Source organism: Acinetobacter sp. MF4642, assembly GCF_002018925.1.
In the GTDB taxonomy this organism is placed as follows: Bacteria; Pseudomonadota; Gammaproteobacteria; order Pseudomonadales; family Moraxellaceae; genus Acinetobacter; species Acinetobacter johnsonii.
On sequence record NZ_MVON01000004.1, the window covers coordinates 1 to 57,671 of the forward strand.

Here is a 57,671-nt window from a genome sequence, read left to right on the forward strand (position 1 = left end):
CTGGGTATATTGGTTCAATAAAAAGCGTGTACACAGTGCACTGGGTTATGTATCGCCTTTTGAGTTTGAAGCAATGTACTATGATAAGATTAACCCGTTAGGTCAGGTGGCCTAACTTAAATAAAAAAGCCTCCGACAAACCCGGTACGGTTCAGACATTACCATAACCATTTTCAACCCAGTTTCCGCCATCATTCAATAGCTTGCTTTGAGTAAACTGTAAGCCTGCTTTTTGACTATAGTATTTAAACTCATCTTGCACTTCATCAGAAATGGTCTGACCTTTTTTAGCGCCACCTTGTCCTGCGGCAGTGTAGCGGAACATGACGGGTTGAGCTGGATTAGCGCTGCTGAAGTCGTGCATCCAAATGTCATGCATCGGTGCGATTGCCACATGCTTTTTGCCCAAGGCTTTGACATAGTCGGGGTAGAGGCCTTTGTCCGTCAGAACAACGACATTGTCTCCATTTTTAATAATTTTTTTTGCATAATCGACGTGAAAATCAAAAATACTATCAATCATTTTTGCATAGTAAGCATCATTACTTTGAGGCGATGCCAGTACAATTAATTCAGCTTTGGCTACAAGTGGAATCATGCTGAGTACAGCCATACTTATTTTCAGGGTTAAAGATTTCATTATCTGTGACCTATTTATAGTGTAGGTAATGTCCATTTTTATTGTGTTCAGTGGAGAGAATTATGCTCTAGTGAGCAATCTGCCATCCGAATGTACGATAGAAGGTGAGGGAGCATGAGCTATTTTGAATGTTCATGCTGTTTGAGTTTAGTGAATGGATGATTGGTCAATAGTCGCTGTTTAAGGACTTTGAATGGCGGTCCCATAAGCAAAGACTTCGACCATACCACCTTGCATGCCCATTTCGGTAGTCGCCAGTCTTATGCAAGCGATATGCGTTGCGCCGTGTTTTTCCGCTTCAAGTTTGAGTCGGACAATCGCTTCGCGACGGGCACGATCGACGACACTTTCATAGCTGGTGAGTCTACCCCCAAAAAAGTTTTGCACGGTCGCCAATACATATTTGAAATAGTCATGAGAAATCACAACATTGCTGCTGATCATGTGCCCAGACTGTTCGAAGCTTACTTTGCGTAAATTACCCACGGTAATGTAGGCAAGACGCTTCTCATTCTGTTCAAGCTCCGCCAAATGTTTACGTTCATTGTAGCGACCAAAGCCAAAACCGACGCTAAAGAGCACCGCAAAGATCAGCAGTTGGAAAACTAAACTTTCCATTGCTTAGGCCTGTGTTGGAAATGGATCGGGGAGATGGTTGTGTAACGGTGTGACACGGACTGCAGTGCCATAAACAAATAACTCAGAGGCACCTTGGGCAATATTTGAGGTTGAAAAACGAATACCTACAATGGCATTGGCCCCTAAGCCTTGTGCTTTTGCAATCATACGATTCATGGCTTCTTGGCGGGATTCTTCTAAAAGCTCGGTATAGGCAGTGAGCTCACCACCGACAATATTTTTTAAACCTGCCAAGAAGTCACGCCCGACATGTTTACTTCGAACCGTACTGCCATAGACCACATCCAGTTGTTGAGAAATGCGATGTCCAGGAACAGACTCAAGGTTACTTAAAAGCATAATGTTCAATATTCAAATGATTTGATTATCTTTGAAGATAGGAAAAAGCCCAGCAAAAAGCAATAAAAAAGCCCACCGAAGTGAGCTTTTGATGTTGCAAACCTTAGTTTGCTGTTTTGTTGTATTTCACATCTGAAGAAGAAGGCTGTTTCACCACTTGATCCGTCGTGTTGGCTTTAACGCCGCCACCGAGGGTTTTATACACTTCAACTTGGTTGTTCAAGTTTGCTTGTTCAAGCAATAACAAACCTTGTTCCGCTGAGTACGATGTACGCTGTGCATCAAGTACAGTCAGGTAGTTATCAATACCTGCACGGAAGCGAGCCGTTGAAAGTTTATAGGTGGTGTTGGTTGCGTCGACCAGACGACGTTGCGCTGCTAGACGGTCACCAATATTTTCACGTACTGCCAAGGCATCATTCACTTCACGGAAAGCGGTTTGAATGGTTTTTTCATAATCTGACAACGCAATTTTTTGGTCAGTTTCTGAAATCTTCACATTGGCACGACGTGTGCCCCAGTCAAAGATTGGAATATCTAAGCTTGGGCCAAGTGACCATACAAAGGCACCTGATTTAAACAAATCGCTTAAATCTGTCGATGCATAACCCGCTGTACCCGTTAAGCTGATGGTTGGGTATAACTGTGCTTTTGCTGCACCAATGTTGGCACCCGCAGCAGATAATTGATATTCCGCAGCACGGACATCAGGACGGTTATTTAACAAGTCGCTTGGCAAGCCCGCTGTCAACGCCGTACTTTGGGTAATGCGTTTCACAGGTTGAGGAGACAATAAGTTTGCAGGAACAGGCTGACCCACCAACAGGTTGAGTAAGTTCTGTGCTTGTGCAAGTTGAGTCTTGTAGTTCGCAACGTCATTACGTGCGGTTTCAACCGAAATTTGCGCTTGGCGTACAGGAACTTCGCTGTCGATGCCTACATCAAAACGTTTTTTGTTCAGATTGTATGATTCAAGCTGTGCTTTTAAGGTTTGGTCTGCCAGTTTTAAGTTAGCATTGGCAAACGAATAGCTCAGCCATGCTTGTGCAACCTGACCAATCAACGAAATTTGTGTTGCATCACGTGCACTTTGAGTTGCCAAATAGCTGTCTAAAGCATTGTCTTTTAAGCTACGAACACGACCCCAAAAGTCTAACTCATAAGCAGTTACGCCAAGGCCAACATTATAGGTTGTCATGGGTTTGTTGCTGCTGAGTGTATCTTGGCGAAGAACACTACCACTTGCACCAATGGTTGGTAGTTGGTTGTTTTCGCTAATTTGATACGCTTGCTGAGCACGTTGAATATTTAAAGTCGCCGTACGGAGATCACGGTTATTGGCTAGTGCTAACTCGATGACTTGGACTAAACGCTGATCAGCAAAAAAGTCTTTATAGCCTTGTTCTGCAACAGATGGACCTGTCGTTGAACCAATATATCCTGTTGGGATATCCGCTTGAGCGACGGGTTCTGGACCACGCATGCTTTGACATGCAGTCAAAGCAAGCGCAAGTGCAGATACCGCAATGCTACGACCTGAAATAGACCATACTTTTTGCATCACGATGTTTGCTCCTGATTATTTTGTTTCTTAGGTTTGTATTTGAAAATACTACGAATCCAAACAAAGAATACTGGAATGAAGAAAATACCCAACAGTGTAGAACTAATTACACCACCAAGGACACCAAAGCCTACCGAGTGTTGGCTACCTGCACCAGCACCTGTTGAAAGGGCAAGCGGAAGGACACCAAAACCGAATGCAAGGGTGGTCATGATAATTGGGCGTAAACGCATTTTTGCAGCATGAAGGGTTGCATCAAACAAGTCTTCACCTTGTTCTTGCAACTCTTTTGCAAACTCTACGATCAAGATCGCATTTTTCGCAGAAAGACCAATCACGGCAACAATCGCAACTTGGAAGTAGATGTTGAACGATAAGTTTGGATCGCCCTTAATGATCATACCTAACCATGTCAGTGCAAATGCACCAAGAATACCGAGTGGTACAACTAGCAATACTGAAACAGGGATAGACCAACTTTCATACAATGCGGCAAGACATAAGAAGACGATAAGCATTGAAAGAACAAGCAGCGGAGCTGTTTGATTGCCCGAATCACGTTCTTCTAAAGATAAGCCTGTCCATTCATAGTCGAAACCTTGTAAGCCCATAGATGGTAACTTACCAATAATTTCTTCCATCGCGAGCATTGCATCACCCGAACTTACGCCCGGTGCTGGAGTACCTTGAATGTTTACAGAAGATACACCGTTATAACGCTCTAGACGTGGTGAACCATAAGTCCATTCGCCTGTTGCAAATGCTGAGAAAGGAACCATTGTGCCGCTACTATTACGTACATACCACTTGTTCAAGTCTTCAGGCATCATACGTGCATTTGCTTCGCCTTGCACATAGACTTTTTTCACACGACCACGGTCTACGAAGTCATTAATATATGAACCACCCCAAGCCATGCTCATGGTTGTATTGATATCCGCAATACTGACACCCATTGCGCCTGCTTGTGCTTGGTCAATACTAATTTGATACTGAGGTGTATCTTCTTGACCATTTGGACGCACACCTGTAAGGCGTTTATCCTGTGCTGCCATACCTAAAATCGCATTACGTGCAGCAATCAGTTTTTCATGACCTTGACCACTCGCATCTTTTAATTGGATGTCAAAACCAGCAGATACACCTAATTCAGGCATTGCAGGTAACTGTAATGGCATGATGTAAGATGCGTCTTTCACAATCATATTCAATGCCATACCACGTTGGATGATGGCACCAATTTGCGACTCAGGTGTCGTACGCTCACTCCAGTCCTTCAGCTTGATAAAGGCAAGACCTGCGTTTTGACCAACACCTGTGAATGAGAAACCAGAAACAGTAAAGATAGACTCTACATGTTCTTTTTCTTTATTCATGAAATAGTCTGTCATTGTGGTGATGACTTTATCGGTACGTTCAAGGCTTGCACTTGGTGGAAGCTGAACTAAAGTCATGACGACGCCTTGGTCTTCGTCAGGCAAGAATGAGGATGGTAAAGCTTTATATAGGCCAACTAAGCCTGCAATCACCAGTAAATAAACCACACCAGAAAATACTTTATGATGGGTCATACGGTTGACACCACCTTGGTATTTTACGGATAGCTTTTCAAAGCTGCTGTTAAACCAACGGAAGAAACGCGCAAAAATATTATTACTTTCTGCTTTATTCGGATCGTGTTGTTTTAACAAGGTTGCACACAGGGCAGGAGTGAATGTTAATGCCACGATCAGTGACAAAATCATTGCGGTAACTAGCGTAATCGAGAACTGACGGTAAATAACACCGGTTGTACCTGCAAAGAATGCCATCGGTACGAATACCGCAGTTAATACACTGGTAATACCGACCAAGGCACCAGAAATCTGTTGCATTGATTTTTCGGTCGCAGCTACAGGGTCGAGGTGTTCTTCTTGCATTACCCGTTCGACGTTTTCCACCACAACAATCGCATCATCGACCAGAAGACCAATCCCTAAGACCATCGCAAACATGGTGAGCGTGTTGATTGAGAAACCGAAGATGTTAATGACAGCAAATGTGCCCAATACAACCACTGGAACAGCCAATGTTGGAATAATCGTGGCACGCCAGTTCTGTAAGAATAAGAACATGACAATGAATACCAACACGACAGCTTCAATCAACGTGTGTACAACACTTTCAATCGACAGCTTAATAAACGGTGTGGTGTCATAAGCCAGTTGATCTTTTAAACCATTTGGGTAGTTTTTACGAAGTTCACTCAGGCGCTTTTCTACAGCCGCTGCTGTATCTAGTGCATTTGCACCAGTTGCCAGTTTAATCGCAACACCGCCAGCAGCCTTACCATTAAATTTAGAGTCGAACTGATAGTTATCTGAACCGAGTTCAACACGAGCAACATCGCCTAAGCGAACTTGAGCACCTGAGGCTGTATTTTTCAAAAATATATTTCTAAACTGCTCAGGCGTCTGCAACATACTTTGCGCATTGACCGTAGCATTCAGAACTTGTCCCTGAATTGATGGAGCACCACCGAGTTGACCCACAGCAACTTGTGAGTTTTGCGCATTAATGGCAGTTGCAACATCACTTGGAGTAATTTGTAAGCTGGTCATTTTCGCTGGATCAAGCCAAATACGCATCGCGTATGAACCACCAAAAACTTGGACTTCACCCACACCTGCAACACGGCTCAGCGGTTCAGAAATGTTTGAGTTTACATAGTCTTTAATGTCGGCAGCAGATAAGCTTCCATCTGGAGAGTAAAATGCAAGAACTTGCATAAAGCTCGCACCAGACTTGGTGACTTTTAGACCTTGACGTTGTACATCTTCAGGTAAAAGCGCCGTTGCCGATTGTAGTTTATTCTGTACTTGAACTTGAGCAATATCAGGATCGATGCCTTGTTCAAAGTTTAAGTTAATAGACGCTTGACCGTTACCCGCACTGTTTGAAGAGATATAACGTAGACCATCCAGACCATTCATTTGTTGTTCAATGATCTGAGTGACTGTGTTTTCAACAGTCTGTGCAGAAGCACCCGGATAAGTTGCAGAGATTGTCACCGAGGGCGGTGAAATCGTCGGATATTGGGCAACCGGCATTTTTGTCAGCGTGATAATACCCGCCAACATAATCACCAGTGCAATCACCCACGCAAAAATGGGGCGATGAATAAAAAATTGAGCCATTCAGTCTACCCCTTATGCGTTTGAAGTAGCTTTTTGTTCAGTTTTCGCACCAGCTTCTGTCTTTTTAGCATCCGTTGTTGGAGCTTGAGGTGCTGCTGCTTTAGGTTGATACGGTTTCGCAACAACTTTCTGTTCAGCTTTAACTTTCGCTATTCCGTCAACAATAACTTTTTCACCTGTTTTAAGGCCTTCAGTTACAATCCAGTCTTGGCCTTGAATACCAACTGTAGTGATTTGACGAGGCTCTACTACGCCTTTGTCATTCACAATCATTGCCATCGCTTGACCTGTTGGTGTGCGAGTCACTGCAATTTGCGGCACTAACATCGCATTCGGGATTACGCCTTGAACGATTTGTGCATTGGCAAACATACCAGGAAGCAACAAGTGATTCGGGTTCGGGAACACCGCACGAATCGTCACTGTCCCTGTATCTGGGTTGACACTGGCATCAGAGAACGCTAAGCGGCCTTCGATTGGATAGTCACTGCCATCTTCAAGTTTCAGTTTCACACGGGTGTTGTTACTGCTGTCTAAGCTACCTTTACTCAATTGTTGACGTAAACGAAGAAGTTCAGAACTAGATTGGTTGATATCAACATAGATTGGGTCTAAACGTTGAATTGTCACCAATGGCTCTGTTTGGTTTGCAGTCACCAAAGCACCCGCAGTAACTGTAGAGCGGTTGGTTTGACCTGAAATTGGTGAGCGTATGGTTGAATAACCTAAGTCCACTTCAGCATTTTTAACTTGAGCACGTGCTGCGGCCACTTGTGCCTCAGCAACCTTTACTTGACCCACTAAGTCGTCATAGTCCTGTTTCGCAACAGCGTTGCTTGAAACCAGTTGCTGATAACGATTTAGTTTGGTTCTGAGTGTGCTTAAATTCGCTTCTTGTTGTAATAATGCTGCTTTGGCATTATCAAATGTTGCGCGGTTGGTACGAGCATCAAGTTCATAAAGTGCTTGACCTTCACGTACATAACTGCCTTCCGCAAACAAACGTTTTAGAATGATTCCACTCGTTTGTGGGCGAACTTCAGAGATTTCAAATGCCGTGGTTCTGCCAGATAACTCTACAGATTGTTCTACATTTTGTGGTTGTGCAACAATGACACCGACTTCAGTAGGTGGCGTTTGTTGAGAAGCGCCAGCTTGCTGCGCATCTTTTGGGTCTTTGCTACAACCAACAAGTGCAATACTCGTTGCTAATGCGCAAGCGGTAAGGGCTGGGGCCCAAAGCTTTGCCGACATCATTGTTCCACCTCGATTAGATTCTTATCTAAAAATAATGTGTATTTAATTGGGTATATCTGCCGCACAAGATGTAAAGCAGTGAAATCCAGATAATACTAATGCTCCAACCTGCGAGAACGTCGGACGGAAAATGTACTCCAAGATAGACCCTTGAAATTCCCATCATCAGCATCCATAAAAGAGCAATGCATACAACATAACGATGTGCAGGAAATGGTCGACTTAAGAAAATGGCAAGACACGCCAAAGTGGCAGCATACATACTGTGCGCACTCGGAAAGGAAGCACCATAGCTCGTTACTAGGTGAAACATTTCTGGTGGGCGTGGTCTTGAAATTAGAAATTTAAGTAGCCAAGCAGAAGCAATACTTCCAACAACGCCTAAACCAATAAAAACAACATCTCTATACTTTTTATACCATGCACGATGGAAACACCATAGAGTGGTTAGAAATAATACAAACGGCATGCCACCGAGTACTGATAAAAGTATTGCAAGTTTATCTATAGGCTCAGTTCTTAATGTGCTGAAATATTCGACCATCGCCAGATCTAAATCGGTGAGTGGTTGAGTGCTTAGAGCTAATACACTGATTATAAATAAAATAATACCGATAAAAAGCAACAAGTAAGGCATGCTGGAACTCGTGTCATTTCAACCGATTTAAGCGCGGTTATTTACTGGGTTAAAGTGTACTCATCAGTACACTTTAATTCAAGTGTTGATTAATCATGTATAAAATTTTGTTTACAGTGTAACAAGAGCTCAAAATCGGTACAAAATCATTTTGTATGGTGTTTTGTATTGTTCGAACTTTCCTCAACTTCAAGAGGTACTTTCGGTGGCCAAAAGAAGTCACTTGGTCGCGTTAGAAAATGGGTTAAAACCAATTTTGCTAACGGTTTCCACTGTTCAAAACGGACCCGACGTGCGCGTAAAGCCACAATAATCGTGAGGGTAAAACTAACAAATAAGTTCGTCAGACCAATAGCGAGTACCCCGAGGAAAGATACAATAATCAAGCCAATCTCAGGACTACCATTAATATTCATCAGGCCTTGAATGAAGTTTGCTGAAGCAAAGGCAATATGGCGAATATCTAGGGGTAAACCCAAAATATAACCAATGGTTCCCATACTTCCTAACATAATCCCGAACAGAAAATTACCCGCCAACGCACCTAAGTTACGCTCTATATAGCCTGCAAATTTGTCGAGTCGTTCTTGTCGCATGATGGTTTTGAGACGGGGGTGTGCTTTTAAGCGAGGACCAACTTTGCGGTAGACTGCCATATTGTCAAAATAACCCGCCAGCAGACCTGACAAAAATAAACACACGCCAGCAATAGCAGCATGGGGAATGGCTAAAGAGGTAAATGGATTCAGGTCGTGTAGTGTTTTGCTGGCTTTTGCATGGTTGAGTAGCGGTTCATGCATGCCCGTTGCCCATGCCCATGTAATAAAGGCGGCAACAGGGATGGCAATTGAGATATTGCCCAAAATAGCAATAAATTGGGTGCGAATAATATTAATAATCAGCGCTGCTAATTCAGCAATTTGCGCTGTTTTTGAACCTTTGCGCTGTTGTACCGTTGCCGCGAGTGCCGCTGCTGTCATCGCTGGTTGCTTTGTTGCTACGGTAAAGTGCAACACATGAATCAGCATAAACCCCAGTGAGTAATTCATACTGTAAACAAAGGCTTGCATGAGCGGCGCCATGATCATTCGTGCAGACAAGATTTTTAGAGTCGCCATGGTTGCAATGATGACACCCGCACCCGCTGCGGACTTATACATGGCTAAAAAGCCTTGTTTGTCTGTACTTACATAGTGTTCGCCCGTTTTACTGGCATTTTCAGTCACCTGTAAAGCAATCAATTCACTATTGGTCGTCAGTAAAGAGCGCACACTCCGTTCACTATAAATCGCAGCAGTAATGTCGACTAAGAGCAGACTCACCGCTTCATAGTGTGCTTCGCCTTCTTCTACAATTAAATTGAGCAACAGTTCGACACGGTCTAAGCATTGCTCAAGTAAGGAAATCAGATAGGTTAAACTGACACTGACCCCAATGCGTTTGGTCGCACGGCGAATTTTTAATACCACATCACGACACTGTTCAATCATGACCAGTGCTTGAGAGGCGTCGGGTGGGGCAACCACACTGGAGGTTTCTGCCTCTTGATGTGCCTTTTTATACTGTTGAATGAACTCGATAATTTCGCGGTTCTGCACTAAAAAAGGCGATTCATATTCGGTCAGTTCAGGATGCGCATTAATAAACTCTGGATATAAACCAATACCACTAATTCGATAAGAAAGCACAGTAATGGCTTTAATCACTTCACTGCGAATTTTGACTTTTTCTTTTTGATTGGCATGCCCGTGATTGAGCAGGTTCAACAGTTGTAGCCAGTCACTGTCTCGGATGTTATCGAGCCAATATTTATCACTTCGATTGGGGAAAACGCGACGGACTAAATCCTGTAGTTGAGTTTCGTCATTAATCAGCGGAAGAAAATGTGCCCCTAAACGCTGTGACAATTGATTCCAAAACCCATCTAAAGACAATATGCCTGTGTCGGCATAAAGACTGGTTTGTTTATATTGGGAAATAAGCCGCAGCACAAAGCTTTGTAAGGTCGATGCGGCATCGGGAGTGATGAGTAATGCTTGAATGAGCGCTTGAAATTTTTGATGGATTTCATCGATTTGATACGCATCCGTTGGACGAATACGCTCCACCAACTCAATTAAAAGTTGATCATTTAAAACAGCTTGAGGTTGCTCAAGCTGTTGCTGCATTTGAAAAAACAGATCATTAAATTTTATATGCATAGGCAAGTTAAAACATTTTAAAGCATCATTTGTTATTGAATTCGATGTAAAGCCAGTTGGGTTAAATTGACCAGTGCTTGACGATATTGGCTGTCAGGTAAAGCCTGTAAGGCTTGAAGTGCTGCTTCGGTTTCTTCATGCGCCCGTTGTCGACAGTAATCTAGCGCGCCAGAACTGTTTACGATCGCAATCACTTGATCAAGATCCGCTGTTCCGCCTGTTGCAATACTTCGACGAACAACGTCATGTTCTTCACCCGTTGTATTTTTCAATGCTGAGATTAACGGCAAAGTTGGTTTACCTTCCATTAAATCATCGCCAATATTTTTACCTAATGTTTCAGCATCTGAGGTGTAATCTAAAATATCATCAATGATTTGAAAGGCATTGCCAAAGTGGCCTGCAAATAAACGCAGCGGTTCACGGTACTGCGGTGTGCCTGAAAGAATGGCAGCCCCTTCAGTTGCCAGTTCAAATAAACGTGAGGTTTTACCGTGAATAATATCTAAATACGTTTGTTCTGTGGTTTCAGGTTGGTGCTGTGCTTGAAGTTGTAGCACTTCACCTTCAGCGATTTCACAAGTCCCTGTAGAAAAATCTTTGAGTAAGGTCATATCACCGAGATCGACCAACAAATCAAAGGCACGTGAAATTAGAAAGTCACCCACCAGTACAGCGGTCTGATTGTTCCAAGTCGCGTTGGCCGTTGGGCGACCACGACGTAAGCCAGATTCATCGACCACATCATCATGGACTAAGGTTGCGGTATGCAGCATTTCAATGATGGCAGCAAGTTTGCGCTGGCGTTCCAAGTCTTCTGCACCACAGGCTTTGGCAGCCAATAAACACATAATGGGACGCATGCGTTTACCACCTGCTTCAACCACATGTTTACTCACCGCCATGACTAATGCCACTTTAGAGGTAATGCCTTCATTAATAAATGTGTCCATCGTGGCAAAGTCTTGAGCTACAGGGGCGAGAATATCTTGCTTAAAGTCGATGGTCATTTGAAGAGCGGCCTCATCTATATAAAGTGATAAAAATCAGCATTACCAGTATTGTGTAAATAGGGATACCTGTCTAAATGATTCATTTCAATCATAAATAAGACTCGCTAGTGTGCGAGGCTTTATTTTACGAAAGACAGTTCCTTATTTCCCCAATGTATAAGCGTACTGCATTTGTAGGCTTATTTACATTTTTAAAATCAATTCATCCATACTATAGCGGATTGATTTTAAAAATCTATTTCATTGTAAGCAAAGTCAAGCCAGAGTTGAACTGTAATTTGTTGATTGAGTTTTTCTCGATTATTAAATAATCGTTAATTTAGTCTAATAAGTTCGGCAAATCTCTTGTTGTTTGAGTCAATATCACTTAAAATCCTTGCCCTTGATTAACCCCAGTGGCGTTCGTATTAAGATCGATATCTTCCTTTATCGGCACGACGACACGGGCATGTTTGGAGTACATTATGTACGCAGTAATCCAAAGCGGTGGTAAACAGCACCGTGTTGTAGAGGGTGAAACCCTTAAAGTTGAATTGTTGAAAGCTGAAACTGGCGCAACTATTACGTTTGATGACGTATTAATGCTAGTAAATGGTGACAGCATTCAAATCGGTGCTCCAGTTGTTGCTGGCGCTACTGTAACTGCTGAAGTAGTTAGCCATGGTCGTCACGACAAAATCCGTATTGTAAAAATGCGTCGTCGTAAACACTACCGTAAACAACAAGGTCACCGTCAATGGTTCACTGAGTTGAAAATTACAGCTATTTCAGGCTAATCACGAGGAGTAATGAGACATGGCAACTAAAAAAGCCGGTGGTTCGACTAAGAACGGTCGTGATTCGAACCCTAAAATGCTTGGTGTTAAAATTTACGGTGGTCAATCTGTGACTGCTGGTAACATCATCGTTCGTCAACGTGGTACAGAATTCCACGCAGGTCAAAACGTTGGTATGGGCCGTGACCATACTTTGTTTGCAACCGCTGACGGCGTAGTAAAATTCGAAGTGAAAGGTCAGTTTGGCCGTCGCTACGTAACTGTTGAAGCGTAAGTTTTAATAGTAAGAAAAACCCACATTTTGTGGGTTTTTTTTCGTCTATTCATATTGTTAGCTCATTTTCTTTGCATTTTTTAATTTGAATAAAAACACTAAATACCAGTAAGTGGTGATATACGTCACAAAAAATAGGAGCGTAATAATAATGTAAAAGTAAAAGAAAGGCAGACAGACATGAACAGAATATTCACAAAAGTCTTGGAAAAATCCTGCTGCCATATGGTTGTTGCAAAACAAAACAGTCAAATTGAAAAAAACCATATGATGAAAGAGACAGCGTTGCGTATTTCTCATGGGTCAAACACTGAGAATTGCGGCGTTGTTACGAATCTAAGACTTACTCCGAAATTATTGTTGTTGAGTATTGTATTGGCCATGGGGAATGCTGCATGGGCAACCCAAGGGGATAATCATCAAGAACAGGGACAAGGGCACGAGTCACATGGGAATGGAAATGGATATGGTCATGGTTCGCATGATAATGGTAACGGACATGGACACGGTTCTGGAACTCCAGGTCCTATGGGACCACAAGGACCAATAGGTCCAGAGGGGCCACAGGGCATCCCAGGAGAAAAAGGCGACACAGGAGCCAAGGGCGATAAGGGTGAGCAAGGTATCCAAGGTGTGAAAGGCGATACTGGAGCAACTGGCGCCAAAGGAGATAAGGGCGACAAAGGCGATACTGGTGCCAAGGGTGATAAGGGGGAACAAGGTATCCAAGGTGTGAAAGGCGATACTGGAGCAACTGGCGCCAAAGGAAATAAGGGCGACAAAGGCGATACTGGTGCCACAGGAGCTAAGGGTGATAAGGGTGAACAAGGTTTACAGGGTGTGAAAGGTGATACTGGAGCACAAGGTGAACAGGGCCTCCAAGGTTTACAAGGTGTGAAAGGTGACACTGGAGCAACAGGTGAGACAGGAGCCACTGGATATAATGCTTATCAAGTTGCGCAAGTTAACGGTTTTGACGGTAGCATCACCGAATGGCTCGCGAGCTTAAAAGGCGATATGGGTAATACAGGGATGACAGGTGCAACAGGTTTTAGTGCTTATGATGTTGCAGTTGGTAATGGCTTTGAGGGTAGCATTACTCAATGGTTGGCCAGCCTTAAAGGTACAAACGGTACCAATGGGATCTCTAAAGAAGTGATGGATGCTGCTGATACCTACATCCTGAATGAAGCAAAAACCTGTGTGAACCAAGTTGGGCAACAAACTCTCAACCAAGCAAATGCTTATACCGATAGTCGTGTAAATGCCTTGAACCGAGACATGCGAAAACTCGAAGATCGAACCTATGCAGCAGTTGCATCAAGTATTGCGATAGCATCTTTACCGCAACCGACAGATGCTGGCTACAACATGTTTAGTGCCGGTGTGGGTACATGGGAAGGTGAGCAAGGTTATGCTTTTGGTCTCAGTGGTGTGACTGATAGTAACAAATATGTGTATAAAATCGCAGTGACAACCAATAGTGAAGGCGACTTCGGTGCAGGTGCAGCAATTGGTTGGCAATGGAAATGACAGTGATAATTCTTAACCTCAGTTAGAAAAGCCTCTGCACATTCAGAGGCTTTTTTATATATAAAGGACACATCTTATCTTCATCATGATGGATATTTCACAACATTAAGCACCAATAAATATACAAATCTTCTTATATTCTCAATTATTAGCCATAAAATTTGATTTAAGATAGCTCATCTAACAAATTGCGACTGCGCAAATTATAAAAGGTGAGATTATGAAAATGCTTCGTAAGACTTTATATGCAATGACAGTGGGTGTAGTAACACTTGGCCCTGTTATGAGCAGTACAGTATTTGCAGCTCCGGTTGCAGCATCGGAGCAACAAGCCACGACGAGTTTAGTGAAACAGTTGAGTGGTATTCAAAGTATCAGTTCTAACTTTGAGCAAACCACCAAAGTCACAAATTCATCTAAAGCGCCGAAGAAACAAGGTTTATCTGCCCAGCACATGAATCAGACTTTTAAAGGAGTGATGAAAGTTGAGCGTCCAGGGAAATTCTATTGGGAAACCACAAGCCCTGCGAAACAAACCATTGTGACTTCGGGCAAAACGGTTTGGATTTATGATCCAGACTTACAGCAAGCAGTTCGTCAGACTTTAGATGAACAGGTGGCGAATACCCCTGCACTATTATTGTCAGGGAATACGGAACAGATTCGTAAGTCATACCGTATTACGCAACCAAATCAGAGCAAAACCTACTATACCTTGTACCCCAAAAGCGATGATGGTGCATTTCAAAGTTTAACGATCAGTTTTGGTGCGAAAAATGCACCGACGCTAATGATCTTAGAAGATTCTTTGGGACAAACAACCTATGTACGTTTTAATAACACAAAGGTAAATACCAATATTCCAGCTTCAACCTTTAATTTTACTCCGCCTAAAGGCACAGACATTATTGACCAATAATATGAGTCTGTTGTTCAAAACCACCTTCGGGTGGTTTTTTTATTGGATCAAGTTCAGTTACATAACGTGGTGGGAAGTTATGGCTGTGCTTTGTATAGTCTGTGCTATTGAATACTTAACTGCGGGTAAATCATGATATTACTTCATAACAATAAAATTGGATCTGTCTTCGCAATGATGTTGTGCGCGGGATTGCTCAGCGCATGCCAGCCACAAAATGACAGTAACGCTGCAAAAAATGAAGAGACAGCTAAACCAGCTCAAGTCGTAAAGACCTTGCCACTGATTGAGGCGAAAGTTCGACCATTACAATTGGCGCGTTCTATTGCTTGTGATGAAGAAGGGTGCACCAAATACCAGTTGTACAGCTTGGAAACCAATGTCCCATGGATCAGTCAATATTTTGATGAACGGATGAAAAAAGCCAATCCTGTGGCATTTGAAAGCTCGAAGCAAGCAAAGCCACAGATCGATGAAAACATGCTCAGTGAAACTTTGTCTGATGTCCGTTATGTGGCGCAGCGTGGAAAATATGCTGATTTTGTCTTGATGAATTATCACTACCCAGCGCGTGCCGCGCATGGCATGTATCACAATGAATACATCACCTTAGATTTGGCAACAAAAAAGCGGGTTGCGCTGAGTGATATTGTGGTGGATAAGACGGAGTCTCAATTATTAGATGCATTATATAGTGCCAATAGCATGTGGCTGTCCGATCATAATATTTCACGTGAGCAATTGAAGCTGACTGACAATTATTATATGAGTGCCAAAGGTGTGGTGTTCGTCTATCCCTTATATGAATTAGCCTCTTATGCAGAAGGGATGTCTGAATTGGTTTTACCGTATCAACAAGCCAGCGGCTTAATTAAGGCGGAATATTTGCCAAGTTTTGTCGATTATGCCGCTGAACGAGAAAAAGCGAGCAAAGAAAAGCCATGAAAATTGCTGTAATAAGCCACAGCTAGTGATCGCGTGACTGTATTTTTCGGCTTGAAGCGCTTACACTATAGCCAGTTTTTTTCTTTGCAAAAGATTGGCTATGATCGACCCGAAATTACTCAGAAATAATATTGAGGCTGTAAATTTAGCCTTAGCAAAACGTGGTGTACAACTGAATGTTGAAGAATGGGCATCACTAGAAGCTCGCCGTAAAGAGATTCAATCCAAAACTGAATCTCTTCAGGCTGAACGTAATTCGGGTGCAAAACAAGTTGGCCAAATTAAAAAAGCTGGTGGTGATGCATCTGAAATTATGACGCGTATGTCAGCGATTGGTGATGAAATCAAAGCTGCAGAAGTCGCTTTGTCTGAATTACAAGCTGAACTTGAAGCGAAATCACTCAGCATTCCAAACTTGCCAGATGAGTCTGTTCCTGAAGGAAAAGACGAAAGCGATAACGTGGAAATCCTCACATGGGGTACGCCGCGTACGTTTGACTTTGAAATTAAAGATCACACTGACTTAGGTGAGTGGATGGGCGGTCTTGAGTTTGAAACAGCGACCAAATTGACAGGTTCTCGTTTCAGCGTGCTCAAAGGACCACTTGCTCGTTTACAACGTGCGATTACCCAGTTCATGTTGAATACGCATACTTTGGAAAATGGTTATACCGAAGCTTATGTGCCGTATTTAGTCAATGCTGATTCACTCCGTGGTACAGGCCAATTGCCTAAATTTGAAGAAGATTTATTCAAATTACAAGGTGAAAAAGAGTATTACCTCATTCCAACTGCGGAAGTGCCTGTAACTAACTTCGTGCGTGATGAAATCATTGATGCAGACCGTTTACCACTGAAATATGCAGCGCATACGCCATGTTTCCGTAGTGAAGCAGGTTCATACGGTCGTGATACACGTGGTTTGATTCGTCAGCACCAATTCGACAAAGTTGAAATGGTGCAAGTTGTTAAGCCTGAAGACTCAATGCAAGCGCTTGAAGAGCTTACAGGACATGCTGAAGGGATCTTGAAAGCACTTGGTTTGCCGTACCGTAAGATCATCCTTTGTGGTGGTGATATGGGCTTCGGTGCGACTAAAACTTACGATCTTGAAGTTTGGGTACCAAGTCAGAATACGTATCGCGAAATTTCTTCATGTTCAAACATGGGCGACTTCCAAGCGCGTCGTATGAAAGCACGTTACCGTGCAGACCAAAAGAAAACTGAATTTGTGCATACGCTGAATGGTTCAGGTTTGGCTGTGGGTCGTACTTTACTTGCGGTCATGGAAAACTACCAACGTGCTGATGGTTCGATTGAAATCCCAACCGTGCTTCGTCCATATATGGGCGGTGCTGAGTACATTGACTAATAAAGTCGATGTACTGCACAGTTTTGTGCACAATAATTGCTTTAAGACTGTCAGATAAAACTCATTGAGGTCGTGTGTGGATATTTTTCCAATCTCTTTAAAGTTGCAGCAGCAACCTTGTCTGATTGTCGGTGGTGGGCATATTGCTTACCGTAAGGCAGTGTTGTTACATAAAGCAGGGGCAGTGATTCATATCATTGCTCCTGATATTGATGCAAATTTATTGCAACTGGTTGAAGAAAGCCAAGGGCAATATATCCAAGCGCTATATCCTGCGCAGATTCAACTCAATGACTATCGGTTAGTGATTGCTGCAACAGATGATTATGCGGTGAATACTCAAGTCTTTGAGGACTGTGAAGCGCTGAAAATACTGGTCAACAGTGTGGATGATCCACCGCATTGCCGCTTTATGGTTCCTGCCATTGTCGACCGTTCGCCTTTGGTGATTTCAGTTGCCAGCAATGGGACATCTCCCGTGTTATCTCGCCAAATTCGTACCCAGCTTGAAACCAGTATTCCACATGGCATGGGTAAGCTGGCTGAGTTTTCAGGAAAATGGCGTGCAGCGGTGAAAGCGAAGATTTCCAATCCTGACGAGCGCCGTGTTTTTTGGGAAGACTTATATGCAAGTCCCCTGAAAGAACAGGTTTTTCATGACAATCTTACAGAAGCAGATCGTTTAATCGAGCAAGCTCTGTTGGAGTGGAAAACGCCGAAAGGTGAGGTATATTTGGTTGGTGCAGGTCCAGGTGATCCTGAGTTGCTGACCCTCAAAGCATTGCGTTTGATGCAACAAGCCGATGTGGTGATTTATGATCGTTTGGTTTCTCCTGCGATTATGGAACTCTGCCGTCGCGATGCAACAAAAATTTATGTGGGTAAAGCCCGTTCTAACCATGCTGTACCGCAAGAAGGCATCAATGCCTTACTAGTGGAATATGCCTCAAAAGGTCAACGTGTTTGCCGTTTAAAAGGCGGCGATCCTTTCATCTTTGGTCGTGGTGGTGAAGAAATTCAAGAACTTTTTGCCGCGGGTGTACCATTTCAAGTGGTGCCAGGGATTACTGCCGCTTCAGGGTGTTCGGCTTATGCAGGCATTCCGTTGACACATCGCGATTATGCACAAAGCGTGCGTTTCCTTACGGGGCATTTAAAAGAAGGTTCGCCTGAGTTACCGTGGGATGAGTTGGTTTATCAAAATCAAACACTTGTGCTGTACATGGGCTTGGTTGGTTTAGAAAAAATTTGTGAAAAGTTAATTGAGCATGGGCAGCGCCCAGACATGCCCGTTGCTTTGATCTCGAAAGGTACCACGCCAGAACAAAAAGTGCTGGTCGGAACCTTAGCGGATATCGCATCAAAAGTTGAAGAAAATCATATTCAAGCGCCTACATTGACCATTATTGGTGATGTAGTAAGCTTGCGTGAACAATTACAGTGGCAAGATTAACTTTTGCCATATTGAAAGAGTAGAGAAAAGCTGTGATCCATGTTGTTTTATACGAGCCCGAAATTCCTGCAAACACAGGCAATATCATTCGTTTATGTGCCAATACTGGAGCGCAGCTGCATTTGGTTAAGCCTCTCGGCTTTGAACTGGATGATAAAAAACTTAAACGTGCAGGTTTGGACTACCACGAGTGGGCGCGCATGCAAATTTGGGAAACATTCGATGAGTGTTTAGCAAATTTAGCCCTAAAAGGTGTCGATATAAATGCGATTTATCCTTTAACCACCAAAGGAACGGAAACGCCGCATACTTCGGATTTGAATCGCCCCGTGGCTTTACTCATGGGACCTGAGACGCGTGGTCTGCCTGAACAGGTTCGTATGCTATTTCCAAAAGAGCATTGGATTCGTTTGCCAATGGCTGAAAACTCGCGCAGTTTGAACTTATCCAATGCGACAGCCGTGATTGTGTATGAAGCATGGCGTCAGCAGGGTTTTAAGCCTTTAGCCTAATCAAATTACTGTGACCGATCCCGCTTAAGCGGGCTCTGTTTTTTCTAGCTTTTGATCGAATCCCGCTCTGGATTTTAAAACTTTAAGCATATTGGCTTCGACCCAATCTTTCATTTGATAGGCATTTTGAGCAAAGTCTTTGCCAATCTCGGTTAACGCATATTCCACTCGAATCACGTTGTCTTCATGAATGGTTCGCGTCAAAAAACCATCGCGTTCTAAGATCTTTAATTTTTGTGACAGTACTTTAGGGGAAATACCTAAAACATTTTTCTTAAGCTCATTAAAGTGTTGTGACTCTTGATCCAGCGTATACACAATCAATAAAATCCACTTGTCTGCAAATTTTTCAAAAAAAAGACGAGCAGGGCAATCTGGATGAAAAATATTAAATTTCATGGGTTTATTCATTTTAAAAGATCCTCAAACTGCCTTTTTTTGCTTTTTACACCTTGTATTTGACCAGTTACCAAGTGGTAACTAATTGATACTAGGTTTCATAAGTGTATCATGAATACAGACTTAATGCAGCGCTGTCATCAGACTACGCTTTCACAAGATACTGGCAATTGGATGGATCACATGATGAAAGTTTCAGAGGCTGTTGTTTTTATTACGGGTGCGAATCGTGGCTTAGGACTAGCCATCGCTCGGGAGGCACATCGTCAGGGCGCTAAAAAGATCTATGTGGGTATGCGCCAGATCGGTAACTTTCAGGAAGAGGGGCTTATACCGATTCGACTCGATGTAAATGATGAAGCATCTATTCAGCAGGCCGCAGAACAATGCGCAGATACCACGATTCTTGTGAATAACGCGGGCATTGCGCTTTTGAATGAGCATCCTGTCGATGCCAATATCATTACGACTACGCAAAAGATTTTGGAAACCAATTTGTTGGGCTTGATGCGAGTGACGCAAATTTTTGCGCCAATCTTGCAAAAGAACCAACAGGCTTATGTGGTCAACATTCTCTCGGATGTATCCTGGGAGCCAAGCACTGTTTTGACCAGTTATGCCATTTCCAAGGCAGCAGCATGGTCCTATACCAACTCAAGTCGTCAGTGGTTGTCTCAATTTAATATTCAGGTCATGGGGGTGCATGTGGGTTTTATTGACACCGATCTGACTCGTTCATTACCCATTCCGAAGATTGCGCCAGAAACAGTAGCTCAAGAAATCTTTCAAGGCATCGAGCAAAATGCGTATGAAGTTTTGGTCGGTGAAAAGACCCAGCAGTTGAAGCAGGGCCTAAGCGATGAAGTTGCAAGTTATGTGAAACTTAAGCCCGATCAGGCAAGTGTTTAAGATATTTCATACTGTTTATTTTTAATGGTTTACGTGGCACAGCATCATGATTGACGCAGCGATGCCAATTAACTAATTCAAAAGAGGAAACTAAAATGTCGAATATTTCAGTGGTTTTTTATTCAGGCTATGGACATACCAAAGTGATTGCACAAACTTTTGTGCAAGAAATTGGTGCAAATTTGGTGGAGATTGACCCAAATGGCGACATTCCAGAGCAAGATTGGCTGACACTGGATCAATCTGATGCAATTGTATTTGGTGCACCAACTTATATGGGCACTGCGCCGTGGCAATTTAAAAAGTTTGCCGATGCATCTTCAAAAAAATGGTTTACTCGCGCATGGCAAGATAAAATTTTCGGTGGCTTTACCAATAGCGCAAGCTTAAATGGTGATAAGCAAGTGACCTTAATTCAACTACAAACACTTGCATCGCAGCATGGCGGTATTTGGGTAAGCTTGGGTTTATTGCCTGCCAATAGTAAAGCGGCAACCCGTCAAGATGTAAATAATTTGGGTGGTTCTGTAGGGTTGTTGGTGCAATCACCATCGGATGCAAGTACGGATGAAATCCCAGCAGGGGATCTCGAAACCACAAAAGCCTATGCACAACGTATTGCTAAAATGACTAAACAATTTAAGGGCTAGTTTTTTAGCTCTAGTTTAAAAAAGAAAAAGACGCACTTGGCGTCTTTTTCTTTTTGAATGAAAGATTAGAGCGGATCGTCAAATTCATTATGTTGTGGTGCAGGTTGCTTAAAGCCTTTGGTTTTATAACCTAAGTATAAAATACCAAACATTGCCCACCATAAACCGAATTTCAACGCGGTTTCTTCAATCTCTAGCCACATGGCAAAGATACTGAGGAATCCACACATTGGAATTATCACAAAGCTAAAGATATCTTTAATATTCTTTGTGCGGCCATCACGCAGTGCATATCTTGAAATCACCGATAAGTTTACAAAGGTAAATGCAGTTAATGCACCGAAGCTGATCATCGAAATAACGATGTCTAAGTCCATGAAGCCAGCGGTTAATGCTACAGCACCTACAATGAGAATGTTATAAGACGGTGTGAAGCTTTTCGGGCTAATATGACCAAAAATCTTCTTGTTAATCACGCCATCGCGGCCCATCACATACATTAAGCGTGAAACGCCTGCATGTGCCGAAATACCTGATGCCATAACAGTCACAATTGCGAAATACAACACCACCGTTTTAAACGCAACGCCACCGACGGCTTGTAAAATGTCAGGCTGTGTTGCAGCAACATCTTCAAAGTAAGTCTTTGGATCGTTCGGGAAGTAAATTTGCATGAAGTAGGTGCTGATAATAAAGATCACACCGGCCAAGAGTGCCGTTAAGAAAATCGCTTTAGGTAGTGTTTTCTCGGTATCTTTTGTTTCTTCTGCCAGCGAGCTGAGCGAGTCAAAACCTGTGAATGAGAAGCACAGCAAAGTCGCACCTGTAATCAGGGCACCCAGTGAAGTAAGCTCATTCCAGAATGGCTCTAAACTCCATAACTGATATTTAGCATTGACCAAAGTACCATCTGCGTTGACGCCACCAGCAAGTAAGCTGTAAACCATCCACGTGAAGTAAGCAATCACACCTAACTGGACAAAAACGATCAAACCATTAAAGTTTGCAACGAAGCGTGCACCACGTAAGTTGACCGCGGTCATAAATGCAGTTAAACCTACCACCCAGACCCAATGGTTTACATTAGGGAATAAGGCTTCAAGGTAAATCACGGCAAGAATGATGTTGACCATTGGAGACAATAAATAGTCTAACCATGATGACCAACCGACCATAAATCCGACATTCGGATGGATGGATTTTTGTGCATAGGTATAGGCGGAACCCGAGGAAGGGTAGCGACGAATCATGTGACCATAACTGATCGACGTGAATAAAATTGCAATTAAAGCAATGATATATGACGTTGGCACATGATAATGACTTTCTTCTGATACTAAACCGAAAGTATCAAATAATGTCATTGGTTGAATATAAGCTAAACCAATAATAATGATGTGCCAGAGACCTAGCGTTTTTTGCAGTTTAGCTGCCGATTGAGTCCCAGAAATATTAGTCAACGGCGTTATCCTCTTAATCGTTGATCAAGGATCAGTCATGTTTAATAAGGATCGTTTGAGACGAACGATCCCCCCTGTGTTTAATTTCAAAAGTGCGCCAATCTACATTAATTTGGCCGCTTTTGTCAGTAACTTTTTCAGATTTTTTAGCAGTTTTTATGCCAATAGGTATAAGGAAAGCATTATTCCTTATGGCAAATAAAAGCCCGATGTTTAAAAAAGCATCAGGCTAAGATTGTCGTTATATTGGCTGATTTTTTATGAATTACCAAGCTTTTTCTAAAATTGCTTTTAAATCTTTTAAGCTGGCTTCTTTCGGATTGTAAATGATTGAACCATCGTTGAGGGCCTTTTCTGCGACCTCATCGAGTTGTTCTAAGGTTACTTTTCCTGTTTCACTCAAGGTACGGGGTAACTTGGTTAGGGTAAATAAGCGATCACGCATGGTGAGTAATGTGCTGATGGCTTTGTCTACACGTAAGTGGGCAGGAGTCTGCGCATAAATGTCTGGCCCTGCAAGTGGTAACAGGAGCTCTGCAATCTTGTCACCATTCACTTCCTTGTTAAATTCAAGCACATAAGGGAGGAACAGGTTCATGCATAGTCCATGCGGCAAGTGTGCAACTGCACCTAAGGCATGTCCAAGTGAGTGTACAAGGCCCACCATCGAGTTTGAAAATGCAATGCCAGCCATGGTCGAAGCTTGAGCCAATTCTAAGCGGCCGTTGGCATCGCTTGGATTATCCAGCACATTAAACAAATGATTGCTGACTTTTTTAATTGCAGCCGTAGCATAGGCATCTGAAATCGGATTGTGTGCCATACATGTATAGGCCTCGACAGCATGGGTCATGGCATCCATTGCGGTCATCGCAGTTAAGTGCGGTGGCAGGGTTTGGGTCATACGTGGATCGAGAATCGCAGCATGCGGCATTAAATAGTACGATGCGAAAGGCAGTTTGACATTTTTCTCTGGATCAGACACCACCGCAACCATGGTGACTTCAGACCCTGTACCTGATGTGGTTGGGATCACAAAAAAGGGTTTGAGTGGTTTAGGTAGGTTGTGTGCCCCAGAGTATTTGAGTAAGTCATCACCACCTTCAGATACCAAAATATTAGTGGCTTTCGAGGTATCAATCACCGATCCGCCACCGACAGCAATAATCGCATCGCACTGATGTTCACGATATAAATTGGCCGCTTTACGTACTGTCTCTAAGCTTGAATCGGGTGGAACATCATCAAAAATTGCACCAATAACCGCATCGGTAGACTCAAAAGCCGCTTCAATGGAGGCTAGCAAGTTATTGGCACGTACACCTTTGTCGGTAATGATTAAAGGTCGGGTTGCCCCTAATGTTGCCAGTTCAAACGGAATGTGTTCTAAAGCAGCATGACCAGCGATCACTTTTACAGGACAGAAAAATTCGTAATAAGGCTTCGCCATGTTATGCACTCCGTTTTAAATATGATTGGGCTACTTTGAGATAAATATTTGCAGCGCCTGTGAGTTTTTCTTTTAAGCCCAATTCAGTTGGGTATTCTTTGACTGCAAGTTCAGCGACCATTTTTGGTAAAATCAATGATTCCATTTTATTTAGACAGCGGACGAGACGAATTGCATAGGAGATATCTCCATCTGCAATCATACGGTCGTGTGCAAAAGCTTGTGCTGTACTTTCTTGAAATGAAAATACTAAAAAGGCATGACTTAAATGTTTAAAGGTGATGGTTAAATCTGCCTTTAAACTTCCTGGAGTAAGTAGTTCGAGTTGATGGTTTTCGGTCACTTTGGCTAAAAAAGCCGGGCCGTTTGGAAAGACATTCATCGATAAGGTGAAATTGGCGGGAAATTTGGCAACTTCTTGCTGAATTTCACTATCGACTTGGCTGGCCATGACCAATCCTCGGCCAATCACATCCATCATAAGTTTGACATAGGTCAATTGCAGAGCGGGTTTCACTGAATTTACGTTAATCACTCGCTGTTGTCCTTTCTAAAAATAATTATTAGTTTAGAGTAAATACTCTAATTTATTTTTCCATGAAAAGCAAAGCCTTTATATATGCTGTACTTGAACTTCTTTAAAGTAACCGCTGTGCTGTAAAGTTTCAATAATGTCAGCACATAAGTTTTCAAAACGCGGGTAGTCTGATTTGAGGTCTGAGATACGCACCATTTCTAAGCCCGCATAGCCGCATGGATTAATGGTGTGAAACCCAAATAAGTCACAGTCAATATTTAAGGATAAACCATGATAACTGCGGCCTTTACGAATTTTAAAACCCAATGAGCCAATCTTGCGTCCATCGACATACACGCCGGGTGCATCAGGTTTGGCATAGGCTTCAATCTCATATTTTTTGAGTAACTCAATCATTAGGTTTTCAGCATAAGACACCAAGGTGCGGACGTTCCAACCAAGTCGGTTGAGGTCAAACATAAAATAGGCAACCAACTGACCAGGACCATGCCAAGTGACTTGCCCTCCGCGATCTGTTTGTACCACGGGAATGTTGCTTCTCATGAGGATGTGTTCAGGTTTTCCAGCTTGACCTTGGGTGAGCACGTCATGATGTTGCAAAATCCAAAGTTCATCTGGTGTGTCTGCATCTCGTTGTTCAGTCAGTGCTTTCATTTCTACAAAGCGGTCAGCATATGAAGTTAAATTATCAAACTGGCGAATAATCAGTTGTGGTTTGAGAACGGCATCTGACACTGCACTTGCGTCCTTATAAAACAAGAAGTATGTCTGAAATTATAAAGAAAAGATCTAGAGCGTAGGAGGATTTCTTCAGTGAATAAGCCGAATTCAATAGATCAAAAATTTAGGCACAAAAAAACACGCTCGTAAGCGTGTCTCATTGATACATCATTTGAATTACAGCGCCGTTTTAATTAACGGACAAGCCGCAAGGTCTGCATACAGTTGATGAACTTGTTCTAATTCTTCAAAACGCAATTGAGCAGTTAAAGAATGGTATTTACCTGTGCGTGATGGCTGGACTTGGATTGATTCACCATCAAACTCAGGGAAATGTTTGACTAAAATTTCAACCACTGCAACATGTAACTCAGTGCTGGCAAAGCCAATGAGTTTGATCGGGTAGTCCATAGGGAATACCCAAAGATGTTCTTGTAATTCACGTGATGGTGTACGGTCTAACATAGTCATGAGCGTCAGTCCCCCTTATTTCAAACGCCTGCGAAACTGCAGGCGTTAGGTGTTGCTCTTAAATACTTAATGGAGACTCGAGATTAAATTTCAAGTCTCCAATGTATCGGTATCAATTAGTCGTTTTCTAGGAATGAACGTAAGTGTTCAGAACGAGAAGGGTGACGTAATTTACGTAGTGCTTTCGCTTCAATCTGACGAATACGTTCGCGCGTCACGTCAAACTGTTTACCTACTTCTTCCAAAGTATGGTCCGTTGGCATGTCGATACCAAAACGCATTTTCAAGACTTTCGCTTCACGTTCAGTCAAGTTTTCAAGCACTTCACGAGTTGCTTCTTTTAAGCCTTCAGACGTTGCAGCATCGACAGGTGAAGTGATGTTGCTGTCTTCAATGAAGTCACCCAAATGCGAATCTTCATCATCGCCAATCGGTGTTTCCATCGAAATTGGTTCTTTGGCGATTTTCAGCACTTTACGCACTTTGACTTCGTCCATTTCCAAACGTTCACCGAGTTCTTCAGGTGTTGGTTCACGTCCCATTTCTTGCAGAAGTTGGCGTGATACACGGTTGATCTTGTTAATGGTTTCGATCATGTGTACTGGAATACGAATGGTACGTGCTTGGTCGGCAATCGAACGAGTAATGGCCTGACGAATCCACCACGTTGCATAAGTCGAGAACTTATAACCACGACGGTATTCAAACTTATCTACCGCTTTCATCAAACCAATGTTACCTTCTTGGATCAAGTCCAAGAATTGTAAGCCACGGTTGGTGTATTTTTTCGCAATCGAAATTACCAAACGTAAGTTTGCTTCAACCATTTCTTTTTTCGCGCGGCGTGCTTTCGCTTCGCCTACAGCCATACGTTTTGAGATCTCTTTGATGCCTTTAACATCAAGGCCCAAATCTTTTTCAATGTCTGCAATTTTTTGTTGGAACGCTAAAATGTCAGGGCGTACTTTTTCAAGATAGCCTTTTTGGTCTGGCGAAGCTTTCGCAATTTGTTCATCTAACCAAGCAAAGTTGGACTCTTGGCCTGGGAAAGAGGTACGGAATTGAGTACGATCCATACGACCACGACGTACTGCATAGCGCATTACTTCACGTTCAGAGGTACGGATTTGTTCATGTGTACCACGAATCATTTCTGAAATAATGTCAAATAAACGTGGTGTAAATTTGAACATCATAAATACAGTTGCAAGTGATTCTAAAGCGTCTTCTGCTTCTTTGCTTGACCGACCATGTTTCTCGATGATGGTTCGGGTGTTTTTCCAAGCCGCAGTCAGTTCGTCAAAGCGCGCTTTGGCAATTTCAGGATCTGGGCCAGATTCACCTTCAGAATCATCATCACTTTCAGACTCTTCTTCTTCCTCGTCATCATCCAATTTCACATCTTTGGTAGACTTGGTTGAAGAATCATCTTCTTCATCAATTTCAGCCTCTTCTTCAAGGACTTCTGGAATCGCTTCATCGGTTTCAGGGTCTAAATAACCTGAAAGGATATCCGCAAGGCGACGTTCGCCTGCTTCATAATCTTTGTATTCTTGTAATACCACTTCAACCGCATTTGGCCAGTAAGCAATCGAGTGAAGAACGTCACGAATCCCTTCTTCAATACGTTTTGCAATACTGATTTCGCCTTCGCGCGTCAACAGTTCAACAGTACCCATTTCACGCATATACATGCGGACAGGGTCAGTGGTACGACCAGGCTCATTTTCTACAGAGGCAAGAACAGCAGCGGCTTCTTCTTCAGCAACTTCATCGGCAGCTTCATTACCACCCTCAAACATTGCATCATCAGATTCAGGCGCACGTTCGTGCACAGGAATACCGACGTCTTGAAGCATTTGAATAATGTCTTCAATCTGTTCGCTTTCAGTGATCGAGTCTGGGAGATGATCGTTAACCTCAGCGTAAGTTAGGTAACCTTGCTCTTTGCCTCGGCTAATCAGAGCCGCTACTTGTGAAGTAGGGGAAGTCATATCGCTCATCTTTGCTTACTCTTCGTTGAATCTGTGGCAGTGGAAAATTGTGCATCTGGGCACAATTCGCTTCATAAACTTATTTGTAAATAACTGCGTATTCCATCAGGGATAGTCAGCCAAAAGCTGCCTGATAAAATATTAAAAATATAAATTCAGTGATTTAGATGGGGGTGAATTTGTTGTTTTCAAGTTCATCCCGAGCGTGCTCAAGTTCAAAACCCAAATTTGAAATCTGAACAATTTGGATTTTATGTGACCATTTTAAAGTCGTAAACTACAAAGACGCAGGGTGGATTATATCATGCCATAAAAATTGGTTAGAAATAAAGACTAAAAATCAAATTAATTGCTCTAAATTCAAATAAAACTTGACAAGGTTCTGGAACCCATATAAATAGCGGCTAAGACCCTTCACATTTTTTCACTATGAGGTAGTTTTAGTGTCTTCTACAGATTTTGAACTAGATGATAACTACGCTGATGATGATGTTAATTTTGATGAGTCATCAAGTAAAATTAGTGCGAAAGAATCATTAGAAAAACGTCGCCTGATTGATGACCTTCTTGCACAGCGCCGTTTGGAACGTGAGCTTAAAGATTTTGATTACGACATCGACGATGACGACGGTTTTGACGACGAAGAAGACTAAAATCAGATGTAGCATCGTGTCTGAAAATGCTATGCTAATGCCCTAATCAGTTTCTGAATTTGGATTTGAAATGAGTGCTTTAGATTTAGACTTATTGAGTGAATATCTAGATGGTGACCAAAATGAGTATGGTCTAGATTTTGCAGCGACTCATGGTTTCTTGTGTGCAATTGCAGTTGGTCCTACTTTTGCAAAATGGTTGGATGAACTTTTTGATAATAATCAAAAGAAAGTGCCTGCCGAGATCATCGCGCAAGTGAAAGCTTGGCTTGAGTCTATTCGTCAAAACCTTGCCAATGAAGAAGGGATTGAATTTCCTTTTGAAATTGAAGAGGCAGATGTTGAGTCAAGTCTAGGGGATTGGAGCGTTGGTTTTGTCGATGCAATGTTCCTCAATGAAGATGCATGGTTCACGCCTGAGTTTGAAGAGCAACTGGTCGATCTTACTTTACCAATTATGGTATTTAGTGGGATTGACGAAGAAGATCCGCAAATGGAAACTTTCCGCCGTAACGGTCAGTTAATGGATGAGCTTGCAGAAGAAATTCCAGAGAACTTAAACGAACTTTATCTCATGTATCATACGCCAGCATAATTGTTCTTGTGTCGTGACATCAGCGACGCAGGCATTAGTAAGCAAATAAAAAAACGTCCCTAGAGGACGTTTTTTTATGCCCAAATTTTAGTGTTTAAACGCAGGTACCACTCATGCTTAATTTGTGAGAAATAAGCAAAGTCCTAAAGTTGCGAGTACGGTACCGATGACACGGTTAATACTCACTTGTTTGCGTAAAATTTTATTTCGGATCACTGGGGTAGAGCAGAATAGTGAAATGAGCAAAAACCACAGCAGATGACTGACCGAGATAAACACGCCATAACCAATTAAATGCATTAGACCATGATTGCCTCGCAGTAACTGTGCAAAGATGCTCATCACAAATAGTGTAGTTTTGGGATTCAAACTGTTGCCAAGAAAACCTTGTATAAATGCTTGATGTGGATCCAGTAAAGTATGAGTGGCATGGTCACTAATTTGCTGATGGGTAAATGTTTTGTACCCGATATACATCAGATACAGTGCGCCAATATATTGAATGATATGCAATAGGTTTGGAATGTAGTGCTTTAAGAAGCTGAGCCCCAGTACGCTATAGCTAATGTGGATCCATACAGCACAAGCAATACCATATGCGGTATAGATCCCTTGTTTACGCCCATATAGATAACTATTTCGGCTGACCAAAGCGAAGTCAGCACCGGGACTGATGACTGCAAGTAGGGTGATGATGGCAATTGCTATAATTTCATTCACTCATTGATCCTTGTTCGGGTTGAATTAAAGGATTTATATATTTTTCATATATTTGCTATAGTGAAAATCGATTTTAATTCTTTCCTTTTGATGAGTTTTTGGAATGATTGAGCGCTTATCACTGAATTCTCTTAAGTTTTTTTATTATGTCGCTCGCTATGACAGTGTAACCGTCGCTGCTGAAAAACTCTTTGTCACTCAAGGGGCGGTCAGTAAGCAGTTAAAAAATTTGGAAGAGGCACTGGGACGTCGTTTATTTATTCGCGACGGCAAAAAGTTACAGCTGACGGGGGATGGTCTAACACTGTTTGATTGTTGTGAGCAGGTCTTTCCTCAGATTGACCAATGTCTCGTACAGATGGCAAAAGAAAAGAAGAATGAGAAGAAGACCTTAATCTTATCCTGTGAGCCGACCATCGCCATGAAATGGCTGATTCCGCGCTTGGTTCAATTTAAGCTGCGTTACCCTGAGATTGATATCAGTTTGTTAACAGGTGGTGGAGAAGCGGATTTTAAAGCGCAAAACATCGACTTAGCCTTAAGGCGTAATGATTTTGACTGGGGCAAGGCCATTTATAGTGAAAAAATGGCGGATGAGCATATGGTTTGTGTATCGCGTCATAAGCATTTAGCCCCGATGTCTCAACTGTTTATTTCCAGTTCGCGACCTAAAATTTGGACACAATTTAAGGATGCATATAAAGCGCAGTTTAAGCACTTTCAAAAAGTAGCGTTGGAACATTTCTATTTGTGCATAGAGGCCTCTTTAGCAGGGTTGGGTGCAACAGTAGTTTCAGCTTATATGGTTGAAAAAGAGCTCGATTTTCAAATGTTAGATATGCTTAGCCCTATTGTGCAAGACGGCTCTGCTTATTATTTACTTTCCGCATCTCCTTTTGAGGATGATCCGCATAAGGTCATTTTTAAAGATTGGTTGATTGAAGAAATGAGGGCTAGCCAAACAAAGTTAATGGCACTTCCCGATCAAAAGCACTAATGACGTGCGGTATTTGATCGCTATCTATCGAGCATAAAAAAACACCTCAAACGAGGTGCTTTTTTATGGCAACTTTTTAAAACAATAGTCTGCGTACCAACCATAGGCAATATGAAAAATAGCGCCATGAATCGCGACCATACATAGCATAACGACAGCGGTGAGTCCAATACCAGCATTATCGACTGATTTCATAATGGCTTCAGCATTAGGATTCATTAGTACTAAAAACAGCACAAAGAAACTACCGATGATAATTGCGACAGCACTTGAACCCCAAACCAGTTGAATTTTTTCATGATTGTTTGGAACTCGGTGTTCTTTTTTCACAAAGTGTCCGACACTAATCAGTGCACAAGCTACTAAGGTCGGAATTAAGGTTAAACCGCCAAGGTTTAGACCAAAGACCAGTACGGTGATTAACAGCACCAAAGCAATGCTATATACCGCCGCAAAATGCAGTAAATAGTGTTTCATGTATTTCCCCAAAATAAATAAATTAGCTGCGTGTTTTACGCAAATGCCTGCGGTATAAAAACCAAAGGATAATCACAGCGACAATGGCAATAATGACATAACCGACTTTGCTAAAAATTTGATGCATCAGTGCTTGGTTTTCACCAAAGTAATAACCGACTGTTGCTAAAAATGTTGTCCAAATAATTGTACCGAGTCCACTATAAAACATGAACTTCCAAAAGGGCATACGGCTCATCCCCGCAGGGATACTAATCAGTGAACGCACTGCAGGAATCATGCGACCAAAAAATACAATACGGTGACCATACTGCTCAAACCAATCTAAGGATTTTTTCACATCAGCGGATTTGATAAATAGATATTTACCATAGCGGTCGACCCATCTGAAAATGTACTCTTGTTTAAATTGATAGCCGATCCAATACAGCACTGCTGCGGCAAAGAGTGAACCAATACATCCTGCAATAATGACCCCAATTAAAACCAACTCACCTTGTGATGCGGCATAACCTGCAGAAGGCATGATAATTTCAGAAGGAATGGGCGGAAAAACATTATCAAGAAACATGAGTAAGGCTATTCCCCAATAACCCAATTGTTCCATGACGGAGATGATCCATGCAGTGAGGTTCATATAGACCATAAAAATAAATGCGATAAGTTATCTTAAGGACTTATCGCATGTGGGTAAAGAATTGAAATGTATTGTTTTCTATTCATCGAAACGGGTATGGGTCAGGGTGTGAATATAGACTTTACGTAAGCTATAGGCCAACGCAATCGGGATTAAACTAAGCAGCGTATAATTTAAGAGATTTGAACTTAAATGGTAACCAATGCCGAGGGCAATACTTGAACCAATCAACATGCCCAAAACCACGATAAACAAATGCGTGCGTTGTTCAAGCTTGCTTTTGATTTGGTTGAAGCTGGTATTGTGATATTGCTCGATACGGTTTGCTGCGGCATTGCGAATCAATGTGCGATGGCGTGGCATGATTATTTTATGCATGGTAATCATCCTATTTTCGTCGTTTAGGCATGTCATTTTTATTGTTATGTGGAGACCTACAGGGCACCACTTTAGCTTATTATTTATACAGTATGACTCAGATTGAGTTAAATATTGTGACAAAATTGTTAAATATTTTTAAAAAACGCGAACTGGATAAAAAAATAAGCCCTCAAATGAGGGCTTATTCTTGACTTAAATCATCTGAATGATTTTAAAGGCGTTTACGTTTAGCCGCAGCAATCTGCGACTGGCGCATACGGAAGCCTTCTTTTTGTTTTTCTGTGGTTTTGTCGATACAGTATTTGCATGACACACCATGTTCATAGCTAGGTTCTTCTGCTTCAGCAGGAAGAAGTGGCCAACCACAAGCATGACATTTAATGTTAAGGCCTTCTTCAACACCATGAGTGACTGCAGTACGGCCATCAAAAACGAAACATTCACCTTCCCACATACTTTGTTCAGCAGGGGTTTCTTCCAAGTACTTTAAGATGCCGCCTTTTAAGTGATAAACCTCATTGAAACCTTCTTGAAGAAGAAGGGAGGTCGATTTTTCACAGCGGATACCACCTGTACAGAACATCGCAATTTTTTTATCTTTGTGCTGTTCAAGGTTTTGTTTAACGTATTCTGGAAATTCGCGGAAGCTTTCTGTTTTCGGATCAATAGCACCCTTAAATGTTCCAGCTTTGTATTCATAGTCATTACGAGTATCGATCAAAATGACGTCATCACGAGCAATCAGGTCATTCCATTCTTTCGGGTCAAGGTAGTGACCGACTAAATCACGTGGCTTTACTTCAACGCCTAAAGTCACGATCTCTTTTTTAAGTTTAATCTTCATTTTACGAAATGGTTTGTCTGCACTGTCAGACTCTTTGTATTCCATTTCGTTAAAACCTTCATTCAGAAGGAATTGATGAATCATATCGATCGCGGCACGGTCGCCTGCAACCGTACCATTAATGCCTTCGCCCGCTACAATCAGAGTACCACATAGGTTGATGGTTTTTACCAAGTCTAAAAGACGTTGTTGAAGATCAGCAGGATCTTGAACTTCTTTGAATTGATAAAGTGCGGCAACAACCCAACCAGTCGTCGCTTGCTGTTCTACAGGTGCAAGCTGTTCTACAGTAGCGTTCATGGAGTACTCCAATGTATTTTGATAGATAATTTTAAGGCGCACATTTTACATGGAATTGAATCAAGATGCGAGATAAGTAAACATTTTAAATGGCTTCTCAAGTGGTAGGTGAGCGTGTATATTCAGTTGCCCAAGACAAAATCCGTTTTGTTTTGGTGCGTTTATTAACAGGAGTATGTTTTGAGTACAGATCGTCGAATTGCCTCTTTGACCCCATGTGCAGGGCGTTGTTCAACGGTATTTGGTGATTCTGTGTGTCGTGGTTGTCGTCGTTTTAATCATGAAGTGATTCAGTGGAACACCTATACTTCGGAGCAGCATCGTTCAGTTTGGCAACGCTTAGATGCACAACTAGATCAAATTTTAGTGCCAATGTTACCTTTTGCTGATGTGCAGCAGGTAGAAGCTTTTGTTTTATCTAAACGCGTTCGTTTACGTCCCGATGCATCAAAAGGGCGGAAGCTTTATCATGCGTTAAAAGTATGTGAAAAAAATAAGAACTTTACCGAAGAAAGTGGTTTAGGCATTCAAGCGCAGCAAGTGAAACCGATTTGGCAAGAGTTTGAACGCCGTGTTCTTGCACTTGCTACAGCCAGTTATGATTTGGCATTTTTGCGTGCTGACGCAATTCGACAACATCTCATCCATATGGAAGAGGACGAATAAGTCCTCTTGGTTTGATATAGAAAAAGAATACTCCGCATACCTAAGCTATTTGCGAGAGTGACTGGGGGAAAGGGTTTTTTCGATGGTGAATGTATTTGAGCTGGTGTTGTACTGTACGGCTGTGGTGGTCATGATTGCAACACCTGGCCCAGTGATGTTGTTGGTTGCCAGTGCAGGTCTAAAAGGTGGGTATAAACAAGCCTTAAAAACCATTTTTGGGACGAATTTAGCCTCTTTGGTTCTTATTATATTGTCTGTACTCATCTTAAAAGGCTTTTTAAACATTGCAGAGCATTGGTTAAATGCGATTAAGATTTTAGGCTGCGTATATATTGCCTATCTCGGTTTTCAAATTTTAAAAGAAGCCATTGCACAAGAAACAGAAACATCACCTGTGCAACTAAAGGCGGTGCAGGGGGGCTTTAAGCAAGGTTTCTTGGTGGGGATTTCAAATCCGAAGGATATTATTTTCTTTGCCTCATTTTTCCCACAGTTCATTGGGGTCACCAGTGATGTCGATATCAGCCTTGTACTGTTGACCATTCTCTGGATTATTCTAGACTTCAGCACATTGTCTTTGGTTTATTTGGGTTTTAATAAATTATCGCAGTCCGCTTTGTACAATAAGTTGTTAGGCGTTTGTGGTGCGATATTGGTCAGTATTGCGCTCTATGGTATTTATACTGTCTTTGTTTGATGCTGATGGTATTGCATCAAAAAGCCTCCAACATGGAGGCTTTTTGATTAGGAGCCTAAAAATTAAACTCCGTGTTTAATGCGATATTGCACCAATTCTTCAATGGTGATCACAGTCAATTGATGTGTTTGCGCATATGCCAACACTTGAATGCCAGAGGCCATAGTTCCATCGGCATTGGTCAGTTCACACAAGACACCTGCTGGTTTTAAGCCTGCTAAACGTGCTAAATCAATCGTCCCTTCGGTATGACCGCGACGGGTGAGCACACCGCCTTGGCGTGCACGAAGCGGGAATACATGACCAGGGCGGTTTAAGTCGCTGGCAACAGCCCCATCTTTAATTGCTGCTTTGACTGTGGTGGTACGATCTTGTGCAGACACACCAGTAGTCACGCCAGTTGCGGCTTCAATGGTCACAGTGAATGCTGTTTTAAACTGACTTGAGTTATCTGACACCATAGGCACAAGGTCTAAGTGATCGGCCAGTTCATCGGTCAGACATAAACAGACAATGCCAGAACCATCACGAATCATGCGTGCCATCGTTTCGACGGTGAGAGTTTCAGCAGCCACAATGAGGTCGGCTTCGTTTTCACGGTCAAAGTCATCCATCACCAAAACCGGTTTGCCTTGGCGGATATCTTCTAAAGCTTGCTGGATACGTTGCTCAGCTGGAGAAAGGGCTGAAAAGAAAATTTCGGGTTGAATCAAACTAGACATTGAAACGCTCGCGTAAAATTGAAGTACGGTTGAACATTTCAGGACTTTGAAAAATTGGCGTAGCAATAAATCCTCACAGGTTTGCACCTGAGATTCTATTGGTCACGTCGTCTTCTTTCATCCGGACTATACCGTCGGCTTTGGAATTGAACCAAATCTGCGAGCTAAATAGATGATTTCTACTTGGCTGGCTCGTGGGCTGATTCAGTTTTAATAATTCAACTGAACTTACCACCGGTGGGGAATTACACCCCGCCCTGAAGCGATGTAACTCCATTATAGTGCTAAATATTTAGAAAAACAGGGGGAGTTTTAGAATGATCAGTTTTATACATAGAACAAATTTTGCTATAGCTTTGCTAAAGATCAACAATCTCTTTGCATGATTTAACTTAGTATGGGTATAAAGTTTCAAAATGAATACCTAAGAAAAAGTGCATAATTTGAATTAGCAGTGCTTTTATAGGCTGAATATCTTTAAATAATGTAGATAAAAATAAGAGTGAGGAATTAGGATTGATCAAAATTCAACAATATGATTATCCTTGGAATGCTGAATCCTTCATAAAGCATCTTCAAGTTTTTGGTTTTACACTCATCGCGGTCAGTATGTTGTATTTGGTTGCTGCCAATTGGTTTATGTTGCCACAGAATATTCAGCTGGCTATTCCTCAGTTGTTATTATTACTCAGCGCAGTTTTTAGCCTGTGGCTGACAAAACATGATTTTCTCGTGCAATGTTTACAAAGTATCTGTGGTTTGATGATTGGTTTAAGTCTGGCTGTGATTGGTCAAATTTATCAAACGGGTGCTGACAGCTATTTATTATTTCTACTTTGGTCTGTGCTGCTTTTACCGTGGTTATATCGTCCGAATATCGGTGTATTTTTCCTTTTATGTATTATCAGCCAATTGGCACTGTTTCTGTTTTTTATCCAAACCTTTTGGGGGAATCAATATCCAGATCTCTTTTTAATCAGTATTCATGTATTTGCACTGATTCAATTCTATCTCTGCAATAAATATTATTCGAAACTCCGTTATTTATTCTTACTGTGGTTTGCCATTCTCTCGGTTTGGCATATGGCGATGTATCTCTATGCGGATAAAAGCATTCTTTATTTCACAGTGTCTTTTCTCTTGTTGGGCATTTCACTGGCTTACTATTATCAAAATAAAGATCAGCTATGTAGCGCACTTTCAGCAGTTGGCTTAGGCATTAGCTTTACCTTGATCATTGTGAAGACGGTGACGGAATGGTTTGGTCATAATGAAATTTTTGAATTATTTTTTATCGCACTGATTATTTTTGCGTGGTTTGCTTTCATCACTTACATGTTGATTAAATTTATTCCACATAGTCGGTTCAATGCTATTCCCCTTGCTGTGGGGGCTTGGATTGCGGGTATCGTCTTTGCAACGTTGATGTTGACCTTTTGGGGAAATTTCTCTTTGCTTATGGGTATTGTCTTTGTAGCTTTGGCAGCTTACTTGTTGAAAGCTAAACAAAGTTTATTTTTAAGACAATTTGCTTATTGTCTCTGGGTTGCAGGACAAATTGCGGTCATCTTTCACACCGTTGATTTAATCAATCAAATTCTTCCTATTCTATTTTTACAATTGGCGATGCTAGTACTCGCTTATTTCATGCGAACACATTGGTTCTTTGTCTTTGTTCAAATTTTGGGTTTATATGCAGCAGGTGTGGCGTGTATTTGGGATATTAATGCACATCTCAGTTGGCGCAATATTGTTGAAAATTTTGTTTATTTAGCACTTTGGAATTATGTTTTTTATCTGGGAATTCTGGGCATAAAATTCATACAGCCAATCGAATATCAACGCAGTGTATTGCTTTCTGCACTTGGGATTATTCTATTTTCCATGGGTTTTTATACTTTATTTGGGAAATACGAATTAGCGAAAATTGAGCACATTCCGATATTGGCTTTTGGCTTACCGATTTTATGGTTTGTGCTTTTTGTCTTTTTGCATATTCAAAAGCAGTTTCATTTATTTGCGCATTTTATTTTGACTGCTTTTGCGGTAGGACTGATTTTTTATGGTTATTTCGATATTTTTATTTGTTTGGCCATCATTTCATGGGCATTAAAAACACAAGATAAAGTAATCTATGGATTTGCGCTGGCAACTTTCGCTGTAATTTTAGGGTTTTTATATTATTCCCTTGACGTGACCTTTCTAATTAAAAGTTTAAGCATGTTCCTGTCTGGCCTGATGTTGCTCTTGCTGACATTGAGCTTGATGCTATTTAAGCAAAAAGAGGAGTTCGGCATATGAAGAAAATGATTCCTCTTGCTTTGGCATTACTCAGCATCGCGGTATTTTTAGGCTTAATTTTTAAAAATGAATGGCACTTAAACAATAGTCAAACCATGTATGTGCGTTTGCAACCTGTAGACCCGCGTTCGATTATTCAGGGGGATTATATGGCGCTGAATTATCAACTTTATTTTGCTCCTCAGCATTTGAGTCCAGAAAGTACTAGCCAAGCCAACAGCAATCAAGAAGATCAGATTTTTTCAGGTCATTATTTTGATGAAGTGATTAAGAACAAGTCTTCGGTGCTCACTCATGTTGAACTCGATTCACAGAGGCGCGTGATCCATAGCTACTTTGAGTTCCCGAAAAATGTTCGTACAGCTCGACTGATTTTACAAAACCCGAATAATCTCTATAACGGACTTTATCCTGCGTCGAGAAGTTTTTTATTTGCAGAAGGTTTAGCGGATTGTTATCAGCAGGCAGAATATGCTGAGTTTAAAGTCGATGAGCAGGGCAATGCGATACTCACGGCATTGAAAGGTGATCAGCTACAAGATTTAGGCTGTGAGAGCAAACGAGATTGGTTGAGCGGGTTTCGCGCTGCTCAGAATTGATACAATTGCATTATTCTGCTCATAAAAAAATCCGCACGCAGCGGATTTTTTTAATCTATTGGGCTTAAGCCACTTGTACTGGAATGCAGTTTGCCATGTGACTTACAGTGTTATCTGGATTTGCATAAACTAAACGTGGTTTATGTGCATTTGCTTCAGCTTCTGTGAAATCACCGAATGTCGCAATAATCATTAAATCGCCTACATCGGCTTGATGTGCTGCACCACCATTGACTGAAATGATGCCAGAACCTTCTTCACCACGAATTGCATAGGTACTGAAACGCTTACCATTAGTCACGTTCCACATGTGAATTTCTTCATATTCGCGGATACCGGCTAAATCCAATAAAAGACCATCGATTGCACATGAACCTTCATAATGGAGTTCAGCTTGAGTAACAACACAACGGTGGATTTTTGCTTTTAATAAACGAGATAGCATGGCTAGCGTCTCCTGAGTGGACCTAAGATCGTTATCTTATGGTTGAATCAATCTGAACTTGCTGGATAAGCAATCAGGCAAGCGCATTTTGCCTTTAAAATGACAGTATGGCAAGCAGCATGGTTCAACATTTTTTTGACTTATCAGTTTGGTTTGTAAGCATTGATTTGATTCATGGCAGGCTGAATCTCACCATTTACCAGCATTTTAGTGCGAGCTAATGCGTGATGGATTGCGTCATCCATTAAATTTTGTTCATTGCTTGGTGCTTTGCTTAAGACATGTCCTGAAACACGTTCTTTTGAACCGGGGTGACCAATACCAATGCGTAAGCGATGGAAATTTGGACCGATATGAGGAACTATGTCGCGTAAACCATTATGACCACCATGACCACCACCTGTTTTTAGGCGAATGACACCAGGGTTCATATCTAGTTCATCGTGAGCAATCAGTATTGCTTCTGGAGCAATATTGTAGAATTTTGCGAAGGGAACAACACTTTTACCAACAAGGTTCATAAAGGTTGTGGGTAATAGCAGACGGACGTCTTGACCTTCGATATTACCACGCCCACTCATTCCATTGAATTTTGGGTCTTTTTTAAGCGTAATGCCATATTGTTCTGCAAGGCGTTCAACAAACCAAAAGCCTGCATTATGGCGGGTTTGGGCATACTCAGAACCTGGGTTGCCCAAACCAACAATCAGTGAAATATTTGACACTAATTACACCAATAACACTTATGCGCGAACGAAGTCAGCGTGCATAGGCGTGTTTTTAGCTGGGTGACGTTGTAACGCTTTGATTTTAACGCTTTCAACTTTGTCGCCAACTTTGATTTCAACAACTTCTTCGAAGAAAGCGTTGTTTTCTAAAGCTTTAACAAGCTCACGAAGTTCTAAAGTAACAGCTACAGGTTCAGCAGCACCACCGTAGATGATAGCTGGAACTTGAGCAGCGTGACGAAGGCGGCGGCTCGCACCTTTCCCTTGGTTAGCTGCTTCACGCGCTTGAGCGTTTAATACGAAGTTTGCCATGATAGACATCCTTAATTTAAGTTTTAAATAAACTAGATCTGCGACCGACCTAGTGAGACAAAGCCCTGCACTGGGCAGGGCTTTTAAAATTCAGCGCTATATTATAGATAAGAATCAAACATTGCGCTAATAGATTCTTCGTTGTTAATACGACGAATTGTTTCAGCAACCATACTCGCAACTGAAACTTGGCGAATCTTACCAAGAGTTTGAGCTTCTTCAGAAAGAGGAATGGTGTCTGTAACAACCAATTCATCAATCACAGAGTTTTTCAAGTTTTCGATAGCTTTACCTGATAAAACAGGGTGAGTTGCATAAGCAACCACTTTGCGCGCACCAAATGTTTTCAATGCATCAGCAGCTTTACATAACGTACCTGCAGTATCCACCATGTCATCTACGATGACGCAGTCACGGCCTTTAACATCACCAATCAAGTGCATGACTTGTGATTCGTTTGCCTTTTGACGACGTTTGTCGATGATAGCAAGGTCAATATCGCCCATTTGTTTAGCAACAGCACGTGCACGAACGACACCGCCAACGTCAGGAGAAACCACCATGAGGTTATCATGTGATTGTTGACGAAGGTCAGCTAAAAGCGCTGGTGTACCGTAGATGTTGTCTACAGGGATATCGAAGAAACCTTGGATTTGGTCAGCATGAAGGTCGATCATTACCACACGGTCAATTCCTACAGTTGTCAGCATATCTGCGACAACTTTTGCAGTAATTGGAACACGTGATGAACGAGGACGACGGTCTTGACGCGCATAACCGAAATAAGGAATCACTGCGGTAATACGACCAGCACTTGCACGACGCAAAGCATCAGCCATAACGAGGATTTCCATCAGGTTATCATTCGTTGGGGCACAAGTAGGTTGTACGATAAATACGTCTTTACCACGAACATTTTCAGTAATTTCGACAGCAATTTCACCGTCAGAAAATTGACCAATAGATGCAGCACCTAAAGGGATGTGCAAGTGGCTTACGACTTTTTGGGCGAATTGTGGATGTGCAGATCCACTAAAAACGACAAGATTGGGCATGAAGCACCCTTGGCGGTTGGCAATTTAGGAATTAGATGGCAGGGGTAGCTGGATTCGAACCAACGGATGCCGATATCAAAAACCGGTGCCTTACCACTTGGCGATACCCCTAATGCGGCAGAACTTTAATATTTTTGCGTCATTCTGTCAAGGTAAATTAACAGTAGAACAGCAAAGTGTTGTTCTGTCTTTTTGGAAAATGGCAGGGGTAGCTGGATTCGAACCAACGGATGCCGATATCAAAAACCGGTGCCTTACCACTTGGCGATACCCCTAAATTTGATTACTGTAAAATGGCAGGGGTAGCTGGATTCGAACCAACGGATGCCGATATCAAAAACCGGTGCCTTACCACTTGGCGATACCCCTAGTACAGTCATCTACAGGTGAAATAAAATGGCAGGGGTAGCTGGATTCGAACCAACGGATGCCGATATCAAAAACCGGTGCCTTACCACTTGGCGATACCCCTATCAGGTAACGTAGAAATGTCTTATTGGTGATTCATTCAAGCTGTTGACCAAGTAAGCTTTACATGGTGCATTTGCAAGAACATCATCAATGTTCATATCACTCGTTACTTCAGTAAAAACACAAGCACCTGTACCTGTAAGTTTTGCAATACCGAACTGGTCGAGATATTGCATTGCTTCATCTACTTCTGGATATAAACTTCTCGCCAAAGGCTCAAAATTATTTCCAAAATCAGATGGCTTTAACTGATAGGCGCAAAATTTAGAGCTCTTCGTGTTTCTTGTCAATGTTTTTTGTGAAAAAAGCAATTGAGTGCTGATAAAACAATCAGGTTTTAACACGATGTATTGTTTTTGATCTAAGTCTATGAATGTTAAGTGCTCACCTATGCCTTCAGCCCATGCATTGCGACCATGGACAAAGATGGGAACGTCTGCGCCTAACTGAACACCCAAGTCGGCTAATTGCTCAGTATTTAGCCCGCACTGCCACAGTTGATTGACTACGATTAATGTCGTTGCAGCATCCGATGAACCGCCACCTAAGCCTGCACCCATCGGAATAATTTTTTCAAGACGAATGGATAAACCGGTAGCTGTTTGTGCATACGGCTTAAGTATCTGCGTTGCTCTATAAATCAAATTTTGACTCAAATCGACACTATTTAAGCCTTCAATATGAATCTCTTGATCCGTACGAGGCTCAAATTCCAACCAATCACATAGATCGATCAACTGGAAAATACTTTGCAGTTCATGGTAGCCGTTTTCACGACGACCCGTAATGTGTAAAAACAAATTCAGTTTTGAAGGGGCAGGGACACGGATCATAACGAGACAAACTAGCGGTTTTGAATGACCATTGTAATACGGTTTTCGGCACCATTTTCAAGTGCTTGTTTTAAAATCAGCCGATTTGGCATATGGGCTTGCTCGTTATAGCTCAGCTCAACGCTCCAACCATCTTCAATGATCTGTACTGCGCGTTTGGCACTGTCACGTTGGATTTGTGCTTGAACTGTTGCGGGTTTGGCTTGAACCCAATTGACTAAATGGGTGATGGGCGCCTGCCAACCAGTTGCTGTTTTTAAAAGTTCTTCAGGAGTTTCAGCTTGGATGAGGCCAGTTTTAGCACTATTCAGGCTAACTTCACCTGGACGACCAGTAATTTGCGTCTTACCAACGCCTAAAATTCCACTGAGCTCAATATCAAACTCTTGTTGCTGTTGTACCCATGTGAAAAAAGCACTGCCTGTCTGTTCAGGCGTACGCACCCCAATTTTACCTTGTAAGCTAAAGTGTTGATCAGATTCGGTTTGTATGGTGTTTGGGTCAAGCTGTGGTTTGGTAAATTGTTGACAGCCTGTTAGTGCCAAGCTACTTGCAGCAAGTAAGCTTAAGCTCAGATTTGAGAAAATACGCATAAAAACTATGAGCTCTTTTTCAGTTGTTGGGGTAACAATAAAGTATTTAGTTGATCCAATTGAGGATCATTTGGGTGTTTTTGTTTGAGTTGTTGTAACACAGTGGAGAATTTTTGCAGATCACCGAGCATATAGACTGATCGTGCATAACGTACCCCAATATTGACACTACCACTGATGAGATAGGCTTTTTCTAAAACTTCGGCTGACGTGCTAAAGTCATTTTGTAAGTAACAAATAAAGCCTAAGGTATCTAAGATGGAGGCTTGTTCAGGGGCATATTCTAAAGCATGTTCAACAAATCTACGTGCATCATCTAAGCGTCTGTTTTGCAAGGCTAAAGTGTATGCATAAGCATTGAGGTAGGTTGGGCTATTGGGCTCAATACTTAACAGTTGGTTTAGCAACTTTTCAAGTTTGTCTTTATCCGTATGTGGATCCAACATTAGCACTTCAGAATAGATCAGTTCAGGATCATCCGGTAAGTTTTTAATCGCCTCATCTAACAGTCGCATGGCTGCGGCTTTGTTATTCATGCGCTTTAAAATATCGGCTTGTGCCTGATACAAGAAGCTTGCATGTTGTGGGTAGTTCACCCGTTCTTGGGTTAAGAAGCGTAAAGCATCATTGGGTTTGTTTTGCTGAGTATAGATACTGATGAGGCTACGACGCGATACGGTATACAGACTACCATCGACTAGACGGTAGTAGGCCTTGGCTGTTTCAAAATGCTGTTTTCGTTCAGCATTCACTGCTAGATAGTAATAGGCTTCATTTTGATATTCAGCCGAATTACGTAGTTCAACCAGATATTTTTCAGCTTTTTCGTACTTCTTTAAATCAATACTGGTTAACCCCGCAATAAACAAGGCTTCTTCTTGGTTAGGCCATTTTTTAATCAGGCTCTCAAGCTTGGTTAAGGCCTCATTCGACGCATTAATTTTAATCAGATATTTGGCTTCTGCTAAACGGATATCGACATTGTCGCGGTGTTTACGACTCGATTTCGCATACCAATTACGGGTTTCTTCCTCTTGACCGAGTGCGCTGAGTAAGTTGGCTTTCATCAGGATGTAGCCTGTGACTTTTCCGCGCTTTTTTAGGGCTTTATTAATGGTGGTCAGGGCTTGTTCAAGCTGGCCATTTTGAGCCTCTAAACCTGCAATCAATGCCAAAATAGAGGGATTGTTCCGCTCCTTACTCGAACGTAACGCTTGAATGAGAATTTCTTGATCTTCAGGTTCTTCAGGGGCAATTCCCGCAAGGATCTGCTCTAAATCAGCATTGGCATCAATATTGAGAATCTTATCGAGCGTTTCAGCCGCAAGCTCATATTCATGTGCTTTGAGTGCAATATGCGACAAATAAAATAATGCTGGAACATCGGTGGGCTCTTGTACCACCCAATGCGTTGCAATGTCGAGTGCGGCATGCAAATCATTTTGTTCAAGGGCAATATTTAAAGCGCGCTGTTTAATGGTGGTGGAATTACTTTTAATCGCCAGCACAGTATAGTTGTGCAAGGCAGTCGCGCTGTCTTGGTAAGCCAGTGCAAATTCGGCAATCATACTTTGTTGAATTGCATCATAATTAGATAGCGAAAAATCTCCAGCTGCTCTAAGATGAGCACTAGATGCCATGCTACCGACGAGTAAGAATGTGGTAGAATATTGCTTAATTCTCGCGCCGCTCAGTCGGCAATGTGTTTGACGCAATTTTTCTTGATCCAAGTAATGCTTTTTATGACACCGTTATTGCACAATAGCATAAATTTAGCGAAATGATGATCTGATATGTCTTTCTTTGCATTGGGTGTCAACCATCAAACCGCCTCCGTAGAATTGCGTGAGCAAATTGCATTTAACCCTGAAAAGTTAACGCAACTGCTTGAGCAACAAGGCCAAAACCAAGACTTAAATGAAATGGTGGTGGTGTCTACGTGTAACAGAACAGAAGTGTATGCCATGTCTGAAAACTCAGATATGGTATTGAACTGGCTCGCCCAAGCAAATGGCATAGATGTTAAACAATTGTTGAATCATGTATACCGTTATGAAAATGCGCAGGCTGTGACTCACTTAATGCGTGTTGCAAGCGGTTTAGATTCACTCATGCTTGGTGAACCGCAAATTTTGGGGCAGGTTAAATCTGCACTATCTCTAGCGAAGACGGCTCATACTGTTTCTCCTCATTTAAACCGAATTTTTGAATATGCTTTCTATGCGGCGAAACGCGTCCGCTCTGAAACGGCTGTAGGTACTCACGCCGTATCGATGGGCTACGCGGTGGCTCAGTTGGCATTACAAGTGTTTAGTAAGCCTGAAAAGTTGACAGTCATGGTGGTCGCTGCGGGCGAAATGAATAGCTTGGTGGCGAAGCATTTGGCTGAAATGGGAGTCGCAAAAATCCTCATTTGTAACCGTACTCGTGAACGGGCTGAAACTTTGGCTCAAGAAATAGCCCATCGTGTAGATGTTGAAATCATTGAATTTGATCAGTTGGCCAGTAACTTAGCACGTGCAGATGTCATTTCCAGTTGTACGGGAAGTTTACATCAAGTGATTCATTATCCAGATGTCAAAGCTGCTTTAAAAAAGCGTCGTTATCAACAAATGTTGATGGTGGATTTGGCTGTTCCGCGTGATATCGACCCGAAAGTGGAAAGTTTGGATGGCGTCTATTTATATGGCGTAGATGATTTGCAGTCGGTGATTGATGAAAACCTTGCTCAGCGTCGTCAGGCAGCGGTTGAAGCAGAGGTGATGGTCAACCAATTAGCAACGGAGTTGGTGACCCAGCAGAAGGTTAATCTGGCAGGTGAAACCATCCATGCTTACCGTCAGCAAGGTGAACAGTTAAGACAAGAAGAATTAGATCTAGCGCTGGCACGAATTGCGAAAGGGGAAAAACCGGAGCGGGTGATGCAAGAGTTTGCACATCGTTTGACGCAGAAGTTGCTACATCCGACCTCGATTATGCTGCGTGAAGCAGCCAAATCAGAAGACCCAAGTCATTTTGAGCAAATGCAAACGTGTTTAAATGAGACTTTTGCTAAACGTCGTAAAACTAAAAAGTAAATCTAAATACGAAAATGTAATAGGTTTAAGTAATCAGTCTTAAGCCTATTTTTTTGGTCAGTTCAAAGAGTTTATGTTTTAAATTTCGTGTCTCAATTAATGAATTTGGGGCTTTAAGTTTAAGTTTTAAATATTTTTCTTCAAGCGAAAGGGCATATTCACTGGCCAGTTTATCCGCCAGTTCTGGTGTTTTAGTTAGTTCTTCAATATTGGTGCGCTGCATAATATCGGCAATCGCGTTGGCATAACGGCTACACGCACCCAGTACATAATAGGTCGCCAGTTCTTGGTCATCAGGTAAATCATCAAAGATGCCATCTAAGACTTGTAGCACATGCGCTAAAAGTTCATCTTCAGGTAAATAGGCGCGTAGAGTTTCAAAGTGAATATACAAAAACGGATGATGGATCAGAACGGCGAGGGCGAAGTCTTCGTCTTTGGTGCGAATATTAAAAGACAACGAGGCATCGTTGCTGACTTGAGGTGTCCAGCGACGACCAAAACCGAGTTTTTCTTTGAAGGATTGATTTAGCAAATAACGGAAAGAGCCTGTTTTTGGCAATAAGTCCGTCAGTTGGCGTAACTCACTCATGACCTGACTTTTACCTTCAGGACTACTGATGTCATGGTTCTGCGTTAGATGTGCAAAAACAAAGTCTGATAGAAGAGGAGCCTGTTGGAGCAGTTTATTAAAGTTTTCAATACCTTCGCGACGAATCAGTGAGTCAGGGTCATGATCATTTGGTAAAACAAAAAACTTCAGCTCGCGACCATCATTGAGCAACGGTAATGCAATTTCTAAAGTACGGCGAGCCGCTTTTTGTCCAGCTACGTCACCATCGAAGGCAATGGTAATACGGTTGTTTTGTTTAAACAGAATATTTAAGTGTTCGGTGTTACTGGCAGTTCCTAAGGTCGCTACGGCACCTGCAATCCCATACTGCTGTAGTGCAATCACATCCATATAGCCTTCGACCATCAGCCAGTCTTGGGCTTTTTGTTTACGGCCTTCATATAAACCATAAAGTAATTGGTTTTTATGAAATACCTCAGAGTCTGGCGAGTTGATGTATTTGGGCTTAATTTCGTCATTTAGAGCACGACCACCGAAGCCTACCACACGACCTTTGGCATCACGAATCGGAAATATGACGCGATCCCGCAACAAGTCAAAGTCACGACCGTTATCGCTGGTACGAATTAGTCCAAGTAGCTTTAAGCCTTCGATATCTTGCGGGAAGGCTTTTTCTAAGTGTTGCCAGTCCTCAGGTGCATAACCTAAACGCCAATATGCAATGGTATCTCGGCTGAGTCCACGCTGTTTAAAGTACTGCTGAGCAGCACGACTATGCGGTAGTTGTTGCTCATAATATTGCGCAATATTTTCTAACAGGTCGTATAAGTTACCTTCCTGAACGGGGGTAGTGTTGAAGCCCTCGAAGGTATCAAAATCAGCGTAACCTTCTTGGTAGTCCATGGACTGAAATTCAGCAAAAGGATCATGCTCAATCTGAAACTCAGGTTGTGCTGGAGCTGGCTCGGTTTTCTTGGCTTCAGTGGCATCGACCTGTGGTTTTTGGAGAGGTTTAGCTTCGCGCTTATACACCAGTTTTTTCGAGTCACGGTTGTCTTTTGGAAGTTCGATGCCTGTTTGACTCGACAAATCCTTCATCACATCAATAAAGCTACGACTGTCGATGTCCATTAAAAAACGAATGGCATTACCATTGGCCTGACAACCAAAACAGTGAAAATACTGTTTGTCACGATACACGTGAAAAGATGGTGATTTTTCTTGATGGAACGGACAACAGCCTGAATAGGTGCGACCTGACTTTTTAAGTTTCACACGTTGACCAATCAGGTCGACAATGTCGGTCCGATCTAAAATTTGGTCAATGGTGTGTTGAGGAATAGCCATGTCGAATCGTCAGTCGCTGATATTTTGGAAACCGTGAAAAGAAGCAGAGATGGAGGTTTTAAAATGCAAACAACCATCGAATCTAGATTGTTTTGTATACCTTTTAGGCGTTTTGATCAAGCGGAAATCGCACAAAACAAAAGGGCAAGTATGATAACTTGCCCTTTCTAAAATAGCGAATATTTCAGAGGAATTATTCGGTTTCAGTATTGATGTTTTGCTGTGTTTCAGGGCGATCCAGTAAACCGAAGCTGACACGATTGGTAAAGCTGCGTTCTGCTGTTTGTTTGGGTTGTTCGATTTTTTCTTCAGAACTGTTTTGTTCTTCACGACCAAACACACCTAAAGTTGCACGGTTAACCCAACTTGCGTCTTTACGTGCAGCGCGTAAGTTCACTTCACCATTCGATTTCACTAAATTTGGATAATTCAGTTTCAAGACATCGGTATATTGTTGCGCAGTTTGCTTGTCGCCCAATTGGTCATAGGAATAAGCAACAGTTGCTAAAGCTTCAGGCACTTGAGGGCTTTGTGGATAATGTTCAATCACCCATTGCGCACGCTCTAGTGCTGCGACCCATGCTTTACGTTTGATATTAAAACGTGCGGCATTCATTTCGCTTTCAGCCAACTCATTGCTGATAAACTTCATGCGTTGTGCGGCATCTACAGCATAAGTGCTTGAAGGGTAACGACGAATAAAGTCTACGAAGTTTTGATACGCCACTTTAAGATAGCTCACATCGCGATGTGCTTGCTTTAAAGAAGTATAACGAATCAAACCATCATAGTTTTGTTCCATGTTGGCTACGCCACGGACATAGTAGGCATAGTCCACGTTTGGATGCTGAGGGTTCAAACGAATGAAACGATCAGCCAGTGCAATCGCACCTTCATAATCTTTTTGCTGAAACTTCACATAGAGCAGCTCTAGTTGAGCTTGTTGTGCATATTCACCTGTAGGGTAATAGGTATCTAATGCTTCTAAGTGTTTTGCAGCGTCGGTATATTGACCACTTTGCAGTGCTTTTTCTGCTTTTTGAATATAAACCTGTTCACTCGATTGTGGACCGGTATCTACCACTTCTTTCTTGGGATTGCTGCTACAGCCTACCATTGCAGATGCAATGCCAATCGTTAGAGCAAGCATTGTCATTTTATAATGTGGTAGCGACATAAAAATTCCTCTGTTAATACGGGCAATGAGCTACAATTGCGCTATTAAATCACTTTTATTTGAATGATCAAATGGCTCAAGCACAATCTTCCGATCCAAATTTCCCTGAAACTGATTTCAATTTACTTGAAGATTCTGAGGATGCAGATAACCATACTTCAAGCTCTACTGCAACACGTTTATCGTTGCAATTTCAATTGGATGAAACTTATCTCGGACAGCGTATAGACCAAGTTGCAGCAACGATTTGGAGCGACTTTTCGCGTGAAAAACTCAAACAGTGGCTAAAAGAAGGCCATTTGTTGGTAAATGGTAACAGTGTCAAACCGAAATATAAATGTGAAGGATTTGAACTGTTAACCCTTGAAGTTGAGTTAGAAGCCCAAACTCGTAGTCTGCCTGAAGATATTCCGCTGGATATCGTCTATGAAGATGACGACATTATTGTTGTTAATAAACCTGTTGGGATGGTGGTTCACCCAGGTGCGGGCAACTCATCGGGTACGTTGGTAAATGCATTATTGCATCACTATCCAAAATCGGCAGAACTGACTCGTGCGGGATTGGTGCATCGTATTGATAAAGATACGTCAGGTTTATTGGTCGTTGCGAAAAACTTAGAAGCACAATTTTCACTCAGCAAGCAATTGGCGAAAAAAACGGTTTACCGTGTTTATGATCTGATTGTGTATGGCAATGTGATTGCTGGAGGCACGGTGGATGAACCGATTAAACGTCATCCTGTAGATCGTGTCAAAATGGCGGTATTACCAGGTGGTAAAGACGCTGTAACACACTACAACGTGAAAGAACGCTTCCAACATTTCACCCGCATCCAAGCTCGTCTTGAAACTGGACGTACGCATCAGATTCGTGTGCATTTTAGTTATATTGGTTTTGGTTTAGTTGGCGATCCTGTGTATATGCCACGTGTACGCGTGCCCGCAGGTGCAACAGAACTTTTAGATGAGACTTTACGTGGTTTCAGACGCCAAGCCTTGCATGCAGCAGAGCTAGGTTTGAAACACCCTCGTACAGGTGAAGAAATGTTGTTTAAAGCGCCGTGGCCAGCAGACTTGGCGACCTTGGTCGATGTACTACGCACGGAAAACAAAGCCTACTAAGTTATAGTTGAATCATCATAAGGACAGTATATGCAATTTGTTCAAGGACTTCCGGCAGGTGTTTTTGTAGGGCAAACCCGTGTACATCATGATCGTGCTTTAGAAACTACTCAATCTGAACTACAAGGCTTTAATTTGGCTTTGCATGTACAGGATGATGCTGCACGTGTGCAACAGCATCGCATGATCTTGCTCGAAGAGTTTGCAGGCTATGGGGTCGATAAAATTACGTGGATGACGCAAACCCATAGCACCATTTGCTGTGCAGTGAATGAGCAAATTGACTTTGATGCTCAAGAAGGGGATGGTTTAGTGACACAGCGCCCGAAGCATGCCCTGATGATGATGACAGCCGATTGTTTGCCAGTGGTTTTAGGCAATGCAGATGGAACTGAAGTGGCCAATTTGCATGCAGGTTGGCGTGGGTTGGCGCATGGCATTATTGAAAGTACCATTTCCAGCATGAATACTCAGCCGACATGGGCTTGGTTGGGCGCAGCTATTAGCCAACCTTGTTTTGAAATTGGGGCGGAAGTAAAAGAAGCCTTTTGTTCAAAGTATGCTGAGCTGGAGTCTGCATTTCAAACAGCTGAGCAAGCTGGAAAGTATTATGCTGACTTATATGCGATCGCAAAATTTATTCTAAAACAGCATGGTGTTGAAGTGGTTTCTGGCGGTGATCAGTGTTCATTTAGCCAGTCTGATGAATATTTTTCGTATCGCCGTCATGCCAAAACTGGGCGTATGGCGACCTTTGTGTTTATGCAATAGTTTTGGCTTTTGATGAAGTGCTTGGCTGTTTTAATCCTTGCACTTACTCCCCACTCTGCGAGTGAAAGTGTTAAACTTAACTCAATTCTTTGGTCTTAAAAGTTTCCATGTCTGTACCTGATCTTGTTTCTGCTGCACCTGTTCATGTGTGTGTGGTTTATCATAGCGCCTATGGTCATACGGCGAAAGTCGCTCAGTATATTGCACAAGGTGCAGAGCAGGCAGGTGCTGATGTGCATTTAATTTCTGTTGCTGCTGTGCAGTGGGACTTGTTAGATCAGGCCGATATTATTGTGATGGGTTGTCCAACGTATATGGGCAGTCTTACCGCAGCGCTTAAGCAGTTTATGGAAGATTCCTCTAAGCGTTGGTTAGCTCGGGCTTGGCAAGGAAAACTGGCTGCAGGCTTTACCAATGGTGGGGGCTTAAGTGGCGATAAACTGGCGGTATTACAACAGATTAATTTATTTGCTATGCAGCATGGTATGTTGTGGGCTGGTTTACCGTTTATGCCGACGGGACGTAGCCAACACGATATTAATCGGATGTCGAGCTTTTTAGGTTTGATGACTCAGTCAGACAACGCCAGTATTGAAATAACCCCACCCGAAGGTGACTTGGAAACTGCTCGAAAGTTCGGAAAATATTTGGTTGAGCTAAAAGCTGACTATTAACAGTTCTAATAATAAAAAAACCTCCACATAGGAGGTTTTTTTATTATTTATGCATAATACGGGCTTTATCACGTTGCCAGTCACGGTCTTTTTCCGTGGCACGTTTGTCATGCAGCTGTTTGCCTTTCACTAAAGCGATTTCTAATTTCGCACGTGGTCCTTTCCAATAAGCAACAAGCGGAACACACGAATAACCTTTTTGATTCACTGCGCCGAGTAGCTTATCCAGTTCACGACGGTTCAACAGTAACTTACGGGTACGGGTCGCTTCAGGAACAATGTGCGTTGATGCACTGAGTAAAGGCTGAATCTGAGCACCAAACAGGAAAGCTTCACCATTTTTAAAGGTGATATAACTCTCAGACAGCGTCATACGACCTGCACGTAATGATTTCACTTCCCAGCCTTGCAGTGACAGGCCGGCTTCAAATTTTTCTTCAATAAAATAGTCGTGACGTGCACGTTTATTCTGTGCAATCGTCCCGCTGGTATTTTTTTTAACTACAGTTGCTTTCGCCATAATCAATTACTTCCAACAATGTACCTATTGTGCCTTAAAGCATGGTTAAGGTGAAGTTTTTTCAAATTTATAGAGTTTCTTCACCTATAAAACAAGTTTTTGCTAAAATATGGCTCTACAAAATCAACAGAGTAAAAATGGATGTCTAAAACTCGCGTCATTTACCCGGGGACTTTTGATCCAATTACCAATGGTCATATTGATTTGGTTACACGTGCATCACGTATGTTTGATGAAGTGGTGGTAGCCATTGCCATTGGTCATCATAAAAACCCTCTCTTTAGTTTAGAAGAGCGTGTGAGCTTGGCCAAAGCATCATTAAGCCATCTTGATAATGTTGAGTTTGTAGGTTTTGATGGTTTGTTGGTGAACTTCTTCCGTGAACAAAAAGCAACGGCTGTACTGCGAGGATTGCGTGCAGTGTCTGACTTTGAATACGAGTTCCAGTTAGCCAATATGAACCGTCAACTTGATTCACACTTTGAGGCGGTATTTTTAACGCCGTCAGAACAGTATTCATTTATTTCATCGACATTGATTCGTGAAATAGCACGTTTAAAAGGTGATGTGACGAAGTTTGTACCACAAGCGGTGGTTGCTGCTTTTGAACGTAAACATCAACAAGGTTGGTAATGTGTCTTTATATATAACCGATGAATGCATCAATTGTGATGTTTGTGAACCTGTGTGCCCCAATGAAGCCATTTTCATGGGGGAATTGATTTATGAAATCAATCCAGACTTATGCACAGAGTGTATCGGACATTATGATAAACCCCAGTGCCAATTGTTCTGTCCAGTGGATTGTATTCCGCTAGATCCTAATCATGCGGAAACTGAGGATGAGCTCATGGATAAATATAAAAAACTAATTGCTCAAAAAAGCGCAAGCAATTAAGTCTAAGATTTGATACTATGCGCCTCGAAGTGAGCCAGACGATCGCTGCTGTGGAGATCTCCGTGATTGAAGCAGGGGAGGAAAGTCCGGGCTTCATAGGGCAAGGTGCCAGGTAACGCCTGGGCGGCGTGAGCCGACGGAAAGTGCAGCAGAGAGTAGACCGCCTTCATTATGGTTTCGAGCAATCGAAATCGGAGGTAAGGGTGAAAGGGTGCGGTAAGAGCGCACCGCATGGCTGGTAACAGTTCATGGCATGGTAAACCCCACCGGAAGCAAGACCAAATAGGGATCCTTTAGGCATGGCCCATGCTGGATCCGGGTAGGTCGCTTGAGCGTATGAGTGATTGTACGCCTAGAGGAATGATCGTTCTCGACAGAACCCGGCTTATCGGCTCACTTCAACAAATTTTGATCAATTAAGCGCGCAAGGTACTTGACGTACTGGTGAGAAAACCACATAATGCGCGCACAGTTTACGGCTATGTAGCTCAGTTGGTTAGAGCACCGCACTCATAATGCGGGGGTCACAAGTTCAAGTCTCGTCATAGCCACCATTTTTATAGACCACGTTCCAAAACGTGGTCTTTTTTTGTCCTTATTTTGGGCTTAATACCCACCTCCAATTTGCGTTTGTTGTTGTGAAGAAACTTCCTGAGCAGTAATTTTCTGCTGATCATCTGTTTCAATTAAATAGGTGGAAGAACGTTTTTTTGAAATTAACCCAAATTGATAGCGAGCGGTGAGTTGAACATAATTTTCTAGATATTTTGCACGATGACGTGGTTCTAATTTGAAAATATATTGTGCAAATTCTTCAGCATAACTTGGATTATTGAGTAAATTAGGATCGGTAATCGTGGCTAAATAATAATGTTGAGTTGGATTTATACCTTCCTCATTTTTAGGAAGGATGAGATAACCATAATCAAATTGGCTTAATTCCTTAAATTTTAGATTTTGTAAAGAAATAGGAATATAGTCTTGGTCACTTGTAATACTGTTCCAAACTTGTAACCCTGAAAAAATGAAAACTAAAATAGTTACGATGTAAAAATGTACATTCCATGTTGTAGAAATAGTCTTAGGTTCAACCCCATTTTTTATGACAATTGTGTGTGCTAGATAGTCGTGAATAGAGCGGCGATTTTTCCGATTAAAAATATATAAATAAATTATAGAAATCAGTAAGCTACCTAAAAGTATCGTAAAGATGCTATTCAATACTGGGTGAAAAAGTAGCGTAAAAGACATTAAGCAGAAAGGGGCATATAAAATTGCCGAGCGTAGAAATGAGGCGGATAGGCTGAGATACTGCTGATCTAGTTTGACGACTTTAATGGATTGAAGAATTTTGCCGATTGTTTGTCCATTATTGTTAACGCTGTTGCAATAAGTAAAGTATAGAATAACGAAAAGATAACCAATTAATGTTATGAGTATAGGGTATTCATAAGGAAATTTACCTAATAGGCTAGAGATAATGTTACAGAAAGCACCGATGAGCAAAGCATCAATGATAAATGCGAAGCTCCTACGCCAAAAGCCTGCAATATAAGGTTGTGTATCAGGTGATACACCATTTTCAATTGTATTATCCAAAATAATGACTCATGCTGTTATAAAATTATTGGTTTTGATGTTAAAAGTAATCAGTAATTAACAAGTTTTAATCACTTTATTAAATAGTGAGCTGTTTTACAGAATTGTAGAGATGAAATCAATAATTCGAAGAGATTCTTTTTATTTACATTGAGTTGATACTTCTGCAATTTTAATCCTTGGAAGCTATTTTGGATCTGCATATAGGCAGTACATTATTCTGCAAAAATTTATTTTTTAGCCTGTAATTTTATTCTTTGTTCAGTTTAGTTGCGCATAGCATTTAGCATTGCAATTTCAAGTTGCTTATATGGTGATCTTTTTGAACATGATATAAGCGTTGTTGGGCCTTGCTGAGCTATGCCATGCATCGTTTTTTGTTGCATGTTCTATAAGTGTTGATTGGTGATTCATTTGGCAACATCCATGTGAGCGTGATTATAATTGACCAAGGCTGGACTCACGAGCTGGCATGCATTTAGTGCTGTTATGAGTGTAGCAATAAGCAAGGATTTGATCTGAGTAAGGATAATTTTCTTTATATATTTAGCTATTGTGCCCTATGTTTTTTTACTAAATATGTATTAATTTTAAACATTTAATTATCAATTGTTTAAATGCTGATCATTGGGGTGAGGTGGGGCTTGACGGGTGTTTAATATGTATAGATAATGCCCCCACAGTTTACGGCTATGTAGCTCAGTTGGTTAGAGCACCGCACTCATAATGCGGGGGTCACAAGTTCAAGTCTCGTCATAGCCACCATTTTAAAAGACCAAGCTCTCAGCTTGGTCTCTTTTTTTGTGCGTAAAACATAGATTTGAATATGTCGAGATAAAAAAGCCCAAACAGATGTTTGGGCTTTTTTATTGGAACTGCTGCTTATATGCCTGCTTTCCAGCCATTCATGATCGGGTAGCGACGTTCACGGCTAAATGCACGTGAGCTGATACGCGGACCAATTGCGCCTTGGCGACGTTTGTATTCATTGAAATCGACCAAACGAATCACTTTTGCAACCACTTCAGCATCAAAGCCTTTGGCAATGATGTCATCTTGGCTCATATCTTCTTCGATATAGGCATACAAAATGGCATCCAGTACATCATATGGCGGTAAAGAGTCTTGGTCCTTTTGATCTGGACGTAGCTCTGCTGAAGGTGGACGAGTAATTACACGCTCAGGAATCACGGGCTTATCTGAAATGCTGTTACGGTATTTCGCAAGTTCAAACACAATGGTTTTATACACATCTTTCAGTACCGCAAAACCACCCACCATGTCACCATAGAGCGTGCAATAGCCCACAGCCAATTCTGATTTATTGCCTGTAGACAGGACTAAATTACCAAATTTGTTGGATAAACCCATTAGCAGTGTACCGCGGGCACGCGCTTGTAAGTTTTCTTCAGTTGCATCCGCAGGGCTGTTGCCAAAAAAGGGATAAAGCGTTTGCATAAAGCTGTTTACAATCGGGTTGATTTCAGCAATCCCAAAAGTCACCCCCATACTCTTCGCTTGTTCAGCAGCATCTTCTACACTGATTTGAGCGGTATAGGTATATGGCATCATTACGGCTTGGACTTTGTCGGCGCCAATCGCATCAGCTGCAATGGCAAGAGTTAGAGCTGAGTCGATCCCGCCTGATAAACCCAAAATCACCCCAGGGAAACCTGAGCGCTGTACATAGTCGCGAGTCGCCATCACTAAGCTTTGATAAATCTCTGCCATAGTGTCTAAAGCAGGCGGCAGCGCATTGGCCTTAAAGGCTTGTTGTTCTGCTTCGTATTCAGCGAAATACAGAGACTCTTTAAAGCTTTCTGCTTGAAGTACAACCGAGCCATTTTTGGCAATCACGAAGCTTGTACCATCAAAGATCAGGTCGTCTTGACCGCCGACTTGGTTGGCATAAACCAAGTTGAGGTTCATTTGTTTCGCCAATGCAGACATGGTTTCAACACGGTGCTGCGGCTTACCGACTTCATATGGTGAAGCATTTAAGACCAAAGCCGTTTCTACATTGAGCTGTGCCAGTTGTTGTACGGTTGAAAGTGACCAAACATCTTCACAAATCAACACACCAAACTTATGACCCAGATATTCAAAAACAAGGTGTTGATGCCCTTCGGTGAAGTAGCGCTTTTCATCAAATACGCTATAGTTTGGCAAGTTTTGTTTGTTATACACACCCAAAACTTGTCCATCTTTCATGACCGCAGCGGCGTTGTAGCGTTGACCATCTTCGGTTTGGTTGACAAAACCAAAGACCATCACAATGTCTTTTACTGTTTTAAGTTGTTCAAAAACTTGTTGCGTGCGTTTGGTTAGGCTTGGACGTAGAAGTAAATCTTCTGCTGGGTAACCAATGCTCGAAAGTTCTGGAAAAATAATTAAATCAGCATTTTGTTTTTTTGCTTCATTGGCCTGCTCCAACATTTTTTGGGCATTTGCTTCAAGGTTGCCAATGTGCGGAGAGAACTGTGCAAGTGCAATTTTAAAACTTTTCATTTCCAACTAAATCCTATACCTATAGGGATATACACGACGATTGAGTTTGTTATAGCTATAAGTTCTACGTGGTGTAAGTGACGATAAACAAATAGAAGTATTAATCAATAATAAGTGCGAATACTATATACGAAATGCGATTTTTTTTAAGGGATATTCTAAAAAAAATCCGTAAATGTCCTTAAAAAGAACAAATTGTTCTAATGTCTTTATGGAGTGTGATTGTGTGGTTTCAACCGCTTTTACAAAAAATACAGCAAAAGTTTGAACTTAAAAACAGGCCCTTGACTGAAGGGGAGAAAAAGTTTGCCAGCAGTATTTTTGGGAACAGTCTGAACATGGATTCGGTTCGAATTATCGCGCATCGGGCAGTGCTGCCTCATTATGCGATTAGCCCCAATGGACATGTCTATTTTAATATCAAAGACTGGTGCGAAAACTTTGCCGACCAACCGATTCATCAACAAGCTTGGTTGATTCATGAATTAACGCATGTTTGGCAAATTCAGCAGGGACTCGCTGTAGTCCGTAAGGC

The 57,671-nt window shown here is 42.0% G+C and carries 58 protein-coding genes, 6 tRNA genes, 1 other RNA gene, 1 pseudogene and 1 riboswitch (1 of these 67 running past the window's edge); of the genes and pseudogenes, 28 read left to right on the plus strand and 38 right to left on the minus strand.

Annotated elements, in window-relative coordinates:
• On the plus strand, positions 1-115 hold a 115-nt coding region (locus MF4642_RS17315), incomplete at its 5' end, for an IS3 family transposase (protein ID WP_413772799.1).
• A gap of 39 nt (positions 116-154) precedes the next feature.
• Here the strand turns inward: MF4642_RS17315 and MF4642_RS03125 are convergent.
• The 9 genes and pseudogenes from MF4642_RS03125 to sdsA all read right to left on the minus strand — a co-directional run.
• A pseudogene (locus MF4642_RS03125) lies at positions 155-640 on the minus strand (agmatine deiminase family protein); the annotation flags it as partial.
• 180 nt (positions 641-820) lie between these two features.
• The gene (locus tag MF4642_RS03130) at positions 821-1,258 is read right to left on the minus strand and encodes a YbjQ family protein (protein ID WP_078389118.1); all 438 of its coding nucleotides are present in this window, start codon (positions 1,256-1,258) and stop codon (positions 821-823) included.
• A 3-nt stretch (positions 1,259-1,261) separates the two neighbouring features.
• Positions 1,262-1,618, minus strand: a complete 357-nt coding sequence (locus MF4642_RS03135) for a YbjQ family protein (protein WP_078425282.1) — start codon at positions 1,616-1,618, stop codon at positions 1,262-1,264.
• 103 nt (positions 1,619-1,721) lie between these two features.
• The gene (adeK, locus tag MF4642_RS03140) at positions 1,722-3,179 is read right to left on the minus strand and encodes a multidrug efflux RND transporter AdeIJK outer membrane channel subunit AdeK (protein WP_004695429.1); all 1,458 of its coding nucleotides are present in this window, start codon (positions 3,177-3,179) and stop codon (positions 1,722-1,724) included.
• Complete coding sequence (adeJ, locus tag MF4642_RS03145) at positions 3,179-6,358, minus strand: multidrug efflux RND transporter permease subunit AdeJ (protein WP_078425283.1); 3,180 nt, start codon at positions 6,356-6,358, stop codon at positions 3,179-3,181. Before adeJ ends, adeK begins: the two co-directional genes overlap by 1 nt.
• 12 nt (positions 6,359-6,370) lie before the next feature.
• On the minus strand, positions 6,371-7,615 hold the full coding sequence (locus MF4642_RS03150; protein WP_078389122.1) for an efflux RND transporter periplasmic adaptor subunit: 1,245 nt from the start codon (positions 7,613-7,615) through the stop codon (positions 6,371-6,373).
• 25 nt (positions 7,616-7,640) lie between these two features.
• A complete protein-coding gene (locus MF4642_RS03155) occupies positions 7,641-8,252 on the minus strand; it encodes a phosphatase PAP2 family protein (protein ID WP_078425284.1) in 612 nt (203 codons plus the stop codon).
• Between the two features lie 146 nt (positions 8,253-8,398).
• Complete coding sequence (locus MF4642_RS03160) at positions 8,399-10,453, minus strand: site-specific recombinase (RefSeq protein ID WP_078425285.1); 2,055 nt, start codon at positions 10,451-10,453, stop codon at positions 8,399-8,401.
• Between the two features lie 32 nt (positions 10,454-10,485).
• The gene (gene sdsA / locus MF4642_RS03165) at positions 10,486-11,463 is read right to left on the minus strand and encodes an All-trans-nonaprenyl-diphosphate synthase (RefSeq protein WP_078425286.1); all 978 of its coding nucleotides are present in this window, start codon (positions 11,461-11,463) and stop codon (positions 10,486-10,488) included.
• Positions 11,464-11,930: 467 nt separating this feature from the next.
• Between sdsA and rplU the strand changes: the two genes are divergently transcribed.
• The 8 genes from rplU to MF4642_RS03205 all read left to right on the plus strand — a co-directional run bounded on the left by rplU (position 11,931) and on the right by MF4642_RS03205 (position 19,250).
• Positions 11,931-12,242: a 50S ribosomal protein L21 gene (rplU, locus tag MF4642_RS03170; RefSeq protein ID WP_004695441.1), complete on the plus strand. Its 312-nt coding sequence runs from the start codon at positions 11,931-11,933 to the stop codon at positions 12,240-12,242.
• Between the two features lie 19 nt (positions 12,243-12,261).
• The gene (rpmA, locus tag MF4642_RS03175) at positions 12,262-12,516 is read left to right on the plus strand and encodes a 50S ribosomal protein L27 (RefSeq protein ID WP_004695443.1); all 255 of its coding nucleotides are present in this window, start codon (positions 12,262-12,264) and stop codon (positions 12,514-12,516) included.
• A gap of 180 nt (positions 12,517-12,696) precedes the next feature.
• Positions 12,697-14,049, plus strand: coding sequence for a YadA-like family protein (locus tag MF4642_RS03180; protein WP_227518507.1), 1,353 nt, complete (start codon positions 12,697-12,699; stop codon positions 14,047-14,049).
• A 220-nt stretch (positions 14,050-14,269) separates the two neighbouring features.
• Positions 14,270-14,968, plus strand: coding sequence for an outer membrane lipoprotein chaperone LolA (lolA, locus tag MF4642_RS03185; RefSeq protein WP_004695452.1), 699 nt, complete (start codon positions 14,270-14,272; stop codon positions 14,966-14,968).
• Between the two features lie 174 nt (positions 14,969-15,142).
• Positions 15,143-15,913, plus strand: coding sequence for an RsiV family protein (locus MF4642_RS03190; protein ID WP_078425287.1), 771 nt, complete (start codon positions 15,143-15,145; stop codon positions 15,911-15,913).
• 100 nt (positions 15,914-16,013) lie between these two features.
• On the plus strand, positions 16,014-17,285 hold the full coding sequence (serS, locus tag MF4642_RS03195; RefSeq protein WP_078425288.1) for a serine--tRNA ligase: 1,272 nt from the start codon (positions 16,014-16,016) through the stop codon (positions 17,283-17,285).
• Between the two features lie 76 nt (positions 17,286-17,361).
• Positions 17,362-18,738 carry a siroheme synthase CysG gene (cysG, locus tag MF4642_RS03200; protein WP_078425289.1) on the plus strand — a complete coding sequence of 459 codons (1,377 nt, stop codon included), beginning with the start codon at positions 17,362-17,364 and terminating at the stop codon, positions 18,736-18,738.
• Positions 18,739-18,770: 32 nt separating this feature from the next.
• A complete protein-coding gene (locus MF4642_RS03205) occupies positions 18,771-19,250 on the plus strand; it encodes a tRNA (cytidine(34)-2'-O)-methyltransferase (protein WP_005400372.1) in 480 nt (159 codons plus the stop codon).
• Between the two features lie 24 nt (positions 19,251-19,274).
• Here the strand turns inward: MF4642_RS03205 and MF4642_RS03210 are convergent, their stop codons facing one another.
• Positions 19,275-19,661 carry a winged helix-turn-helix transcriptional regulator gene (locus MF4642_RS03210; protein WP_004695464.1) on the minus strand — a complete coding sequence of 129 codons (387 nt, stop codon included), beginning with the start codon at positions 19,659-19,661 and terminating at the stop codon, positions 19,275-19,277.
• Positions 19,662-19,775: 114 nt separating this feature from the next.
• Here MF4642_RS03210 and MF4642_RS03215 point away from each other — a divergent pair, with 114 nt between their 5' ends.
• Together MF4642_RS03215 and MF4642_RS03220 are read left to right on the plus strand one after the other, a co-directional pair.
• Positions 19,776-20,558: an SDR family NAD(P)-dependent oxidoreductase gene (locus MF4642_RS03215; protein ID WP_078425290.1), complete on the plus strand. Its 783-nt coding sequence runs from the start codon at positions 19,776-19,778 to the stop codon at positions 20,556-20,558.
• 95 nt (positions 20,559-20,653) lie between these two features.
• Positions 20,654-21,208: a flavodoxin family protein gene (locus MF4642_RS03220; protein ID WP_078425291.1), complete on the plus strand. Its 555-nt coding sequence runs from the start codon at positions 20,654-20,656 to the stop codon at positions 21,206-21,208.
• 65 nt (positions 21,209-21,273) lie between these two features.
• Here the strand turns inward: MF4642_RS03220 and MF4642_RS03225 are convergent, their stop codons facing one another.
• The 6 genes from MF4642_RS03225 to rpoD all read right to left on the minus strand — a co-directional run bounded on the left by MF4642_RS03225 (position 21,274) and on the right by rpoD (position 27,850).
• On the minus strand, positions 21,274-22,668 hold the full coding sequence (locus MF4642_RS03225) for an APC family permease (protein WP_078425292.1): 1,395 nt from the start codon (positions 22,666-22,668) through the stop codon (positions 21,274-21,276).
• A 265-nt stretch (positions 22,669-22,933) separates the two neighbouring features.
• Positions 22,934-24,118, minus strand: a complete 1,185-nt coding sequence (locus tag MF4642_RS03230; protein ID WP_078425293.1) for an iron-containing alcohol dehydrogenase — start codon at positions 24,116-24,118, stop codon at positions 22,934-22,936.
• 1 nt (position 24,119) lies between these two features.
• Complete coding sequence (locus MF4642_RS03235; RefSeq protein WP_216076700.1) at positions 24,120-24,599, minus strand: hypothetical protein; 480 nt, start codon at positions 24,597-24,599, stop codon at positions 24,120-24,122.
• A gap of 132 nt (positions 24,600-24,731) precedes the next feature.
• Positions 24,732-25,391: a lipoyl(octanoyl) transferase LipB gene (gene lipB, locus MF4642_RS03240; RefSeq protein WP_078425294.1), complete on the minus strand. Its 660-nt coding sequence runs from the start codon at positions 25,389-25,391 to the stop codon at positions 24,732-24,734.
• Positions 25,392-25,553: 162 nt separating this feature from the next.
• Complete coding sequence (locus tag MF4642_RS03245; protein WP_010327321.1) at positions 25,554-25,841, minus strand: YbeD family protein; 288 nt, start codon at positions 25,839-25,841, stop codon at positions 25,554-25,556.
• Positions 25,842-25,963: 122 nt separating this feature from the next.
• Positions 25,964-27,850, minus strand: coding sequence for an RNA polymerase sigma factor RpoD (gene rpoD, locus MF4642_RS03250; protein ID WP_078425295.1), 1,887 nt, complete (start codon positions 27,848-27,850; stop codon positions 25,964-25,966).
• Positions 27,851-28,284: 434 nt separating this feature from the next.
• On the opposite strand from rpoD, the gene MF4642_RS03255 reads away from it, so the two are divergent.
• Both MF4642_RS03255 and MF4642_RS03260 read left to right on the plus strand, forming a co-directional pair.
• Positions 28,285-28,494, plus strand: coding sequence for a PA3496 family putative envelope integrity protein (locus MF4642_RS03255; RefSeq protein WP_004695480.1), 210 nt, complete (start codon positions 28,285-28,287; stop codon positions 28,492-28,494).
• Between the two features lie 70 nt (positions 28,495-28,564).
• Positions 28,565-29,089: a YecA family protein gene (locus MF4642_RS03260; RefSeq protein ID WP_004695482.1), complete on the plus strand. Its 525-nt coding sequence runs from the start codon at positions 28,565-28,567 to the stop codon at positions 29,087-29,089.
• Positions 29,090-29,206: 117 nt separating this feature from the next.
• Here the strand turns inward: MF4642_RS03260 and MF4642_RS03265 are convergent, their stop codons facing one another.
• Entirely contained in the window at positions 29,207-29,809 is a 603-nt protein-coding gene (locus tag MF4642_RS03265; protein ID WP_004695484.1) for a LysE family translocator, read from the minus strand.
• A gap of 103 nt (positions 29,810-29,912) precedes the next feature.
• Between MF4642_RS03265 and MF4642_RS03270 the strand changes: the two genes are divergently transcribed.
• On the plus strand, positions 29,913-30,806 hold the full coding sequence (locus tag MF4642_RS03270; protein ID WP_004695486.1) for a LysR family transcriptional regulator: 894 nt from the start codon (positions 29,913-29,915) through the stop codon (positions 30,804-30,806).
• 63 nt (positions 30,807-30,869) lie between these two features.
• Here MF4642_RS03270 and MF4642_RS03275 read toward each other — a convergent pair whose 3' ends face one another.
• From MF4642_RS03275 to MF4642_RS03290, 4 genes are all read right to left on the minus strand, one after another.
• Positions 30,870-31,283 carry an ABZJ_00895 family protein gene (locus tag MF4642_RS03275; RefSeq protein ID WP_004695488.1) on the minus strand — a complete coding sequence of 138 codons (414 nt, stop codon included), beginning with the start codon at positions 31,281-31,283 and terminating at the stop codon, positions 30,870-30,872.
• Between the two features lie 22 nt (positions 31,284-31,305).
• On the minus strand, positions 31,306-31,920 hold the full coding sequence (locus tag MF4642_RS03280; protein WP_026056455.1) for a DedA family protein: 615 nt from the start codon (positions 31,918-31,920) through the stop codon (positions 31,306-31,308).
• Between the two features lie 78 nt (positions 31,921-31,998).
• Positions 31,999-32,298, minus strand: coding sequence for a hypothetical protein (locus tag MF4642_RS03285; protein ID WP_078425296.1), 300 nt, complete (start codon positions 32,296-32,298; stop codon positions 31,999-32,001).
• 214 nt (positions 32,299-32,512) lie between these two features.
• Positions 32,513-33,445 (minus strand): rhodanese-related sulfurtransferase, encoded by a 933-nt coding sequence (locus MF4642_RS03290; RefSeq protein ID WP_078425297.1) that lies wholly within the window; start codon positions 33,443-33,445, stop codon positions 32,513-32,515.
• Positions 33,446-33,625: 180 nt separating this feature from the next.
• Between MF4642_RS03290 and MF4642_RS03295 the strand changes: the two genes are divergently transcribed.
• Positions 33,626-34,111, plus strand: coding sequence for a DUF1289 domain-containing protein (locus MF4642_RS03295; protein WP_078389134.1), 486 nt, complete (start codon positions 33,626-33,628; stop codon positions 34,109-34,111).
• A gap of 82 nt (positions 34,112-34,193) precedes the next feature.
• On the plus strand, positions 34,194-34,808 hold the full coding sequence (locus MF4642_RS03300; RefSeq protein ID WP_078425298.1) for a LysE family translocator: 615 nt from the start codon (positions 34,194-34,196) through the stop codon (positions 34,806-34,808).
• Between the two features lie 62 nt (positions 34,809-34,870).
• Here the strand turns inward: MF4642_RS03300 and ribB are convergent, their stop codons facing one another.
• On the minus strand, positions 34,871-35,530 hold the full coding sequence (ribB, locus tag MF4642_RS03305; protein ID WP_004695499.1) for a 3,4-dihydroxy-2-butanone-4-phosphate synthase: 660 nt from the start codon (positions 35,528-35,530) through the stop codon (positions 34,871-34,873).
• Between the two features lie 105 nt (positions 35,531-35,635).
• Positions 35,636-35,798, minus strand: a riboswitch (FMN riboswitch).
• A 248-nt stretch (positions 35,799-36,046) separates the two neighbouring features.
• Here ribB and MF4642_RS03310 point away from each other — a divergent pair.
• Together MF4642_RS03310 and MF4642_RS03315 are read left to right on the plus strand one after the other, a co-directional pair.
• Positions 36,047-37,831, plus strand: a complete 1,785-nt coding sequence (locus MF4642_RS03310) for a DUF2157 domain-containing protein (protein ID WP_078425299.1) — start codon at positions 36,047-36,049, stop codon at positions 37,829-37,831.
• Positions 37,828-38,430, plus strand: a complete 603-nt coding sequence (locus tag MF4642_RS03315) for a GDYXXLXY domain-containing protein (RefSeq protein WP_078425300.1) — start codon at positions 37,828-37,830, stop codon at positions 38,428-38,430. Before MF4642_RS03310 ends, MF4642_RS03315 begins: the two co-directional genes overlap by 4 nt.
• Positions 38,431-38,494: 64 nt before the next feature.
• Here the strand turns inward: MF4642_RS03315 and panD are convergent, their stop codons facing one another.
• From panD to MF4642_RS03370, 11 genes are all read right to left on the minus strand, one after another.
• Positions 38,495-38,875, minus strand: a complete 381-nt coding sequence (panD, locus tag MF4642_RS03320) for an aspartate 1-decarboxylase (RefSeq protein WP_004695506.1) — start codon at positions 38,873-38,875, stop codon at positions 38,495-38,497.
• A gap of 143 nt (positions 38,876-39,018) precedes the next feature.
• On the minus strand, positions 39,019-39,600 hold the full coding sequence (pth, locus tag MF4642_RS03325; protein WP_004695508.1) for an aminoacyl-tRNA hydrolase: 582 nt from the start codon (positions 39,598-39,600) through the stop codon (positions 39,019-39,021).
• A gap of 18 nt (positions 39,601-39,618) precedes the next feature.
• Entirely contained in the window at positions 39,619-39,915 is a 297-nt protein-coding gene (gene rplY / locus MF4642_RS03330; protein ID WP_004695511.1) for a 50S ribosomal protein L25, read from the minus strand.
• 101 nt (positions 39,916-40,016) lie between these two features.
• The gene (locus MF4642_RS03335; RefSeq protein WP_078425301.1) at positions 40,017-40,970 is read right to left on the minus strand and encodes a ribose-phosphate pyrophosphokinase; all 954 of its coding nucleotides are present in this window, start codon (positions 40,968-40,970) and stop codon (positions 40,017-40,019) included.
• Positions 40,971-41,006: 36 nt separating this feature from the next.
• Positions 41,007-41,081: transfer RNA gene (locus MF4642_RS03340), tRNA-Gln, on the minus strand.
• An 89-nt stretch (positions 41,082-41,170) separates the two neighbouring features.
• A tRNA-Gln gene (locus MF4642_RS03345) sits at positions 41,171-41,245 on the minus strand.
• Positions 41,246-41,264: 19 nt separating this feature from the next.
• Positions 41,265-41,339: transfer RNA gene (locus MF4642_RS03350), tRNA-Gln, on the minus strand.
• 28 nt (positions 41,340-41,367) lie between these two features.
• Positions 41,368-41,442: transfer RNA gene (locus tag MF4642_RS03355), tRNA-Gln, on the minus strand.
• Between the two features lies 1 nt (position 41,443).
• On the minus strand, positions 41,444-42,274 hold the full coding sequence (gene ispE / locus MF4642_RS03360; RefSeq protein ID WP_078425302.1) for a 4-(cytidine 5'-diphospho)-2-C-methyl-D-erythritol kinase: 831 nt from the start codon (positions 42,272-42,274) through the stop codon (positions 41,444-41,446).
• 11 nt (positions 42,275-42,285) lie between these two features.
• Positions 42,286-42,867, minus strand: a complete 582-nt coding sequence (lolB, locus tag MF4642_RS03365) for a lipoprotein insertase outer membrane protein LolB (RefSeq protein WP_004695517.1) — start codon at positions 42,865-42,867, stop codon at positions 42,286-42,288.
• Positions 42,868-42,872: 5 nt separating this feature from the next.
• Positions 42,873-44,582 carry a hypothetical protein gene (locus tag MF4642_RS03370; protein WP_004695519.1) on the minus strand — a complete coding sequence of 570 codons (1,710 nt, stop codon included), beginning with the start codon at positions 44,580-44,582 and terminating at the stop codon, positions 42,873-42,875.
• A 78-nt stretch (positions 44,583-44,660) separates the two neighbouring features.
• Between MF4642_RS03370 and hemA the strand changes: the two genes are divergently transcribed.
• The gene (hemA, locus tag MF4642_RS03375; RefSeq protein WP_078425303.1) at positions 44,661-45,944 is read left to right on the plus strand and encodes a glutamyl-tRNA reductase; all 1,284 of its coding nucleotides are present in this window, start codon (positions 44,661-44,663) and stop codon (positions 45,942-45,944) included.
• 25 nt (positions 45,945-45,969) lie between these two features.
• On the opposite strand, the gene MF4642_RS03380 is transcribed toward hemA, so the two are convergent.
• On the minus strand, positions 45,970-47,865 hold the full coding sequence (locus MF4642_RS03380) for a DNA primase (RefSeq protein WP_078425304.1): 1,896 nt from the start codon (positions 47,863-47,865) through the stop codon (positions 45,970-45,972).
• Between the two features lie 193 nt (positions 47,866-48,058).
• Positions 48,059-49,042 (minus strand): outer membrane protein assembly factor BamD, encoded by a 984-nt coding sequence (locus MF4642_RS03385; RefSeq protein ID WP_078425305.1) that lies wholly within the window; start codon positions 49,040-49,042, stop codon positions 48,059-48,061.
• A gap of 71 nt (positions 49,043-49,113) precedes the next feature.
• On the opposite strand from MF4642_RS03385, the gene rluD reads away from it, so the two are divergent.
• From rluD to MF4642_RS03400, 3 genes are all read left to right on the plus strand, one after another.
• A complete protein-coding gene (gene rluD, locus MF4642_RS03390) occupies positions 49,114-50,166 on the plus strand; it encodes a 23S rRNA pseudouridine(1911/1915/1917) synthase RluD (RefSeq protein WP_078425306.1) in 1,053 nt (350 codons plus the stop codon).
• 30 nt (positions 50,167-50,196) lie between these two features.
• Positions 50,197-50,937 (plus strand): peptidoglycan editing factor PgeF, encoded by a 741-nt coding sequence (pgeF, locus tag MF4642_RS03395; protein WP_078425307.1) that lies wholly within the window; start codon positions 50,197-50,199, stop codon positions 50,935-50,937.
• A gap of 107 nt (positions 50,938-51,044) precedes the next feature.
• The gene (locus MF4642_RS03400; protein ID WP_005400401.1) at positions 51,045-51,611 is read left to right on the plus strand and encodes a flavodoxin family protein; all 567 of its coding nucleotides are present in this window, start codon (positions 51,045-51,047) and stop codon (positions 51,609-51,611) included.
• A 43-nt stretch (positions 51,612-51,654) separates the two neighbouring features.
• Here the strand turns inward: MF4642_RS03400 and smpB are convergent, their stop codons facing one another.
• Positions 51,655-52,131, minus strand: a complete 477-nt coding sequence (gene smpB, locus MF4642_RS03405; RefSeq protein ID WP_004695532.1) for an SsrA-binding protein SmpB — start codon at positions 52,129-52,131, stop codon at positions 51,655-51,657.
• Positions 52,132-52,272: 141 nt separating this feature from the next.
• Here smpB and coaD point away from each other — a divergent pair, with 141 nt between their 5' ends.
• From coaD to MF4642_RS03425, 4 genes are all read left to right on the plus strand, one after another.
• Positions 52,273-52,764 carry a pantetheine-phosphate adenylyltransferase gene (gene coaD / locus MF4642_RS03410; protein WP_004695534.1) on the plus strand — a complete coding sequence of 164 codons (492 nt, stop codon included), beginning with the start codon at positions 52,273-52,275 and terminating at the stop codon, positions 52,762-52,764.
• Position 52,765: 1 nt separating this feature from the next.
• Positions 52,766-53,029 carry a YfhL family 4Fe-4S dicluster ferredoxin gene (locus tag MF4642_RS03415; RefSeq protein ID WP_004695536.1) on the plus strand — a complete coding sequence of 88 codons (264 nt, stop codon included), beginning with the start codon at positions 52,766-52,768 and terminating at the stop codon, positions 53,027-53,029.
• A 26-nt stretch (positions 53,030-53,055) separates the two neighbouring features.
• Positions 53,056-53,433: RNase P RNA component class A (gene rnpB, locus MF4642_RS03420), an RNA gene on the plus strand.
• A 73-nt stretch (positions 53,434-53,506) separates the two neighbouring features.
• Positions 53,507-53,583: transfer RNA gene (locus tag MF4642_RS03425), tRNA-Met, on the plus strand.
• A gap of 52 nt (positions 53,584-53,635) precedes the next feature.
• Here MF4642_RS03425 and MF4642_RS03430 read toward each other — a convergent pair.
• Positions 53,636-54,628 carry an RDD family protein gene (locus tag MF4642_RS03430; protein WP_078425308.1) on the minus strand — a complete coding sequence of 331 codons (993 nt, stop codon included), beginning with the start codon at positions 54,626-54,628 and terminating at the stop codon, positions 53,636-53,638.
• A gap of 688 nt (positions 54,629-55,316) precedes the next feature.
• Here MF4642_RS03430 and MF4642_RS03435 point away from each other — a divergent pair.
• Positions 55,317-55,393, plus strand: a tRNA-Met gene (locus tag MF4642_RS03435).
• A 117-nt stretch (positions 55,394-55,510) separates the two neighbouring features.
• On the opposite strand, the gene MF4642_RS03440 is transcribed toward MF4642_RS03435, so the two are convergent.
• On the minus strand, positions 55,511-57,136 hold the full coding sequence (locus tag MF4642_RS03440; RefSeq protein WP_078425309.1) for an NAD+ synthase: 1,626 nt from the start codon (positions 57,134-57,136) through the stop codon (positions 55,511-55,513).
• A gap of 203 nt (positions 57,137-57,339) precedes the next feature.
• On the opposite strand from MF4642_RS03440, the gene MF4642_RS03445 reads away from it, so the two are divergent.
• Positions 57,340-57,671: the 5' portion of a type IV secretion protein Rhs gene (locus MF4642_RS03445; RefSeq protein WP_078425310.1), read on the plus strand. It continues 175 nt past the right edge of the window; the window shows 332 of its 507 coding nt (coding positions 1-332); its start codon is at positions 57,340-57,342; the stop codon falls past the right edge of the window.

Bases quoted from the DNA above. Each gene is read 5' to 3' on its own strand.
- MF4642_RS03130 (WP_078389118.1), bottom strand. From the start codon at position 1,258: ATGGAAAGTTTAGTTTTCCAACTGCTGATCTTTGCGGTGCTCTTTAGC.
- MF4642_RS03135 (WP_078425282.1), bottom strand. From the start codon at position 1,618: ATGCTTTTAAGTAACCTTGAGTCTGTTCCTGGACATCGCATTTCTCAA.
- adeK (WP_004695429.1), bottom strand. From the start codon at position 3,179: ATGCAAAAAGTATGGTCTATTTCAGGTCGTAGCATTGCGGTATCTGCA.
- adeJ (WP_078425283.1), bottom strand. From the start codon at position 6,358: ATGGCTCAATTTTTTATTCATCGCCCCATTTTTGCGTGGGTGATTGCA.
- MF4642_RS03150 (WP_078389122.1), bottom strand. From the start codon at position 7,615: ATGATGTCGGCAAAGCTTTGGGCCCCAGCCCTTACCGCTTGCGCATTA.
- MF4642_RS03155 (WP_078425284.1), bottom strand. From the start codon at position 8,252: ATGCCTTACTTGTTGCTTTTTATCGGTATTATTTTATTTATAATCAGT.
- MF4642_RS03160 (WP_078425285.1), bottom strand. From the start codon at position 10,453: ATGCATATAAAATTTAATGATCTGTTTTTTCAAATGCAGCAACAGCTT.
- sdsA (WP_078425286.1), bottom strand. From the start codon at position 11,463: ATGACCATCGACTTTAAGCAAGATATTCTCGCCCCTGTAGCTCAAGAC.
- rplU (WP_004695441.1), top strand. From the start codon at position 11,931: ATGTACGCAGTAATCCAAAGCGGTGGTAAACAGCACCGTGTTGTAGAG.
- rpmA (WP_004695443.1), top strand. From the start codon at position 12,262: ATGGCAACTAAAAAAGCCGGTGGTTCGACTAAGAACGGTCGTGATTCG.
- MF4642_RS03180 (WP_227518507.1), top strand. From the start codon at position 12,697: ATGAACAGAATATTCACAAAAGTCTTGGAAAAATCCTGCTGCCATATG.
- lolA (WP_004695452.1), top strand. From the start codon at position 14,270: ATGAAAATGCTTCGTAAGACTTTATATGCAATGACAGTGGGTGTAGTA.
- MF4642_RS03190 (WP_078425287.1), top strand. From the start codon at position 15,143: ATGATGTTGTGCGCGGGATTGCTCAGCGCATGCCAGCCACAAAATGAC.
- serS (WP_078425288.1), top strand. From the start codon at position 16,014: ATGATCGACCCGAAATTACTCAGAAATAATATTGAGGCTGTAAATTTA.
- MF4642_RS03210 (WP_004695464.1), bottom strand. From the start codon at position 19,661: ATGAATAAACCCATGAAATTTAATATTTTTCATCCAGATTGCCCTGCT.
- MF4642_RS03215 (WP_078425290.1), top strand. From the start codon at position 19,776: ATGCAGCGCTGTCATCAGACTACGCTTTCACAAGATACTGGCAATTGG.
- MF4642_RS03220 (WP_078425291.1), top strand. From the start codon at position 20,654: ATGTCGAATATTTCAGTGGTTTTTTATTCAGGCTATGGACATACCAAA.
- MF4642_RS03230 (WP_078425293.1), bottom strand. From the start codon at position 24,118: ATGGCGAAGCCTTATTACGAATTTTTCTGTCCTGTAAAAGTGATCGCT.
- MF4642_RS03235 (WP_216076700.1), bottom strand. From the start codon at position 24,599: ATGATGGATGTGATTGGCCGAGGATTGGTCATGGCCAGCCAAGTCGAT.
- MF4642_RS03245 (WP_010327321.1), bottom strand. From the start codon at position 25,841: ATGTTAGACCGTACACCATCACGTGAATTACAAGAACATCTTTGGGTA.
- rpoD (WP_078425295.1), bottom strand. From the start codon at position 27,850: ATGAGCGATATGACTTCCCCTACTTCACAAGTAGCGGCTCTGATTAGC.
- MF4642_RS03260 (WP_004695482.1), top strand. From the start codon at position 28,565: ATGAGTGCTTTAGATTTAGACTTATTGAGTGAATATCTAGATGGTGAC.
- MF4642_RS03270 (WP_004695486.1), top strand. From the start codon at position 29,913: ATGATTGAGCGCTTATCACTGAATTCTCTTAAGTTTTTTTATTATGTC.
- MF4642_RS03275 (WP_004695488.1), bottom strand. From the start codon at position 31,283: ATGAAACACTATTTACTGCATTTTGCGGCGGTATATAGCATTGCTTTG.
- MF4642_RS03280 (WP_026056455.1), bottom strand. From the start codon at position 31,920: ATGAACCTCACTGCATGGATCATCTCCGTCATGGAACAATTGGGTTAT.
- MF4642_RS03285 (WP_078425296.1), bottom strand. From the start codon at position 32,298: ATGCATAAAATAATCATGCCACGCCATCGCACATTGATTCGCAATGCC.
- MF4642_RS03290 (WP_078425297.1), bottom strand. From the start codon at position 33,445: ATGAACGCTACTGTAGAACAGCTTGCACCTGTAGAACAGCAAGCGACG.
- MF4642_RS03300 (WP_078425298.1), top strand. From the start codon at position 34,194: ATGGTGAATGTATTTGAGCTGGTGTTGTACTGTACGGCTGTGGTGGTC.
- ribB (WP_004695499.1), bottom strand. From the start codon at position 35,530: ATGTCTAGTTTGATTCAACCCGAAATTTTCTTTTCAGCCCTTTCTCCA.
- MF4642_RS03315 (WP_078425300.1), top strand. From the start codon at position 37,828: ATGAAGAAAATGATTCCTCTTGCTTTGGCATTACTCAGCATCGCGGTA.
- panD (WP_004695506.1), bottom strand. From the start codon at position 38,875: ATGCTATCTCGTTTATTAAAAGCAAAAATCCACCGTTGTGTTGTTACT.
- rplY (WP_004695511.1), bottom strand. From the start codon at position 39,915: ATGGCAAACTTCGTATTAAACGCTCAAGCGCGTGAAGCAGCTAACCAA.
- MF4642_RS03335 (WP_078425301.1), bottom strand. From the start codon at position 40,970: ATGCCCAATCTTGTCGTTTTTAGTGGATCTGCACATCCACAATTCGCC.
- ispE (WP_078425302.1), bottom strand. From the start codon at position 42,274: ATGATCCGTGTCCCTGCCCCTTCAAAACTGAATTTGTTTTTACACATT.
- lolB (WP_004695517.1), bottom strand. From the start codon at position 42,867: ATGCGTATTTTCTCAAATCTGAGCTTAAGCTTACTTGCTGCAAGTAGC.
- hemA (WP_078425303.1), top strand. From the start codon at position 44,661: ATGTCTTTCTTTGCATTGGGTGTCAACCATCAAACCGCCTCCGTAGAA.
- MF4642_RS03380 (WP_078425304.1), bottom strand. From the start codon at position 47,865: ATGGCTATTCCTCAACACACCATTGACCAAATTTTAGATCGGACCGAC.
- MF4642_RS03385 (WP_078425305.1), bottom strand. From the start codon at position 49,042: ATGTCGCTACCACATTATAAAATGACAATGCTTGCTCTAACGATTGGC.
- rluD (WP_078425306.1), top strand. From the start codon at position 49,114: ATGGCTCAAGCACAATCTTCCGATCCAAATTTCCCTGAAACTGATTTC.
- pgeF (WP_078425307.1), top strand. From the start codon at position 50,197: ATGCAATTTGTTCAAGGACTTCCGGCAGGTGTTTTTGTAGGGCAAACC.
- MF4642_RS03400 (WP_005400401.1), top strand. From the start codon at position 51,045: ATGTCTGTACCTGATCTTGTTTCTGCTGCACCTGTTCATGTGTGTGTG.
- smpB (WP_004695532.1), bottom strand. From the start codon at position 52,131: ATGGCGAAAGCAACTGTAGTTAAAAAAAATACCAGCGGGACGATTGCA.
- coaD (WP_004695534.1), top strand. From the start codon at position 52,273: ATGTCTAAAACTCGCGTCATTTACCCGGGGACTTTTGATCCAATTACC.
- MF4642_RS03440 (WP_078425309.1), bottom strand. From the start codon at position 57,136: ATGAAAAGTTTTAAAATTGCACTTGCACAGTTCTCTCCGCACATTGGC.